The 57456-nt window shown below is 64.6% G+C and carries 52 protein-coding genes and 1 tRNA gene; 16 read left to right on the plus strand and 37 right to left on the minus strand.

Annotated features, from left to right (window positions below):
• Nucleotides 1–66: 66 nt before the first annotated feature.
• The 11 genes from thiL to GGD62_RS06155 form a co-directional block, all read right to left on the minus strand.
• Nucleotides 67–1068 carry a thiamine-phosphate kinase gene (gene thiL / locus GGD62_RS06105; protein ID WP_312014244.1) on the minus strand — a complete coding sequence of 334 codons (1002 nt, stop codon included), beginning with the start codon at nt 1066–1068 and terminating at the stop codon, nt 67–69.
• A 206-nt stretch (nt 1069–1274) separates the two neighbouring features.
• A complete protein-coding gene (nusB, locus tag GGD62_RS06110) occupies nt 1275–1772 on the minus strand; it encodes a transcription antitermination factor NusB (protein ID WP_018320048.1) in 498 nt (165 codons plus the stop codon).
• A 3-nt stretch (nt 1773–1775) separates the two neighbouring features.
• A complete protein-coding gene (gene ribH, locus GGD62_RS06115; protein WP_183707503.1) occupies nt 1776–2267 on the minus strand; it encodes a 6,7-dimethyl-8-ribityllumazine synthase in 492 nt (163 codons plus the stop codon).
• Nucleotides 2268–2431: 164 nt separating this feature from the next.
• Nucleotides 2432–3055: a riboflavin synthase gene (locus GGD62_RS06120; RefSeq protein ID WP_183234467.1), complete on the minus strand. Its 624-nt coding sequence runs from the start codon at nt 3053–3055 to the stop codon at nt 2432–2434.
• A complete protein-coding gene (ribD, locus tag GGD62_RS06125; RefSeq protein ID WP_183707505.1) occupies nt 3055–4203 on the minus strand; it encodes a bifunctional diaminohydroxyphosphoribosylaminopyrimidine deaminase/5-amino-6-(5-phosphoribosylamino)uracil reductase RibD in 1149 nt (382 codons plus the stop codon). Before ribD ends, GGD62_RS06120 begins: the two co-directional genes overlap by 1 nt.
• A complete protein-coding gene (nrdR, locus tag GGD62_RS06130; RefSeq protein WP_011087793.1) occupies nt 4200–4682 on the minus strand; it encodes a transcriptional regulator NrdR in 483 nt (160 codons plus the stop codon). The genes ribD and nrdR overlap by 4 nt, the downstream gene beginning before the upstream one ends.
• 15 nt (nt 4683–4697) lie before the next feature.
• Complete coding sequence (gene glyA / locus GGD62_RS06135) at nt 4698–5996, minus strand: serine hydroxymethyltransferase (RefSeq protein ID WP_018320044.1); 1299 nt, start codon at nt 5994–5996, stop codon at nt 4698–4700.
• Nucleotides 5997–6257: 261 nt separating this feature from the next.
• Nucleotides 6258–6479: a hypothetical protein gene (locus GGD62_RS06140; protein ID WP_018320042.1), complete on the minus strand. Its 222-nt coding sequence runs from the start codon at nt 6477–6479 to the stop codon at nt 6258–6260.
• A 55-nt stretch (nt 6480–6534) separates the two neighbouring features.
• Entirely contained in the window at nt 6535–6771 is a 237-nt protein-coding gene (locus GGD62_RS06145; protein ID WP_018320041.1) for a hypothetical protein, read from the minus strand.
• A 198-nt stretch (nt 6772–6969) separates the two neighbouring features.
• Entirely contained in the window at nt 6970–7488 is a 519-nt protein-coding gene (gene ldtR / locus GGD62_RS06150) for a transcriptional regulator LdtR (RefSeq protein WP_018320040.1), read from the minus strand.
• A 496-nt stretch (nt 7489–7984) separates the two neighbouring features.
• A complete protein-coding gene (locus tag GGD62_RS06155) occupies nt 7985–8485 on the minus strand; it encodes a DUF6163 family protein (RefSeq protein ID WP_018320039.1) in 501 nt (166 codons plus the stop codon).
• 151 nt (nt 8486–8636) lie between these two features.
• Between GGD62_RS06155 and hemB the strand changes: the two genes are divergently transcribed.
• The 3 genes from hemB (at nt 8637) to GGD62_RS06170 (ending at nt 11402) form a co-directional block, all read left to right on the plus strand.
• Nucleotides 8637–9698 (plus strand): porphobilinogen synthase, encoded by a 1062-nt coding sequence (gene hemB / locus GGD62_RS06160; protein WP_183707507.1) that lies wholly within the window; start codon nt 8637–8639, stop codon nt 9696–9698.
• Nucleotides 9699–9960: 262 nt separating this feature from the next.
• Nucleotides 9961–10503 (plus strand): RDD family protein, encoded by a 543-nt coding sequence (locus GGD62_RS06165; protein WP_018320037.1) that lies wholly within the window; start codon nt 9961–9963, stop codon nt 10501–10503.
• 122 nt (nt 10504–10625) lie between these two features.
• The gene (locus GGD62_RS06170) at nt 10626–11402 is read left to right on the plus strand and encodes an arginyltransferase (protein WP_018320036.1); all 777 of its coding nucleotides are present in this window, start codon (nt 10626–10628) and stop codon (nt 11400–11402) included.
• 36 nt (nt 11403–11438) lie between these two features.
• Here the strand turns inward: GGD62_RS06170 and GGD62_RS06175 are convergent, their stop codons facing one another.
• From GGD62_RS06175 to GGD62_RS06190, 4 genes are all read right to left on the minus strand, one after another.
• Entirely contained in the window at nt 11439–12920 is a 1482-nt protein-coding gene (locus GGD62_RS06175) for a Dyp-type peroxidase domain-containing protein (protein ID WP_179740192.1), read from the minus strand.
• Entirely contained in the window at nt 12917–14665 is a 1749-nt protein-coding gene (locus GGD62_RS06180; protein WP_312014245.1) for a hypothetical protein, read from the minus strand. The genes GGD62_RS06175 and GGD62_RS06180 overlap by 4 nt, the downstream gene beginning before the upstream one ends.
• Nucleotides 14666–14746: 81 nt before the next feature.
• Entirely contained in the window at nt 14747–15877 is a 1131-nt protein-coding gene (locus tag GGD62_RS06185) for a cytochrome P450 (protein WP_246799990.1), read from the minus strand.
• Between the two features lie 149 nt (nt 15878–16026).
• A complete protein-coding gene (locus GGD62_RS06190) occupies nt 16027–19050 on the minus strand; it encodes an adenylate/guanylate cyclase domain-containing protein (RefSeq protein ID WP_210317725.1) in 3024 nt (1007 codons plus the stop codon).
• A gap of 345 nt (nt 19051–19395) precedes the next feature.
• Here GGD62_RS06190 and GGD62_RS06195 point away from each other — a divergent pair, with 345 nt between their 5' ends.
• Nucleotides 19396–19617 (plus strand): hypothetical protein, encoded by a 222-nt coding sequence (locus GGD62_RS06195; RefSeq protein WP_183707513.1) that lies wholly within the window; start codon nt 19396–19398, stop codon nt 19615–19617.
• 134 nt (nt 19618–19751) lie between these two features.
• Here the strand turns inward: GGD62_RS06195 and GGD62_RS06200 are convergent, their stop codons facing one another.
• Nucleotides 19752–21104 carry an Nramp family divalent metal transporter gene (locus GGD62_RS06200; protein WP_183707515.1) on the minus strand — a complete coding sequence of 451 codons (1353 nt, stop codon included), beginning with the start codon at nt 21102–21104 and terminating at the stop codon, nt 19752–19754.
• Nucleotides 21105–21271: 167 nt separating this feature from the next.
• On the opposite strand from GGD62_RS06200, the gene GGD62_RS06205 reads away from it, so the two are divergent.
• Nucleotides 21272–22516 (plus strand): MFS transporter, encoded by a 1245-nt coding sequence (locus GGD62_RS06205; protein ID WP_183707517.1) that lies wholly within the window; start codon nt 21272–21274, stop codon nt 22514–22516.
• Here GGD62_RS06205 and GGD62_RS06210 read toward each other — a convergent pair.
• Nucleotides 22513–23772 (minus strand): adenylate/guanylate cyclase domain-containing protein, encoded by a 1260-nt coding sequence (locus tag GGD62_RS06210; protein ID WP_179740201.1) that lies wholly within the window; start codon nt 23770–23772, stop codon nt 22513–22515. The genes GGD62_RS06205 and GGD62_RS06210 overlap by 4 nt on opposite strands.
• Before the next feature lie 163 nt (nt 23773–23935).
• Between GGD62_RS06210 and GGD62_RS06215 the strand changes: the two genes are divergently transcribed.
• Together GGD62_RS06215 and GGD62_RS06220 are read left to right on the plus strand one after the other, a co-directional pair.
• On the plus strand, nt 23936–25090 hold the full coding sequence (locus GGD62_RS06215) for an MFS transporter (RefSeq protein WP_183707519.1): 1155 nt from the start codon (nt 23936–23938) through the stop codon (nt 25088–25090).
• 31 nt (nt 25091–25121) lie between these two features.
• Nucleotides 25122–25313 (plus strand): hypothetical protein, encoded by a 192-nt coding sequence (locus GGD62_RS06220; protein ID WP_092257523.1) that lies wholly within the window; start codon nt 25122–25124, stop codon nt 25311–25313.
• 6 nt (nt 25314–25319) lie between these two features.
• Here GGD62_RS06220 and GGD62_RS06225 read toward each other — a convergent pair whose 3' ends face one another.
• Both GGD62_RS06225 and dmeF read right to left on the minus strand, forming a co-directional pair.
• On the minus strand, nt 25320–26150 hold the full coding sequence (locus GGD62_RS06225) for an N-acyl homoserine lactonase family protein (RefSeq protein ID WP_183707521.1): 831 nt from the start codon (nt 26148–26150) through the stop codon (nt 25320–25322).
• 81 nt (nt 26151–26231) lie between these two features.
• Nucleotides 26232–27206 (minus strand): CDF family Co(II)/Ni(II) efflux transporter DmeF, encoded by a 975-nt coding sequence (gene dmeF / locus GGD62_RS06230; protein WP_183257110.1) that lies wholly within the window; start codon nt 27204–27206, stop codon nt 26232–26234.
• Between the two features lie 197 nt (nt 27207–27403).
• Here dmeF and GGD62_RS06235 point away from each other — a divergent pair, with 197 nt between their 5' ends.
• The 4 genes from GGD62_RS06235 (at nt 27404) to GGD62_RS06250 (ending at nt 31130) form a co-directional block, all read left to right on the plus strand.
• Nucleotides 27404–28222, plus strand: coding sequence for a chromate resistance protein ChrB domain-containing protein (locus tag GGD62_RS06235; RefSeq protein ID WP_183707524.1), 819 nt, complete (start codon nt 27404–27406; stop codon nt 28220–28222).
• Nucleotides 28222–29607 (plus strand): chromate efflux transporter, encoded by a 1386-nt coding sequence (chrA, locus tag GGD62_RS06240; RefSeq protein ID WP_183707526.1) that lies wholly within the window; start codon nt 28222–28224, stop codon nt 29605–29607. Before GGD62_RS06235 ends, chrA begins: the two co-directional genes overlap by 1 nt.
• A 489-nt stretch (nt 29608–30096) precedes the next feature.
• A complete protein-coding gene (locus GGD62_RS06245; protein ID WP_018320022.1) occupies nt 30097–30474 on the plus strand; it encodes a PRC-barrel domain-containing protein in 378 nt (125 codons plus the stop codon).
• A gap of 368 nt (nt 30475–30842) precedes the next feature.
• Nucleotides 30843–31130 (plus strand): hypothetical protein, encoded by a 288-nt coding sequence (locus GGD62_RS06250; RefSeq protein WP_157644363.1) that lies wholly within the window; start codon nt 30843–30845, stop codon nt 31128–31130.
• Between the two features lie 144 nt (nt 31131–31274).
• Here GGD62_RS06250 and GGD62_RS06255 read toward each other — a convergent pair whose 3' ends face one another.
• Nucleotides 31275–32252, minus strand: a complete 978-nt coding sequence (locus GGD62_RS06255; RefSeq protein WP_092257537.1) for an ABC transporter substrate-binding protein — start codon at nt 32250–32252, stop codon at nt 31275–31277.
• Between the two features lie 301 nt (nt 32253–32553).
• On the opposite strand from GGD62_RS06255, the gene GGD62_RS06260 reads away from it, so the two are divergent.
• The gene (locus GGD62_RS06260) at nt 32554–32970 is read left to right on the plus strand and encodes a RidA family protein (protein ID WP_183707528.1); all 417 of its coding nucleotides are present in this window, start codon (nt 32554–32556) and stop codon (nt 32968–32970) included.
• Nucleotides 32971–34778: 1808 nt separating this feature from the next.
• On the opposite strand, the gene GGD62_RS06265 is transcribed toward GGD62_RS06260, so the two are convergent.
• The 12 genes from GGD62_RS06265 to rpoZ form a co-directional block, all read right to left on the minus strand.
• Nucleotides 34779–36323 (minus strand): GMC family oxidoreductase, encoded by a 1545-nt coding sequence (locus GGD62_RS06265; RefSeq protein ID WP_183707624.1) that lies wholly within the window; start codon nt 36321–36323, stop codon nt 34779–34781.
• Between the two features lie 315 nt (nt 36324–36638).
• A complete protein-coding gene (parC, locus tag GGD62_RS06270) occupies nt 36639–38897 on the minus strand; it encodes a DNA topoisomerase IV subunit A (protein ID WP_018320017.1) in 2259 nt (752 codons plus the stop codon).
• A 60-nt stretch (nt 38898–38957) separates the two neighbouring features.
• Nucleotides 38958–39245, minus strand: a complete 288-nt coding sequence (locus GGD62_RS06275; RefSeq protein ID WP_183707531.1) for a hypothetical protein — start codon at nt 39243–39245, stop codon at nt 38958–38960.
• Between the two features lie 101 nt (nt 39246–39346).
• Nucleotides 39347–40099, minus strand: coding sequence for a DNA repair protein RecO (gene recO, locus GGD62_RS06280; RefSeq protein WP_183707533.1), 753 nt, complete (start codon nt 40097–40099; stop codon nt 39347–39349).
• A 138-nt stretch (nt 40100–40237) separates the two neighbouring features.
• On the minus strand, nt 40238–40618 hold the full coding sequence (locus tag GGD62_RS06285; RefSeq protein WP_018320014.1) for a hypothetical protein: 381 nt from the start codon (nt 40616–40618) through the stop codon (nt 40238–40240).
• A 21-nt stretch (nt 40619–40639) separates the two neighbouring features.
• Nucleotides 40640–41566, minus strand: a complete 927-nt coding sequence (era, locus tag GGD62_RS06290; RefSeq protein ID WP_183257116.1) for a GTPase Era — start codon at nt 41564–41566, stop codon at nt 40640–40642.
• Entirely contained in the window at nt 41556–42377 is an 822-nt protein-coding gene (rnc, locus tag GGD62_RS06295; RefSeq protein WP_018320012.1) for a ribonuclease III, read from the minus strand. Before rnc ends, era begins: the two co-directional genes overlap by 11 nt.
• Nucleotides 42374–43138 carry a signal peptidase I gene (gene lepB, locus GGD62_RS06300; RefSeq protein ID WP_018320011.1) on the minus strand — a complete coding sequence of 255 codons (765 nt, stop codon included), beginning with the start codon at nt 43136–43138 and terminating at the stop codon, nt 42374–42376. Before lepB ends, rnc begins: the two co-directional genes overlap by 4 nt.
• A 249-nt stretch (nt 43139–43387) precedes the next feature.
• The gene (acpS, locus tag GGD62_RS06305; protein ID WP_018320010.1) at nt 43388–43807 is read right to left on the minus strand and encodes a holo-ACP synthase; all 420 of its coding nucleotides are present in this window, start codon (nt 43805–43807) and stop codon (nt 43388–43390) included.
• On the minus strand, nt 43804–44556 hold the full coding sequence (locus GGD62_RS06310) for a pyridoxine 5'-phosphate synthase (RefSeq protein WP_183707534.1): 753 nt from the start codon (nt 44554–44556) through the stop codon (nt 43804–43806). The genes acpS and GGD62_RS06310 overlap by 4 nt, the downstream gene beginning before the upstream one ends.
• A gap of 45 nt (nt 44557–44601) precedes the next feature.
• Complete coding sequence (locus GGD62_RS06315) at nt 44602–46887, minus strand: bifunctional (p)ppGpp synthetase/guanosine-3',5'-bis(diphosphate) 3'-pyrophosphohydrolase (RefSeq protein WP_018320008.1); 2286 nt, start codon at nt 46885–46887, stop codon at nt 44602–44604.
• A 204-nt stretch (nt 46888–47091) separates the two neighbouring features.
• A complete protein-coding gene (gene rpoZ, locus GGD62_RS06320; RefSeq protein ID WP_008133017.1) occupies nt 47092–47484 on the minus strand; it encodes a DNA-directed RNA polymerase subunit omega in 393 nt (130 codons plus the stop codon).
• 330 nt (nt 47485–47814) lie between these two features.
• On the opposite strand from rpoZ, the gene GGD62_RS06325 reads away from it, so the two are divergent.
• Both GGD62_RS06325 and GGD62_RS06330 read left to right on the plus strand, forming a co-directional pair.
• Complete coding sequence (locus GGD62_RS06325; protein ID WP_018320007.1) at nt 47815–48459, plus strand: NYN domain-containing protein; 645 nt, start codon at nt 47815–47817, stop codon at nt 48457–48459.
• Entirely contained in the window at nt 48440–49114 is a 675-nt protein-coding gene (locus tag GGD62_RS06330; RefSeq protein WP_183707536.1) for a uracil-DNA glycosylase, read from the plus strand. The genes GGD62_RS06325 and GGD62_RS06330 overlap by 20 nt, the downstream gene beginning before the upstream one ends.
• A 9-nt stretch (nt 49115–49123) precedes the next feature.
• Here GGD62_RS06330 and GGD62_RS06335 read toward each other — a convergent pair whose 3' ends face one another.
• From GGD62_RS06335 to dapA, 4 genes are read right to left on the minus strand one after another with little or no spacing between them, the layout of a single operon-like run.
• Entirely contained in the window at nt 49124–49705 is a 582-nt protein-coding gene (locus GGD62_RS06335) for a peroxiredoxin (protein ID WP_018320005.1), read from the minus strand.
• Nucleotides 49706–49709: 4 nt separating this feature from the next.
• Nucleotides 49710–50183, minus strand: a complete 474-nt coding sequence (gene smpB, locus GGD62_RS06340) for an SsrA-binding protein SmpB (RefSeq protein ID WP_018320004.1) — start codon at nt 50181–50183, stop codon at nt 49710–49712.
• Between the two features lie 59 nt (nt 50184–50242).
• A complete protein-coding gene (gene mscL / locus GGD62_RS06345; RefSeq protein ID WP_026202292.1) occupies nt 50243–50656 on the minus strand; it encodes a large conductance mechanosensitive channel protein MscL in 414 nt (137 codons plus the stop codon).
• Nucleotides 50657–50710: 54 nt separating this feature from the next.
• Nucleotides 50711–51601 (minus strand): 4-hydroxy-tetrahydrodipicolinate synthase, encoded by an 891-nt coding sequence (gene dapA, locus GGD62_RS06350; RefSeq protein WP_018320002.1) that lies wholly within the window; start codon nt 51599–51601, stop codon nt 50711–50713.
• Nucleotides 51602–51880: 279 nt separating this feature from the next.
• Between dapA and GGD62_RS06355 the strand changes: the two genes are divergently transcribed.
• Nucleotides 51881–54301, plus strand: coding sequence for a lytic transglycosylase domain-containing protein (locus GGD62_RS06355; RefSeq protein WP_183707626.1), 2421 nt, complete (start codon nt 51881–51883; stop codon nt 54299–54301).
• A 530-nt stretch (nt 54302–54831) separates the two neighbouring features.
• Here GGD62_RS06355 and GGD62_RS06360 read toward each other — a convergent pair.
• Nucleotides 54832–56403 carry a porin gene (locus GGD62_RS06360; protein WP_092257571.1) on the minus strand — a complete coding sequence of 524 codons (1572 nt, stop codon included), beginning with the start codon at nt 56401–56403 and terminating at the stop codon, nt 54832–54834.
• A gap of 814 nt (nt 56404–57217) precedes the next feature.
• Between GGD62_RS06360 and GGD62_RS06365 the strand changes: the two genes are divergently transcribed.
• Nucleotides 57218–57310: transfer RNA gene (locus tag GGD62_RS06365), tRNA-Ser, on the plus strand.
• Nucleotides 57311–57456: the final 146 nt, after the last annotated feature.

Raw genomic sequence — 57456 nt, forward strand, 5'->3', positions numbered from 1 at the left:
AAACGCCGATCTCGGCAGGTATTTAGGCCAAGTGCAGCGAACTAAGATGCCGGTTTGGAGCAATTCCTAGAAGTGGCTGTAGGACAGCCGCTTCAAAACCAATTCCTGGCCCTGCCCGTCCAGGAAGCGCGGCCCCTGCTTGCCCGCAACGATCGTGCCGATCGCGGTGACGGCAAGGCCGGCCGCCCGCCCCGCGACCATCAGCGCATCGCCCTGCGCCGGCGAGACGGTGCACAGCACCTCGTAATCGTCGCCCCCCGCAAGCAGCGTCTCGACGCAAACCACGTTGCGGGCAACCAGGCTTGCTGCCGCGGCCGAAAGCGGCACGCTCGTCACGTCGACCGTGGCCGAGACCCCGGACGCCGCGCAGAGTTTGGTCAGATCGCCGGCGAGCCCGTCGGAGACGTCCATCGCTGCGGTCGCATGATCGCGCACGGCCCGTGCCAACGGGTTGCGCGGTTGCGGCACGCGATAGCGTGAGATCAGGGCTTCCCTTGCAGCGGGATCGGTCGTGAGCGCTGCGGCAGCGGCGCCGCCCGTGAGCACGTCGAGGCCGAGCGCGGCGTCGCCGATCGTGCCGGTTACCAGGATGCGGTCGCCTGGCCTCGCGCCGGTCCGGCCGACCATCCGCCCCTGCGGCACGCGGCCAAAGGCCGTGATCGAGATCATCTGCGGGCCCGGCGTCGAGACCGTGTCGCCGCCGAGCAGCGGACAGGCGAATTCCTTTGCGTCCTCGCCCAGCGCGTCCGCGAAGGGCCGGAGCCAGGCATCCTCCTGGCTCCGCAGCGCCAGTGTCAGCACGAATCCCGCCGGCGTCGCGCCCTTGGCGGCGAGATCGGACAGGTTCACCCGCAGCGCCTTGCGCGCGATGGTGTCAGGGGGATCGGTGGCAAGATAGTGCACGCCTTCGACGACGGCGTCAGTGGTGACGACGATGTCGTCGCCGGACGACGACAGCACCGCCGCGTCATCGACCAGACCGAACGCACCGGGATCGGTCGCCAGCGGCTTGAAATAGCGCGCGATGAGGGAGTCTTCGGCGGAGGGCTGTGTTCGGTCCTGTGTCACGATAGCAGACCCGTCATCCCTGCGCGATGGCGAAGCCATCGTCGATGGAGGTGCGAGCCCTTGCGAGCCTCGAAGGATGGACGGCCGAGGTGCAACCTCAGCGGCACGCCGCCGCCCTTCGAGGCCTCCGCTTCGCTCCGGCACCTCCAGCGACAATGGCTTCGCCATTGCGCGGGGGTGACGGCTACGGCGGAAGTCATCGCAGCCTACCCCCGCCCGAACTCGTCGCCGCGAAACTGGCGGCCGATCTGGTCGAGCACGGCGTTGACCATGCCGGTCTCCTCGCGGTCGACGAAGGCGTTGGCGACGTCGACATATTCGGAAACGACGACGCGGCCCGGCACGTCCTTGCGGTGCTCCAGCTCATAGGCCCCTGCCCGCAGCACCGCGCGCAGGATCGCCTCGATCCGCTTCAAGGGCCACCCCTTCGACAGCGCCTCGTCGATCAGGGGATCGAGCTTCTTCTGGTCGCGCACGACGCCCGAGACGACGTCGCGGAAGAACGCCGCCTCGGCCGGCAGGTAGGTGTCGCCCTCGACCTCATTGCCGAGCCAATGGCTCTCGAACTCGGCAAAGATGTCGTTGATGCCGGCGCCGGCGATATCCATCTGGTACAGCGCCTGCACGGCCGCGAGCCGCGCCGCGCCGCGCCGGTTTGCCTTCTTCTCGTTAAGCCCTGCCGGCTTCTTGGTGGGATCAGCCATGGCTCAGGCCCGCGCCATGCGGCGTTTGATGCGCAGCATCGCAAGCGCCGCACGCGCGGCATCGCCGCCCTTGTTGAGCTCGCTGGCGCGCGCCCGCGCCCAGGCCTGCGCCTCATTATTGACGGTGAGGATGCCGTTGCCGAGCGGCAGCTTTCGCGCCACGGCAAGATCCATCAGCGCGCGCGAGGATTCCTGCGACACGATCTCGAAATGAATGGTGTCGCCGCGGATCACGCAGCCGAGCGCGATCACAGCGTCATAGGGCTTGCCGTTCGCCGCCGCCGCGTCGATGGCGATGGCCACCGCGGCTGGAATCTCCAGCGCGCCGGGAACCGTGACGACGTCGTGGGTCAGGCCCGCCGCCTTCAGCTCGGCGATCGCGCCGTCCAGAAGCGCGTCCTGGAGATCGTCATAGAACCGCGCCTCGACAATCAGCGCGCGCGCGCCGGAAATGTCAGTCTGGTCCTTCAGGGGTGCGCGCCGCGCGTCTGCCATCGTCTCAATCCGTTTACTGGGGTCGGCGCGTTATGTAGTCGCCGCAGGCACGTAAGCCAAGTTTTAAAGACACTGTCATTCCGGGGCGATGCGAAGCATCGAACCCGGAATCTCGAGATTCCGGGCCTGGTCCTGCGGACCATCCCGGAATGACGGCTCTGCCGTCACTTCATTTCCGTCAACCGCGCCGCATAGCGGGCCATCAAGTCGACCTCGATATTGACCTCGTCCCCCGCCTTCCAGCCACCGATCGTCGTGACCGAGAGCGTGTGCGGGATGATCAGAACCGAAAAAGTCACGTCCTTGACCGTATTGACCGTGAGCGAGACGCCGTCGAGCGTGATCGAGCCCTTGGTCGCGATGAACCGCGCCAGCTCCCGCGTGGTCGAGAGCTCGAACCGCGCCATGTCGGGCAGATCCTCGCGGCTGACGAGGGTCGCGATACCGTCGGCGTGGCCGGCGACGATATGCCCGCCGAGCTCGTCACCGATCTTGAGCGCGCGCTCGAGGTTGAGCCTGGTGCCGACCTTCCAGTGCTTGGCCGTCGTGAGTGCCAGCGTCTCCGCCGCAGCATCGACGTCATACCAGGTCCTTTGCTGGGAGTCCTTGCCGCCTGCGACGCCGGACGCAACCACAGTCAGGCACACGCCGTTGCTGGCGATCGAGGCGCCGTCGGCGATGGTGGTCTGATCGTAGCGGCAGGCGATGCGCAGCCGGTGCAACTGGCCCTGTGCCACGGGCGTGAAGCTGACGATCTCGCCGATATCGGTGACAATGCCGGTGAACATTACGCGCGCTCGTAGATGGTGAGAGTATCCTTGTCGAATGTTTCGCTAGCATGAACCTTGTAGGCCTGCGACTGCGTGATTTTCGACAGGGGCAATGCATCGAGCGCATCGACGCCGCCACTGCCGACCGCTTCCGCGCCGCGGAACAGCCAGATCTCGTCGACGAGGTCGGCCGCGACGAACGAAGCTGCAACGCGGCTGCCGCCCTCGACCATCAGGCGGGTGATGCCCTTCCCGGCCAGCGCATGCAGTGCGGCCGGCAAATCGAGCCCGGAGGCGCCTGCCGGCGGGATGCGGATCACTTGCGCGCCGGTCGCGCCGAGACGTGTTGCTGCCGCGGCTTCCGCAAGGTCGCAGCCCATCACCCAGAGCGGCGTCTCGCGCGCGGAGCCCACAAGCTTGCTCGCCCCGGGGATACGCAGGCTCTGGTCGAGCACCACGCGCACCGGCGAGCGCGCCGCCATGCCCGGCAGCCGGCAGGTGAGAAGCGGATCGTCCGCCAGCACCGTGCCGATGCCGACCAGGATGGCATCGCTCTGCGCGCGCAGGAGATGCACGCGATTGCGCGTCGCCTCCCCCGTGATCGCGACCGGCTTGCCGCCGGCGGCGCCAATCTTGCCGTCGGGCGAGACCGCGAGCTTCAGGATCACATGCGGGCGCTTGTCCCGGATGCGGCGGAAATGCCCGGCATGGTCGAAGGCGGCTTCCGCCGCGCACAGGCCCACGTCCACATTGATGCCGGCCGCGCGCAGCCGCGCGTGCCCCTGCCCCGCGACCTCAGGGTTGGGATCCTCGATCGCCGCCACCACCCGCTTGATGCCGGCCGCGATCACCGCGTCGGCGCAAGGCGGCGACTTGCCGAAATGCGAGCAAGGCTCGAGCGTGACGTAGAGCGTGGCGCCGCGTGCGGCTTCACCGGCGCGCCGCAGGGCTTCGGGCTCGCCATGCGGCCGTCCGCCCGGCTGGGTCCAGCCGCGGCCGACGATGACACCGTCCTTGACGATGACGGCGCCGACGGCCGGGTTGGGCCAGGTGCGTCCCTGCCCGCGCCGGCCCAGCGCCAGCGCCAGCTGCATGAAACGAAGGTCGGCGTCCTTGGCCTCGCGGGCTTTCTGCGCGAACTGATCCTCCAGGATGCGGAAGATCATTTGCGGATCGCGGCGAGCCGCGCTTCCTCCTCACCGGAGAGCTCGCCGAGCACGTCGGCGAAATCCTTGGCCTCGCGGAAATTGCGGTAGACCGACGCGAAGCGCACATAGGCGACGTCGTCGAGCGTGCGCAGATGCTCCATTACGGTCTCGCCGATCACCTCGGAGGAGATCTCGGCCTCGCCCCCGGTCTCGAGCTCGCGCACGATGGTGGAGACCATCTTCTCCACCCGCTCCGGCTCGACCTGCCGCTTGCGCAAAGAAATCTGCACCGAGCGCATCAGCTTGTCACGGTCGAACGGCACGCGGCGGCCGTTGCGCTTGATCACCGTGAGCTCGCGCAATTGCACGCGCTCGAAGGTGGTGAAGCGGAAATTGCAGGCGACGCACACGCGCCGCCTGCGGATCACGGAAGAGTCCTCGGTCGGACGCGAGTCCTTTACCTGCGTATCGAGACTGTTGCAGTTCGGACAGCGCATCCGCGTGACCCAGCCTTACTGATAGATCGGGAACCGATCGGTGAGCGCCTTGACGCGTTCCTTGATCGCGGCTTCCACCAGCGGCGCCTTGCCGTCGTCCGACTGCGCGATCGCGTTGAGGACCTCGGCGATCATGCCGCCGACCTGCTGGAATTCCGCGACGCCGAAGCCGCGGGTGGTCGCCGCCGGCGTGCCCAGACGAATACCGGAGGTCACAAACGGCGACTCGGGGTCGAACGGAATGCCGTTCTTGTTGCAGGTGATGGCGGCGCGAACCAGCGCCTTCTCCGAGGCGTTGCCCTTCAGGCCCTTCGGCCTGAGATCGACCAGCATCAGATGGTTGTCGGTGCCGCCGGAGACGATGTCGAAGCCGTGGCTCTTCATCGCCTCGGCCAGCGCCTTGGCGTTCTCGACGACGTTCTTGGCGTAGACCTTGAAGTCCGGACGCAGCGCCTCGCCGAAGGCGACCGCCTTGGCCGCGATCACGTGCATCAGGGGGCCGCCCTGCAGCCCCGGGAAGATCGCCGAGTTGAACTTCTTGGTCAGCGTCTCGTCATTCCACAGCATCAGGCCGCCGCGCGGGCCGCGCAGCGATTTGTGCGTCGTCGTCGTGGTGATGTGGGCGTGCGGCACCGGCGAGGCATGCACGCCGCCAGCGACGAGGCCCGCGAAGTGCGCCATGTCGACCAGGAGGTACGCGCCGACGCTGTCCGCGATCTCGCGGAAGCGCTTGAAGTCCCAGGCGCGCGAATAGGCCGAGCCGCCGGCGACGATCAGCTTCGGCTTGACCTGTTCGGCCTGCTTGGCAACCGCATCCATGTCGATGATCTGGTCCTCGCGGCGCACGGTGTAGTGCGCGGCCTTGAACCACTTGCCGCTCATGTTGACGGGCGAGCCGTGGGTGAGATGGCCGCCGGCCGCGAGGTCAAGACCCATAAAGGTGTCGCCGGGCTGCAGCAGCGCCAGGAACACCGCCTGGTTCATCTGGCTGCCGGAGTTCGGCTGCACGTTGGCGAATTTGGCGCCGAACAGCTTCTTGGCGCGGTCGATCGCGAGGTTCTCGGCGACGTCGACCCACTCACAACCGCCGTAGTAGCGCGCGCCCGGATAGCCTTCCGCGTATTTGTTGGTCATCACCGAACCCTGCGCTTCCAGCACGGCCCGGCTGACGATGTTCTCGGAGGCGATCAGCTCGACCTCGTGGCGCTGCCGGCCGAGCTCGCCCTTGATGGCGGCGGCGATTTCCGGGTCGGCCTGCTCGAGCGGAGCGGTGAAAAACGAATCGGGCGCGGAGGCGGTTTTGGGTGCGGTCATCTTGCGAATATCTCCACCGCCGCAGCCTTTTGGCGGGCTACGGGCGGTCTGGTGTGGCGATCGGAAGCGGCGAGCGCGATCTACCACATCGCCCGCAGCAGGCCAAGCATTTGCGGGTCGGGCCTGATATTTATGCAAGATATGGTGGAGGGTGGCGGTTTTCGGCACTTGGGCCGGCTCTGGGGAGCCGCCCGTCCACCCCCTCCCGAATGGGGCCGCTTTGGGTCCTAACTCCTCATCCGTGGAGCCGCCGGCTGCCTGTCACAGCCCGGTATACCCCGCCTTCACCGGGTCCACGCTGCCGTCGAGCTGGCGCAGATAGGTCAGGCCGCAGACCGTCAATCGGTGGGTGTCCTTCTCGCCCGCTTCCATCAGGATGTTGAGATAGTTCGTGACCTTCTCCCTCGCCTCCTCGCTGGCCGCGGCGGTGCGGTTGGCGAGCAGGTCATAGGTCTGCATGATGCGGTCGATGGCGGCTTCCATGGCACCCTCTGGTTCGTGCGATATTCTGGGTTCGTCGGTATTTTGGGACTGTTGATCAGGCAACCGCGCGGGCCTCGGCCTGCGCCTGGAACCGGGCGATCGCCGTGTTGGCGAGCCGGATCTTGTTGAACTCCCCGTTCTGGAGCAGCTTGATGATGATCCCGAGCAGGCGTTCGTCGGTGACGAGCGTATCGGGGATCGCGCCGGAACGGCGAAGGTAGTTCGCGGCAATGGCGTAGGCCTCGCTCACGAGTTCCACGTTCATCGCCTGCAGCCCGCGCTCGACCAGCATCGACCTTTCTCCGATCCGAAGGAGATAAGCGCCAGGCCCGGAACAGGTTCCGCGGGTCGCAAAATTTTCTTCGCAGGTGCAAAATGCAAAACGCACCGGTCCGGGGCAACTCCGGGCCGGCGCGCTGGGGAAGTTGAGGCACGTTCGGGCGGCTTGCCGGTCTTGTTGCGGGCCGGCTTGGCCTTATCCCTTGGAAACTCAGAGCCGATACAGGATCTGGTCGGTCCAGAACCGCTCGAGGCGGTGCAGTGACTTGTTGAGGGTCGAGAATTCCTCGCCCGAGATGCCGCCGACCTGCTCCACCGTCTTGACGTGCTTCTGGTAGAGCGCATCGACGATGCGGCGGACTTCCTGGCCCTGCGGGGTCAGGCGAATGCGCACCGAGCGGCGATCAACGCGCGAGCGCTGATGGTCGAGGAAGCCGAGCTCGACGAGCTTCTTCAGATTGTAGGAGACGTTGGAGCCGAGATAGTAACCGCGCGTGCGCAGCTCGCCCGCGGTCAGCTCCTTGTCGCCGATGTTGTAGAGCAGGAGAGCCTGCACCGAGTTGATGTCCGCGCGGCCGCGGCGATCGAATTCGTCCTTGATCACGTCGAGGAGCCGGCGATGCAGCCGCTCCACCAGAGTCAAAGCTTCCAGATAGAGCGACTGCACCGAACCCTGCTGGCCGGAGACGCGCTCTGCGGTATCTGCCGCAGTTGCGACGGCTTTCATCATGACACTTCCCCTGTTGTCGTTTTTATCGACACTTATTCGACGAAACTTGTGTCCCGTCTGATAGGTGCAACTTAAGGGGCTCGTTTGAAGATCGGCTTAAATAAGAGAATAAAGAGATCATGAATTTAAGACAGTGAATTGCGGATTAAGCCTGTGCCACAAGCACTTTTCGAAAGCCTCTGTTGACCTTCGCAAGGTCCTGTTCACCCTCCGTCCGCTGCAACTGTCGCATTCCAGAACAGCCCCGCTCCGTTTCGAAACGGGCGCGTAACGGCTGTGGCGGAACCGGCTGGTCAACGAAAACTTACCGCAAATTTTAGGCAACCAACGGTCAACCAATCCGGCACAACTCGGCGCCTTCGCTCTCGTGTCCCGGACAAGCGCAGCGAAGCGGGAGCGCAGAGCCGGGACCCAGAAAGCCACAAACGAGATCGCGGAGAGATGGGTCCCGGCTCTGCAACGCATCACGCCGCAAGCGCGGCGCGTTGTCCGCGCGCTACGGCGGCCGTTCGCGCGCGGCCATCCAGGCGAGCGCGAGATAGGCGGCGAGCATGAAGGCTTCGACGCCGACGACGATCAGGCTGCCGCCGTAGATGCCCGGGAACATCAGCTCGATCACCGCCATCGACACCACGGTGGTGAGCCACACCACCGCGCCCCACGGCGTTGCCAGCCACAGGCCGACCGCGGCGACGAGCTCGATCACCGCGAAGTAGACGGTCGCGGCCTGCCAGGCCATCGACTGGTTCTCGAACGCCTCGTCCTCGCCGCCGACGAACCCCGTCACCTGCGCCCAGTGATAGAGGCCCTTCAGGATCGAGAGCAGCGCCATCACCCGCAGGAACAGCACGAGGCGGCGCGTCCAGACATTGTCATCGGACTCCGAGCGCTCCGACGAGATCGCAGCCACCGACATCGCGCTGTCTCTGGCGCTGTCTCTGACGGCGTCCCTGGGGCTGCCGTCACGGGCCGCATCGCGGGTGGAAATCTCGGACATGGCCCCCTTCTGGCTGCTTCGGACTGCAAAATCAATCGGCGCCCAAGCTCGACTGCCAAGGTCAGCTCAATTCTGCCTTGCGGCAGGTCAAGCCGCGGTGGCGGGAACCATGCGAGCTGGTATAAGAATAATTCCAGCCGGAGGAAGAGTGATGGCGATCAAATACGGACGTCCGATCGAATTGCGCGAGGTTTCGCGCCGCGAGGGAGCGGCGGTGCCCCATGCCCTCGATCTGACCGTCCGCCCGCGCCGCAACCGCAAGGCCGAATGGGCCCGGCGGATGGTGCGCGAGAACGTCCTCACCACCGACGATCTGATCTGGCCCCTGTTCCTGATCGACGGCACCAACAAGCGCGAGCAGGTCGCCTCGATGCCTGGCGTCGAGCGCCTCAGCGTCGACCAGGCCGTGCGCGAGGCCGAGCGCGCCATGAAGCTCACCATCCCCTGCCTTGCGCTGTTTCCCTACACCGAGCCGTCCTTGCGCGACGAGGAAGGCTCCGAAGCGACCAACCCGAACAATCTGGTCTGCCAGGCGGTGCGCGCGATCAAGAAGGAGTTTCCGGAGATCGGCATCCTCTGCGACGTCGCGCTCGACCCCTTCACCAGCCACGGCCATGACGGCCTGATCTCGGACGGCAAGATCCTCAATGACGAGACGGTCGCCGTGCTGGTGCGCCAGGCGCTGGTGCAGGCCGAAGCCGGCTGCGACATCATCGCGCCCTCCGACATGATGGACGGCCGCGTCGCCGCGATCCGCGAAGGCCTGGACCGCACCGGCCTGCTCGACGTGCAGATCATGGCTTACGCCGCGAAATACGCCTCAGCCTTCTACGGCCCGTTCCGCGACGCCATCGGTTCGGCCAAGACGCTGACCGGCGACAAGCGCACCTATCAGATGGACAGCGCCAACACCGACGAAGCGCTGCGCGAGGTCGAGCTCGACATCGCCGAAGGCGCCGACATGGTGATGGTGAAGCCCGGAATGCCCTATCTCGATGTCGTCCGCCGCGTGAAGGACACGTTTGCGATGCCGACCTTCGCCTACCAGGTCTCGGGCGAATACGCGATGATCGCAGCCGCCGCCAACAACGGCTGGCTCGACGGCGAGCGCGCCATGATGGAGAGCCTGCTCGCCTTCAAGCGCGCCGGCGCCGATGGCGTGCTGAGCTATTTTGCGCCGAAGGCGGCGGAGAAGCTGCGCGCGCAGGGGTAAGGTGCCGTAGGGTGGGCAAAGCGAAGCGTGCCCACCAATCCATCCATCGCGCAAGTTAGCGGGCAATGGTGGGCACGGCGCTACGCGCCTTTGCCCACCCTACGTCACCGGTTTCCTGCGCGTCAGCGCCGCGCCCCATCCGCCCCCGAATCGCCGGAATATTTCGGCTTGTTAACGTCCCTGCGCCCTTGGCAGGGGAAGAGCCTGTTCCCATGTCCTGCCTTGAGGGTTTTCCTTCTGTTTCCCTCTGGGAGGACGGATCATGTCGTACGACTCGGGCAATTCGGGCGCCTGGCGCAATGACGGCGGGGCGCAGCCGCACGCCTACGACCCCTATCTGCACCCGGAGCTGTTCCGCGGCGTTGCGACGCGGCGCGTGTTCGCCTTCCTGATCGACATGGTAGTGATCTCGGTGCCGGTGATCCTCGGCTACATCTTCATCGCATTGTTTGGCGTGGTCACGCTCGGCATCGGCTGGGCGCTGTTCTGGCTGGCCTGGCCGGCCTCCGTGATCTGGGCCATCGTCTATTACGGCGCCTGCATTGGCGGCCCCTCCTCCGCGACGATCGGCATGCGGGTGATGGATCTGGAGCTACGCACCTGGTACGGCGCACCCGGTTACTTCGTGCTCGGCGCCACCCATGCCGTGCTGTTCTATGTGACGGTCTGCTTCCTGACGCCTTTCGTCGTGCTGCTCGGCCTGTTCAACGGCCGCCGGCGCTTACTGCACGATTTCGTGCTGGGAACGGTCGTGATCAACAATTCCGTCCGCGCGCCGGTGCCGCAGGCGGCAAGGACCTGGTGATCAACCGCCTACTAACCGGGATCCACTAAGGTGACTGCTGACCTGACCTGCCGAGCTGACCAATTGACCGGGGGCTTCCGTAGCGCGATGCTGATACTCACTTCGGAGGCCCACGACGTCCCTTGACCCAGCACTCGCGCGATACCCCCCAATTTTACCTTACGGCGCCGTCCCCCTGCCCGTATCTGCCGGGTCGACATGAGCGCAAGGTGTTCACGCACCTCGTTGGGGAGCGCGCCGGTGACCTCAACGACCTCCTGACCCATGGCGGCTTCCGCCGCAGCCAGTCGATCGCCTACCGGCCGGCCTGCGACCAGTGCCGCGCCTGCGTCTCGGTCCGGGTCATCGCCAACGAGTTCCGCCCCTCCCGCAACTTCCGCAAGGTGATGGCGCGCAACGCCGACATCATCGGCGAGCAGCGCAGCGCGGTGCCGACCTCCGAGCAATATTCGGTGTTCCGTGCCTATCTCGACGCCCGCCACCGTCATGGCGGCATGGCCGACATGACCGTGCTCGACTATGCCATGATGGTCGAGGACAGCCATGTCGAGACCCGCATCATCGAATACCGCAAGCGCGGCCCCGACAGCGGCATCACCGGCCGTGGCGAGGAGCTGATCGCGGTCGCACTCACCGATGTGCTCAGCGACGGCCTGTCGATGGTCTATTCATTCTTCGAGCCGGGCCAGGTCAGCCGCTCGATGGGCACCTTCATGATCCTCGACCACATCGCCCGCGCCCGCCGGCAAGGGTTGCCCTACGTCTATCTCGGCTACTGGATCGAGGGCTCGAAGAAGATGGACTACAAGGCCCGCTTCCTGCCGCAGCAGCGCCTCGCGCCTTCGGGCTGGCTGCGGATCGACGCACAGGGCGATGCGGCGTCCGAGCCGCAGGATTGACCCTCAAAATTGACCCTTCCGGCCTCGCGCCGACTTTCAACGCGCCAGAGCTACGACTGCCTCCGGGCCGGCCGCTTTGGAAATGCCCTCGCGGCCGAGGATGAATTTGAGCGCAGAGATTCCGGGAAGGAAGAAATAGCCTCCCCCCAGCGTCCGCGTAAAAGCAGCCAGCGACACTTCCTCGCCGCTTGCCAATCCCGGCATGGAGAAGCTCCTGGTGGCAGCGGGCTTGCCGACGAGAGGGTCGTCCTGGTCGTTGAGGCAGACGAACCGGGGATTTCGCAACCAGCGCTGGTAGATGAACTCAAACTGCCGCTCGAGATCGGCGTTGCACGCGATGAAGAAGATGCCCTTGCGCGGCTTATCGTTCGCAACCTCCTCGCGATAGGGCCGACCTCGGCGCAGCAGCCGGTGCAGCTTGACCGACTTGATGCTCGATTGCACGTCGATGCCGAGCGTATCCCTCGGATTGACCCGGCGGATATGGGCTCCCTTCGGACAGCCAAAGCCGTTCGCGTCGTCGACACGAAAGCGAAATGCATCGGCTTTCGAATCCGAAATCGAAACGTCGGGATCGCCCTGCCACGACAATGGCTTTCCATTCTTTCGACGGCCCATCACCTTCTCGCAGACGGCCTGGCCGTAGACCGCTTCAAATTTCGCGAACGCGTCGACATCCTGCTCGATCTGGCGAACCGCGAGATAGGTTCCGTTCAGCGCGAAGCGGCCGCTCGTATACGTGGCATCGCCCGGCCATCGCTTGACGTTGGGGCAATAGGTCAGCTCGTCATATTCGTTGCGATAGCCCAGAATGAATTCCCCCGGGGCGACGACGCGATCCTCGTACAGGATGCCGGCATCCCGCCTGATCTTCCTGCGCTCGGCGCCGCGCTCTTCCCTGAGCTCGCTGATCACGGGCTGCGCGAGGCCATCGCGAAACCCGAAGGACTCGTACAATCTCTCTTCTTCGTCGCCCGCCTTCTGCTGGAAGGCGCAGGGATCGTTGTCGATCTTGATGACATCGAACACGCTGGGATCAGGATCCAGTTCTGCTGACTTCTCCGGCGCGCTCGCCATCTCGGCAGCGCTCCGTCGCATTCTCCATTCGCCAACCAGGACATGCACGGGGTCGCCGGCACCGCCTTCAACATCGGACCAGCGCCATTCTCGCGGGCTGTCCCTCAACAGCAACGCGCGCAGGTCGCAGCCCATGCCGCTGCTGAACGGGGACGGGAACGGATGCGCAGCAGTCTCGTCGCATCCGAGCTTTGCCAGCCCCAAATAGCTGAAAGCGATCGCGACGGCATCGTCGACGGGGTGGGTCCTCGATTTCCTGACGTCGGCGGCACTGACGACCAGCTTCTTGTCGACGAGCCCTGCGAGCCACGCCCGGGCATCGTCCTCGCGGCCCGCCTTGATCGTCAGCAGCCAGAAGCGGCTGGTCTTCAACCAGCCAAAGCCGCTTCCGAGCATTCCCTGAATGTCCTCGAGCTGTTCGGAGAGATGCGAAGCCTTCATGTTTCGATCGCCCTCATGATGAAGTCGTCGTTCCTGTCGTTGCGCTCGCCGAACAGGGCATCGCGCAGCCCGGTCGCGAGGTCGATCTCCTCGATCGTCGCTTTGCACGCGTCGAAGCGATACATGTGCGGAAGCATGCTGTCGCGGGCGTAGGACTTGAATTTCAACTCGCACTTCACCCCGCGAAAAAGCACGAAACGCGTCGGCGGAAAATCGCGCGGCACCTTGATGTCCGGCTGCCCGACCGCCGCCGATCCCCGCGGCCTCAGCGTCGTCCATCGCCAGGCCAACGTGGTCCCGATCGTCGCGCCGTTGATGAAATCGTCGAGGTAACCGCCGAAATTGCCGTCATAGTTCGAGCAGAATAGAAAGCGCCGGCCGTCCTCGATAATGTGCCAATGGCCGAAATGGATACCCGGTGCATCACCGAGCCGCCCCTCGGTGAAGAACACCCGCCCAAAGAAGGTCACGACACGCAGGGACACACGGATCCACCAGGCACTCCATCCGTTCGGGCTGCGGATATCAGTCAGGCTGACCATGTGCGCGGTCCCACTGGCCAACAGCGCTTCGCACTGGTCGATTGACGGATGAACCTGCTGGGCCCGGGCAACATCGTCTTCGTAGGGATGAAAGAACCACTTGCTCAGGGCCTCAAACCGGCGATTGATCCAGGAGAAGAAGGTCCCGATGCAGAGCAGCGCGACGATCGCAAGCACGCCGAAGAGGGCGAGCTCCCATCCCGGAACCCGCGCAGTCAAAGCCGTGATCCCTTCCATGATCGGCTTGGGATAGAAGACGAAGACCACCGCGCACACCAAAATGGCAACGAGCAACGGCACGACCACGATCCAGCCGACCACACGGGTGGAGAATGACGACCACGTCTCGGTCGGCCGTTCGAGTTCGCGGCGGACGCTGTCCACCCATCGCCGCCAGGGCGCGAACAGGGCCGGCAGCGCGACCAGGAGCAGCCACCCCAGGAACAGCAGCGCGACAAAGGCGAGAAGCGCCCTGACGCTCGCCCACACGATCTCCATGCTCACAGTGCTTATGATGTCCACCACGTACTGCATCGGGGGATAGGATGCGCCGACGAACCAGGTGATCGCGCCGAACAATCCTTTCGGCAGCGCGCCCACGAGCCAGACCAGGGCCAGCCACAAGCCGAAAATCGTGAGCCCATAGCCGACCTTTGCCGAGATGCTCGCACCCTTCCCGCGCCAATAGGACCGCGGTGCAGGCTGCATCGCCCAGTCGAAGCGCGGGTCCTGGAATGCCCGCTGCGCCAGCGCAAGCGCGAACGATGCACGGTCATCGCCGTACATGGCTCTCAACTTGCGTCCCTCGTCCCGGGTCCATATCAGGAGGTCGTGCTCCTTCCTGATCTGGCGGGCCGTTCGGTCGCGAGGACCGACGAAACCGCCATCGGCGAGACTGAGCCACCCGATCAGCTTGTCGAACAATTGTCCGTTGCGCGCGCTCACCAGCGCAGGCCCGCCGCCGGGCCAGTAAGAGCTGAAGAGCGACCACATCGCGCCGCTGGGATGATGGACCAGCCGGTACAGCATGTCCTTGGGATCGATGCCTTCCTCGACGGCAAGCTCGAGCATCAGCAGCGGCGCCTGGTCCTCTGCGTCCGTGCGCGCCGGCAACAGTGCGATGGACGCGAATTGAATGACCGCAACATCCTCAAACAGTGCATTCAGCGCGGACTGCATGTCTCCCGAGTCGGAAAAATCCACCGCGCCGCGCCAGCCTGGCGCAATGATGCAGATCATCTGCTGCCGGACCATTTTGAGCATGGACTGTCCTTCCACGATCCGTCAGACGAAGTTCACGCGCATGCGAGACATCAATGGGCCGTCATAGGCGATGGCCTTGCCCTCGCCCCGCGTCAGTCGCAGCTCGGGCAGGATCAGCAGACCGATCAGCGCGCTGGTCAGGATTTCGACCGCGTAATCCTTGGCAGGACATTGGCGGGTGCCGTACCCGAACATCAGCCAGCGCAAATCCTGATGCGGCCCCCAATTGCGGGCGGGACAGAACTGACGGCTCTTCTTGACCACCCTGGAATCGAACAGGGCGGCGATCGACCAGATTGCCATCTTGCCGCCAGCGGAGCACGGCGCGTTGTGCCGCGCCCCGGTCTCGAATTCCGTATCGCGCGGCACGTCGCGCGCGAGCAGCGGAAAGATAGGCCGAAAGCGCATCAGCTCGAGCACGTGCTCGCGCACCAGATCGCGGAACTTGGCGTCTTGCCAAACGCGGGCCGGCCCGAGCCGCTCGGCTTCCGCCCGCAAGGCCCGGTGAACCCCGGAGCGCCCGAGCAACTCCTGCACGGCCAGTGCCCCCGACTGCACCGTGACCGGATGCGAAATCCAGGCAAGACCGGCGGCATTCCGCGTGATGGCGCTGGCAGTGCTCTGGACACCCCAAGCCTGTTCGATGTCGCGGCTCACGGCGGCGATACGTGCCCGCAACGCATCCGAGCAAAGTTCTGCCCGTCGCTGAACCCTCAGCGTCGCAGTGCTTCCGGCAAGGAGCTGGCCTGCGACATATCTGATTTCCAGGAGATATTGCCGTTGCAGCCCGGGGTCGTTGAAATTGCCATGCGCGCCCGCGACCACCTTGCCCGTTGCCGCCCCGAACAGCGGATCCATCGCTCGAAACACGATCCACATCAGGTAGTCGTCAATGAGGTCGAACGACTTGTTCGTGCCGAGTTGCCCAAGCTGCTCGACGAGTCGCTGAACCTCCTGATCGGCCGCAGCCGGCAAGCTCGCAGCCAGCAAAGCCAACCGGTCATCGAGCAGACGCCTGTCGTCGTGGTAGGTGGGACCCGGATCCATGCCAATCAGGTAATCGCCGGCGGCCAGATTGGCCGCATGGGCAGAGTTCGAGAAACTCTGCGGCCTGGTCAGGACACCCTTGACCGCACTGGCGCGCGCCGCCATGCCGAACCAGCCGCCCGCAAACGGCCAAAGCCGAAACAGGGCACCGACGGCTCGCAACGCCCTCGGACGGCGATTGGCCCAACAGAAGATCCCATAGGAGAGGCTGCGGAGCCCCGGCGGCATTGCATCAGGAGTGCCAGCTGAGATTTTCATGCTGCGTACCCGTCCTTCCGCCAATCTGCGAGCGCCGCGGCGGCCCGCATCCGGTAGTGAGGCATGCCCAGACGCTCCGCCGCCTCGGCGGTTCGCTTGAAATGCGCTTCGGCCCCGGCCTGATCGCCGGCTTGCCGCAGCGTTTCGGCGAGCTCGTACAGGGCTTCGGTCTGGTGTCCGTACTCCTCAGCGGCCTGCTCGACCGCCTTGCGTCCGACGGCGATCGCATCGTCCAGTCGTCCGAGCTTGCGATAGGCGACACCCAGGCTCACGCGCATGAACGTCCTGCCATAGGGGCCGGCCGCCTCGTAGATGCGATCGGCGAACCCCTTCTCCAGCATGGGCACCGCTTCGGCAGCCTTGCCATTGCGCGCCAGCGCGCTGCCGAGAACGCCGGTGCAGACGGACAGCATGGTCGGCACGTTGTGCGTCATGCATTGCTGCACACCCGTGCGCATCAGGGACTCGGCGCGGTCGAGCTCCTCGCGTTCGACCCAGATCTGCGATTGGACCGTGTCGATCAACAGACGGGAATATGGGTGATCGATGTTGGATAGAATCTCATAGCTCTTGGCGAAGAAATCGTCCGCGGCGCCGCCATCCCCGAGGCGCCACAGCGTGCTGGCATGAAATGCGTACAGGTTGATGATCGGAATCGCGGCCCAGCCGGGCTGGACATAATGCGCCGACAATTCCGGTTCGTAGTCCGACAGCAGGATGCGGCCTTCGGCCGCCGCGTCCGCGTACCGCCCGAGCGCATGCAGATGCATGAGGCGGGTCTGATGCGCCGCCATCATCATGTGACGACGCTGTGCGAGGCGAGCCGCTTCCAGTCCCTGCGAAGCGTAACCCAGACCTTGCTCGAAACGTCCGCGCATCCACAGAAACACCGCCGTCTCGGTCGAAACCGCCGCTCGTGCACGCTGATCGTTCAGTTGCACGGCGATGGCTTCAGCCCGCTCCATGTTGTCGAAGATCTCGTCGATCTGCCCGAGAGCCAGCATTGCGCCAATGGCCTCCAGCCGGAGCGCGAGCTCCAGGGTCTGGGCGGTCGTCGCGCCCTCGACGCGCCGTGCCGCCTGGATGCCCTTCTCCAGCAATTGGACGGCCTCCCGATTGGCCGAGCGCGAGATGGCACGCGCCATCGACTTGACGGCGAATCTTGCCGCCTGCTCCCATTCCTCGCCCCCGAAGGCATGATGCGCCAGTGCCGGCGCGGCATCGACATCGGCGGCCCCGGGCTGGGCGTGCAGCGCCAGGAAGGCCTGGCGATGCAGCGCCTTGAGCCTGGCGCGCGTGAGCACCCCAAGCACGACGTCACGGACCAAGGCATGGCGGAACGCGAAGGCGTGCGATCCGTGCGAGCCCCTCGCCTGATCCGGACTCGTCAGCAATCCGGATGCGACACAAAGGCCTAGCAATTCTTCGGCGCGATCGAGGTCCACGGCCTGCATCGCGGCAACCAGATCGCGCGTGATGGGATCACCAAGGATGGCCGCAGCCTCGAGCGCCGACTTTGCGGCTTCGGGCAGCCTGTCGACCCGCGCCCCGATCACCGCCGCGATGGAGCCCGGCACCCGCAGCTCTCCGAGAGGCCTCTGCAAACGGTAGGCGCCGGGGGTCCCTTCCAGCGACCCGTCATCGATCAGCGTGAAAACCAGTTGCTCCAGGAAGAAGGGATTGCCGTCGGCGCGCGCGACCAGTTCGGTCATGACGCCAAGCACGGACGGATCATCGCCGAGACAGGCGCGCGCGAGCTGGAGCATTTCTCCGTCGCCCAGCGGCTCGATCACGCGCTCGGAAAACCAGGACGCCCGACGCCACTGATGGTCGAAATCCGGGCGATAAGTGACGCAAATCAGGACCGGCAGCGCCTGAAGTTTTGGAAGCAGGCCCTCGAACAGCCGCCGGCTCTCGCGGTCGGCCAGGAAGACGTCCTCGAGCACGAGCAGGAAAGCGCCGGACCGCACGCGTCTGCGCACGAGCCAGAGCAACGCCTCGCCGATCCGGCGCCGTCGTTGCGCCGGGTTCAGCGCCAGCCAGGCCTCATCCGGCGCCGCAAGTCCCAAGAGATCATTGACCGCCGCCAGATGCTCGGCGCCGTCATCGGGCCATTTCGCAATCAACGCCTGCTTGGCGGAATGCCGAATGTCTGCCGCGCTGGTTTGCGCAAGCCCGACCAAACTTGCGGTCAGATCGGTGGCGGTGCTGTAGGCCCGCGTGCTCGCGTACCCTCTCGCCTGCGAAAAGCAGACGTCCACGCCCTCTTGCGCGAGGCTGTCCATCCAGTCGACGATCAGGCGCGACTTGCCGATCCCGGCATCGCCACACAACCCGATGGTTCGCATTCCGGACTTTTGAACGGTCTCCAGGGTCCCTTCCAGGATCCTCAAGGTGTCTTCGCGTCCGATCAGAGGCGCCCAGCGCGGCTTCCGCGTCAATGGCGCGGCCGCCGAACTTTCGGTCTCCACCACGACTTCATGGACTTCGATCGGAACATCCAGTCCGCGCACGATCCGCACGCCCGCCGTACGCGTGTCGATCTGCTGCGCGACCAGCCGCTGCGTCGCGGCGCTGATCAGGATACCGCCGGGCGGCGCCATCTTCTCAAGTCGCGAAGCGAGATGGATTGTCTTTCCGTCCGCGCCGTAGTGCGACCACCGGTACTGTCCGACGATACCGACCAGCACCTCGCCCGAATTGATACCGATGCGTAGCGTCGGGCTGACAACGCCTCCGATATCTTGGGCTGGAATGGATGCTCTCTGCATCTTGAGAGCGGCAAGGCACGCCCGCAGGGCGTGGTCTTCCTGCGCCACGGGCGCGCCGAACAAGGCGACGAGGCCATCGCCGAGCAACTGGCTCACCGTGCCGCCATAGGTCTCGACCGCGTCAGCCAACCGGTCCAATGCCCTGCCGAGATAGGCGCGGGCTTCCTCGGGGTCGACATGCTGCAAAAGGGAGGTCGAATTGCAGACGTCGACGAACAGCACGCTGACCTGCTTGTTTTCAGTCAGCATCTGCGAGCGAACGGGAAGATGATGGTGCAGCTGGACGACGTGCGCATCGCGCTCCGGGGCGCCCGGCTCCTCCGCGTTACGATTGAGACTCGCGCCACATTGAGAGCAGAAGCGATGCTCGCGGGAAATACGGGCTGAACAAGCGGGACACCTGGTCACGGCAGCACACACTCATCAATGACTTGAACGAAATTACCAACGCGTTCTGGCTTGAACATCGCCCCTTCGAGGCGTGAACCCGCTCAGCAGAAAAACAAGCTGTCGAACAATCCAAACGATCAAATCAAAAATTTCGTGCGCCAACTCTATTCGCGCACAACCGATAGATGAGTCCGGAGAATTGCAGTGGCCGCTCTTGGTCCGGCGCAGGATCCGCCGATCATCCCGCCGGAAGCAAAATCAATGCTGAAACAGGGGTTATTATTGTACGCCCGGTCAGCAATTGCAACTAGTATACGCGCGCCGCACAAATTGAAAAGTGACAGTTTGCCAAATCGAGTTCCGACGCCAGGTTTTGCAACCCCTGCGCGCGAAATCGAAAGCAAAGTCGCCAGCCAGGACATCTAACGGTGCCACGGGACAAGCGTCACTGCGGACTAGCGTGGGCAGACGCTCGCTTTCGGGAAGGTCACGCTCGCTGCCTGATCGGGGGCCGTCCGAGCAAGGCCCACTTCAACCGGCCGGATAGATAGCCGCCGCCCTCACCCGAACAGCGTATCTACCAGCAGCTTCACGTTCAAAATCACGATGACGCCCGCGACGATCCACGCGATCGTCGCGACATATCCCGGAATCGCGAACTGCCCCATCTTGCGACGGTCGGAGACGAAGCGGACCAGGGGGATCACCGCAAAGGGCAGCTGCATCGACAGCACCACCTGGCTGAACACGAGCAGATCAGCGGTGCCGCGCTCGCCATAGATCGCCGTCACCACGATCACCGGAACGATGGCGATGCCGCGGGTGAGCAGGCGGCGCGCCCAGCTCGGCAGGCGCAGGTCGAGAAAGCCTTCCATCACGATCTGGCCGGCGAGAGTCGCCGTCACCGTCGAGTTGAGGCCGGAGGCGAGCAGCGCCACCGCGAACAGCGTCGAGGCGATGCCGAGGCCGAGCAGCGGCGACAGCAGCTCGAAGGCCTGGCCGATCTCGGCAACGTCGGAATGGCCGCTCTTGTGGAAGGTTGCGGCTGCGACCACCAGGATCGCGGCATTGATGAACAGCGCCAGCATCAGGGCGATGGTCGAGTCCGTCGTCGCCCATTTGATCGCCTCGCGCCGGCCGGTGTCATTGCGCTCATAGGCGCGCGTCTGCACGATCGAGGAATGCAGATAGAGATTATGCGGCATCACCGTCGCACCGATGATCCCGATCGCGATGTAGAGCATCTCGGGGTTGGTGAAGATCTCGCTCTTCGGCATGAAGCCGTGCAGGACCTCCGCCACCGGCGGCGCCGCAGCCACGATCTGGACCGCGAAGCAGACCGCGATCACCGCCAGCAGCGCGATGACGAAGGCTTCGAGGAAACGGAAGCCGCGGTTCATCAGGAGCAGCAGCAGGAAGGCATCGAGGGCCGTGAGCAGCGCGCCGCCGATCAGGGGAATGCCGAACAGCAGCTTCAGCGCGATCGCGGTGCCGATGACCTCGGCGAGATCGCAGGCGATGATCGCCGCCTCGCAGGCGAGCCAGAGCAGGAAATTCACCCCCGGCGAATAGGTGGCGCGGCAGGCCTGCGCGAGGTCGCGGTCGGTGACGATGCCGAGCCGTGCCGCCAGCGACTGCAGCAGGATCGCCATCAAATTCGAAAGCAGGATGACCGACAGCAGCGTGTAGCCGAACTTGGAGCCACCGGCGAGGTCGGTCGCCCAATTGCCGGGGTCCATGTAGCCGACCGAGACCAGATAGCCCGGGCCGACAAAGGCGAGCAGCCGGCGCCACCAGCGGCCCGCGGCCGGAATGGCGACCGTGGCGTTGACCTCGGCGAGACTTTTGGTGACGGGCGCATCAGCGCGCCAGCCGGCGGCGTCGGGACTCAAATCAGGCGATCGGGCATCCATAGGGCGAGAATACCGAAATCGAGTCTTATTGCAACTCATTTGCAACTGCATCTAGCGGCATGGGTTCCCGTTCCTGCCGTTATTCGCCGCCGTGTCGGGAAGCGGGTGGGTTTGGCGGCCGTTGGCGCCGGATACTGGCGCCAACCCGACTTTGCAGGAAATGAGCCATGTCAAACCCGCCTCGCCTCCCCGACACCTTTGGCCGCCTCGCCTGGTCCAACCTCGCGGCGCAGTCGGCCGAGCAGATCGCGCTGGCCGCAGCTCCCATCGTCGCCGTGCTCACGCTCGGGGTCGCGGAAGGCCAGACCGGCCTGCTGCAGACCGCGCTGACCCTGCCCTTCGTGCTGTTCGCGATTCCGGCCGGCCTGCTCGCCGACCGCATCTCGCGCCGCTCGCTGATGGCCGGGGCCGAGGCGCTGCGGGCGGTGGCCCTCGGGACAATCGTGCTGCTACTCGCGCTCGGCGCCCTCAATCTTCCGCTGCTGGCGCTGCTCGGCTTCGCAGCCGTGTGCGGCACCGTCGTCTACAGCGTGGCCGCGCCGGCGCTGGTGCCGTCGTTGGTGAGCTCCGACCTCCTGCCGGCGGCGAATGCCCGGATCGAGCTGGCGCGCACCGTCGCCTTCGCCAGCGGACCCGCCCTCGGCGGCGCACTGGTGGGATGGTGGGGCGCGAGCCCGGCGTTCGGCTTCGCCGCGGCGCTCTCGGCGATTGCGGTGGTGCTGCTCTCGGGCATCTTCGAACCGGCGCGCGCGCCCGCCCCGCGGCGACATCCGTTCCAGGATATCCGCGAAGGCACGGCCTTCGTATTCCATCATCCGCTGCTGCGGCCGGTGTTCATCACCCAGTTCATCTTCAACACCGGCTGGTTCCTGCAGATCGCGGTGTTCGTGCCCTATGCCGTGCGCCATCTCGGCCTCACCGCCGCCGGCGTCGGCACGGTGCTGACCATGTACGGCGTCGGCATGGTGATCGGCGCGCTGTTCGCGACGCGCGTGATGCAGCGCGTGGCTTTTGGCACCGTCGTCGGCCTCGGCCCGGTGACGGGCTTCGTTGCAGCTGTGGTGATGGCGCTGACGGTGCTGGTCCCCTCGCCCTGGCTCGCGGCGTCGAGCTTCTTCCTGCTCGGCGTCGGGCCGATCCTCTGGGTGATCTCGACCACGACGCTGCGCCAGTCCGTGACGCCGCCGCGCCTCTTGGGCCGCGTCTCCGCCATCAACATCATGAGCTACGGCGCGCGCCCGCTCGGCTCGGCGCTGGGCGCGGTCGTCGGCGGCCTCTGGAGCGCCGAAGCCTGCCTTTATCTCGCGGCGGCCGTGTTCGGCGCGCAGGCGCTGGTGATCTGGCTGTCGCCCGCGGTGGCGCTGGATCGGCAGCCGGAAATGGTGGGGGATGAAGTCGCGGCGCGGTGCTAATTCGCCAGGTACCGCTCGTAGCTGCCCGTCACCGGCTCGCTGGCGTCGACCTCGGGATCGAGCGTGTAGAGATCCTGCGCGCGGCCGATGCCGCGCAGCGCGTAGCGGCCGGTGGAGACGAGATAGCGCCGGCCGGCGGCATCCAGGCCCTTGTAGAATTCCGCCGATGCCAACAGCTCGCGGTCGACCGAGCGGCTCATCGAGGCGATGCGGCTGACTTCATTGACGGTCGGGCCGACAACCGTGAAATCGAGCCGGTCCTCGCTGCCGATATTGCCGTAGAAGACCTCACCGACATGCAGGCCGATATAAGCCGACGTGGTCGGACGGCCGTCGGCCTCGCGCCGCTTGTTCAGCGCCGCGACGTTCTTGCGGAACAGATGCTCGGCGCGGAGCGCAGCGCGCCGCGCATCCGCCATGTCCTCACCCCAGAACATCGCGAGCACGCCGTCCCCGATCAGCTTGAGCACGTCGCCGCCGGCCTCGTGGATCGCGTCGATCACGGCCTGCGCGTAGTCGTTGAGGAACGGGATGATCTCGTCGGGGCCGATGCTCTCGCTTATTCCGGTCGAGCCGCGCAGATCCGAGTACCAGAGCACGGCGTTGATGCGCTCGGTGACGCCGCGCGAGATACGGCCGCGCAGCACCTGCTCGGAGGCGTCGCGGCCGAGATAGACGCGCCCGAGCGTGCGCGCGATGTCGACCTGCTGGGCCGATTTGATCGCGAGCCCCAGCACCGGCACGAGATCGCGCAGCGCCTCGAGCTCGCCGCCGGAGAAGCCGCTGTCGCGGCGCGTGGTCCAGCAGGAATAGAGGCAGTCCATCAGGCCGAGCGCGCCGTTCTCGCCGAAGCGATGCACGAAGGCGAGATAGTGCTTGTGGCCTTTTTCGGCGAGCTCGCCGATCTGGGAGAAATCCATCGACGGCGCGTCGGCCAGATCGATCACCATCTCGTCGTGGCCATGCTCCAGCATGTGGAAAAACACCGAGCGGCGCCAGCTTGCGGCGGCGTCGCCCTCGGCGGTCGAGCGGTATTCGAACGCGTCGCTCTCGTTGCTGGGACGGTCGCTCCAGCGGAAGCCGCGGCCCTCATAGATCGGATGCAGCGTGTCGATCACGACCAGCGCACGCGACAGCTCCAGCCCCTCGGCGCGGCAGCGCTCGCAGAAGCCGCGGAGCAGTTCGTTTTCGGGAAGGCCCGTGAGCCCCTGGCCGGTCAGCCAGTTCATCAGCGCAAGGCGCGAGGTCAATTGCATGCGCCATTATGGCGTGCATTCGTGACGGGCGAAAGGCCGCGCGCGAACGTGCGCAACGAGGCTCCCGCCCGCAGCAGGTCGAATATGCCACAGGCGCGGTTGACGCGCTGTCGTGCCGGCTGCAAATGGAACCGATGTCACTGCCGACCAGAAATACAGGAATATGAGCCAGCGCCAGCTTCCGATCATCCTGGCGCTCGGCACCACGCAGACCCTGGCCTGGGCGTCCAGCTATTATCTGCCGGCGCTGATCGCCGATCCCATGGCGCGTGACCTCGGCGTCTCTTCCAACTGGATCTTTGGCGCGTTCTCGGCCTCGCTGGTGATCTCGGCGATGCTCGGCCCGCGCATCGGCCGTCAGATCGATCTCGTCGGCGGCCGGCAGGTGCTGTCGGCTTCGAACCTGACCATTGCCGCCGGCCTCGCGCTGCTTGGCTTCGCACATTCCGTCCCGGTGATGGTCTTCGCCTGGCTCGTGCTCGGCATCGGCATGGCGATGGGGCTCTACGACGCCGCCTTCGCCGCGCTGGGGCGCATCTACGGCACCGAGGCGCGCAGGCCCATCACGGGCATCACGCTGATGGCGGGCTTCGCCTCCACCGTCGGCTGGCCGCTCACGGCCTGGGGCCTGTCCCATATCGGCTGGCGCGAGACCTGCTTTGCCTGGGCCGCTGCCAACATCCTGATCGGCCTGCCGCTCAACATCTTCATGCTGCCGACGATCAAGGGCGCCAGGCAGGCGGCGGCGGCCGAGAAGCCGCATCTGCCGCTCGACCGCACCATGGTCCTGCTCGCCTTCATCTTCGCGGCGGTCTGGACCGTCACCGGCGCCATGGCCGCGCATTTCCCGCGCATCCTCGAGACGACAGGCGCAACGCCGGTCGAGGCGATCGCGGCCGGCGCGCTGATCGGCCCGGCGCAGGTCGGCGCGCGCATCCTGGAAGCCGGCTTCCTCAGCCGCTTCCATCCGCTGTGGTCGACCCGGCTCGCCTGCCTCACCCACCCCATCGGCGCGGTGATCGTGGCGATCTTCGGCGGCGCCGCGGCGAGCGCGTTCGCGCTGTTCCACGGCTCGGGCAACGGCATTTTGACGATCGCGCGCGGCACGCTGCCGCTGTCGATCTTCGGCCCGAAGGATTTCGGCTATCGCCTCGGCATCATCGGCGCCCCGGCACGGATGGCGCAGGCAGTGGCGCCGCTGACCTTCGGCCTGCTGATCGACCTCATGGGCGCCAAGGTGCTGATCGTCTCGTCCGCGCTCAGCCTCTCGGCGCTGGCGGCGTTGTTCCTGATCCGCACCAAGCCGCGGCCGGATTGACCATGCCCGAGGTTTCGCGCACAAGCGGGCCATGACCGAGGACGCTGGCCCGCCCCGCACATTCAAAAGCCTCCTGCGCTGGGCCACCACCCCGCCGCAGGCCTGGGGCGTCTACCTCCTCGCCGTTCTCTTGATCTGGCTGGTCTCATTCTACGCCGGCACCCTCAAGCCGAAGAAGACGCCGGACGCAAGCCCGCCCACAGTGACGGCACCAAAGGGCTGATCCGCCTTAGTCGTAAAACTCCGGCGCCAGCTTCTGGCTGTCGCGCTGGGCCTTGTCGTGGTTGATCCAGAGCTGCGCCTTCTCCTTGGCCAGGGTGTCAGCGATCTTCTGCATCGAGGCCGCGGTCTGGTCCTTGTCGACGTTCATGCTGGGCACGCGGCGGTTGTCCCAATTATCCCTAAAATGGACGGCGTCGCCCGACAGCACCACCGCGCCGGTCTTCGGCAGTTTCACCAGCAGCGACTGATGCCCGGGCGTGTGGCCGGGCGTCGACAGGATGGTCACGCTGCCATCGCCGAACACGTCCTTGTCGCCGTTGAGCAGCTCGACCGGGTGCGATGGCTTGAAGCGCGGCTGGTTGTTGGCGCCGGGCCAGTCATATTCGGCCTTCTGCACGTAGAGCGTGGCCTGCGGGAACAGCTCGACATTGCCGGTGTGGTCGGGGTGCGTGTGCGAGACGGCCATCGCCTTGACGTCATCGGGCTTCAGCCCAAGCTGTTCGAGCTGGGCGGCAAGCGTCTTCGGCCGGCGCCAGGTGACAGCCTTGGGATCGGCGGGCACGAGGCCGTCGGGCATGCTCGCGACGGAATCGGCGATGCCGGTGTCCCACAGGAACCAGCCCTTGCTGTGCTTGACGAGGTAGCAGGTGTCGACGAAGTCCATCGACTTGCCTTCGTTCAGGCCGGGCGTCCAGCGCGAGATATCACCTGCGGTGCCCTCGCCGCAGTTGAGCACATAGAGCTTCTCGACACCGGCCTTTTCCGATTGCGCCAGCGCCGCGGGGCCGGACAGAACGAGCGCAGCGAGGGCGACAGCGAACGTGATCCTGGGCATCATTGTTCCTCCGGTACAGCCATGCGGGCTGCGACCGAGGATCAACCCCGGCCGCATCGCAGAATTCCGCTCGCGCGGTTCACGTCAATGCAGGCAGGTCTCGACCTCCACCGTGACGTGGCTAAGGCCCTTCAGCCCGGCGAGCCGCTGCTTGTAGACGGCCGGCTGCTTCGGTTTGTCGGACACCACCGAGAGCAGCACGGCGCAATGGCCAGGACCGACCTGCCACAGATGCAGATCAGTGACGCGGTCGTCGCCGACCTCCATGCGCGCCCGGATCACCCGCTCCAGCTTCTCATCGGCGCGCACGTCGAGCAGCACCGCGCCCGACGTCTTGATCAAGCCGAACGCCCAGCTCGCGATCACCACGCTGCCGATCAGGCCGACCGCCGGATCGGCCCAGACCCAGCCCGAATACATGGCGACGGCAAGAGCTGCGATCGCCAGCACCGAGGTCGCGGCATCGGCCATGACATGGACGTAGGCCGCTCGAAGGTTGTTGTCGTGATGATGGTGATGGCCGTGATGATCATGGTCGTGATCCCCGTGGGCATCATGCGCATGGCTGTGGCCGTGATCATGGCCGTGATGGTGATGATCGTGGCTGCCCTGCAGCAGCCACGCGCTGGCGAGGTTGACGCACAGTCCGAGGACGGCCACCGCGATCGCCTCGCCATACACGATCGGCACCGGATTGATCAGCCGCAGCACGCTCTCATAGGCGATCTCGACCGCGATCAATCCCAAAATGATCGCGCTGGCGAAGGCGGCGAGATCGCCGAACTTGCCGGTGCCGAAGGTGAAATGCGCATTGCCCAGATGCCGCCGGGCGAAACGATAGGCAAAGGCGGCGATGCCGAGCGCCGCCGCATGCGTGCCCATGTGCCAGCCGTCGGCGAGCAGCGCCATCGAGCCGAACAGCGAGCCGGCGACGATCTCACCGACCATCATGACCAGCGTCAGGACGACCACGAACCAGGTGCGCCGCTCGTTCTCGTCGTGCTTCTGGCCCAGAAAAGCGTGGTCATGGGTCCATTGTTCGATGGAATGGGAATGCATCGAATTCTCCAGGGGATTCAGGTCTGCTGGGGTTCAGTATAGACCGGCGGGCAGCACTTTTCGAAGGTCCAATCGTCCTGCGGATTGACAGTGCTTCTTAGTTTCGATGTAATCTGCGCCATGGGGATTTGAGCGATCTCCCCACGAGGCGACACGCCCAAGCATCGCGTCCCGTTCGGTTCTTGCGAGGACGCATCATGTCTACATTCACGACCATATCGTCTGACAAATTGGCACGGTTGATCGGCACGGCGAACACGCCTGTCCTGATCGACGTGCGGACTGAAGAGGATTTTGCCGCCGACCGGCGGCTGATCCCCGGCTCTATCAAGCTCAGCCACGAGAATGTGACCAACTGGGGCGGCGACTTCGCCGGCCGCCGGGCTGTCGTCTCGTGCTTCCGCGGCGAGAAGCTCGCGCAGGGCACGGCGGCCTGGCTCCGCCAGCTCGGCGTGGAGGCCGAGACTCTCGAGGGCGGCTTCGAGGGCTGGAAGGCGGCCAAGCTGCCGCTGGTCGACGTCCGCAAGCTGCCGCCGCGCGATGCCAAGGGGCGCACGGTCTGGGTCACGCGGGCGCGGCCGAAGGTCGACCGCATCGCCTGCCCCTGGCTGATCCGCCGCTTCGTCGATCCCAATGCGGTGTTCCTGTATGTGGCCCCGTCCGAGGTGGTCGCGGTCGGCGAGCGGTTCAACGCCGCGCCGTTCGACATCGAGAACGTGTTCTGGAGCCACCGCGGCGAACTCTGCACCTTCGACGTGATGATCGAGGAGTTCGGCATTGCGACGCCGCCTTTGCTGCGGCTGGCCACGCTGGTGCGCGGCGCCGACACCGCGCGGCCCGACCTCGCCCCGGAGGCGCCCGGTCTGCTCGCGGCCTCGCTCGGGCTATCGCGGATGTATGACGACGACCTCGCGCAGCTCGAAGCCGGCATGACGCTCTACGATGCCTTCTACCGCTGGTGCCGCGACGCCACCACCGAGACCCACAACTGGCCGACCAACAAGGTGAAGGCGTAATGGACACGCGGAATGTTCAAGCAGGAGCTGATGCCGGTCACGGCATCAGCTTCAACGAAGCGTTCCGCGTCTGGCTTCGCGTCGCCTGCCTGAGCTTCGGCGGGCCCGCGGGCCAGATCGCGGTGATGCATCGCATCCTGGTCGAGGAGAAGAAGTGGATCTCCGAAGGCCGTTTCCTGCATGCCCTGAATTACTGCATGCTGTTGCCGGGACCTGAGGCGCAGCAGCTCGCCACCTATGTCGGCTGGCTGATGCATCGCACTGCCGGCGGGCTGATGGCGGGGGGGTTGTTCATCCTGCCCGGCATCATCGCCATCATGGGCCTCAGCTACATCTACGCGGCTTTCGGCAACGTCAGCTTCGTCGAGGCGCTGTTCTTCGGGCTCAAGGCCGCCGTGCTCGCGATCGTCATCGAGGCCGTGGTACGCGTCGGCAAGCGCGCGCTGAAGAACCGCATCATGATCGCACTCGCGGCAGTCGCCTTCGTCGCGATCTTCTTCTTCGCAGTGCCCTTCCCGATCATCATCATCGCGGCAGGCCTTATCGGTTATGCCGGCGCGCGAAGCGGCCGCGCCGAATTCGCGCCGGCCGGTCACGGCCATGGCGCTAGCGGCGCCGCGATCGACAGCATGCTCGGCGAAGCCGTGCCCGACCACGTCAAACCCAACATCGCGCGCGCGATCCGCGTCGGCGCACTGTGGCTGGCGCTCTGGCTGGTGCCTGTCATCGCACTGCTCCTGGTGCTCGGGCAAGGCAACGTCTTCAGCCAGATCGCGCTGTTCTTCTCGAAAATGTCGCTGGTCACCTTCGGCGGCGCCTATGCGGTGCTGGCCTATGTCGCCCAGCAGGCCGTCGAGCACTATCACTGGCTGAAGCCGCACGAGATGCTCGACGGCCTCGGCATGGCCGAAACCACGCCGGGCCCGCTGATCATGGTGCTCCAGTTCGTGGGCTTCATGGCGGCCTATCGCGACCCGAGCGGCCTGTCGCCGATGCTCGCGGCGACGCTCGGCGGATTGCTCGCGACCTGGGTCACCTTCACGCCGTGCTTCCTCTGGATCTTCGTCGGCGCCCCCTATATCGAGCGCCTGCGCGGCAACACCGGCCTCGCCGGCGCGCTCAGTGCGATCACCGCCGCCGTCGTCGGCGTGATCCTCAACCTCTCGATCTGGTTCGCGCTCCACACGCTGTTCCGCGAGACCGTGCCGGTGCATGCGTTTCCGCTGAACTTCGATATGCCGGTGCTGAGAAGCGTCGATGTGCCGGCGCTGCTGCTGGCGATCGCAGCAGCAACGGCGATCTTCCGGCTCAAGCTGGGCATGCTGACGGTGCTGGCGTGCAGCTGCACGGCGGGCGTGGCGCTAAGGCTGGCGGGGGTGATTTGAGGCACGTACTCGTCGGTTCGTTGGTCCGGTTTGCTGTTGGAAGGCGATATCGAAGCCGACGCGGCTGCATGGCGGCTTTGGGCCAACAAGAGACTCGTGCATCGCACTCGGCCGTGGTCGCCTGAACTATCGGTAGAGCCACGCCGAGGTTGCGCGCCGTATTGGGCACCTCATCGGCTACCAACAGCTTATGCATCGGGTTGTCGGGATTGACCAGGATCGCGATTTGCGAGGCCCCGGGCACCAATTCCCGGAGGATTTCTATTCGCTTTGCTACGAAATATTGCGTCGCAAAGCGGCGCGAAGCGACCCGGCCGGTCGTCGCCAGATCTGCGCCTCATCGTCGTCCCTCTGTTTGAGCTCTTAAAGTCCATGTCAGCGTCGCTAGGCTGGTCATCGGCGCTACGACCGTTACGCCTAACGCAGGAACACCCTCGGAGCGGCAGAGTTAAGCCGACAAACCACCTACCCCATGAAGGAGAAAAAGTCATGGCCCGCGCAACAGCCCATCCGGATCATCACTGCATCTCAAGCGAAGACATTCAAGGAACCGAGGTGTATGGAGCAGATGGAAAGAATATCGGTGAGATTGATCACCTAATTATCGATAAGGTGTCAGGTCGCGTGGCTTATGCCGTTATGAGCTTCGGCGGATTTGTCGGCTTGGGTCACAGCCATTACCCCATTCCCTGGGGCGCTCTGACGTATGATACGTCACTTGAAGGCTTCCGAACCAATATCACGGAGCAACAGCTGAGGGACGCGCCTGAGTTTAGCGATGACTCCTGGGAAGATCGAAATTGGGAAACCCGAACCCACCGGTATTACGGGACGCCCACCTACTGGGAAGGGCGAGGTGGCCTATAACGCCGACTAGATCAGCGAAATCCGATCGTGAGTGCCAGCTGAACTGATCGGCCGGCCCCCACGCGGTCGGATCAGATCTGGCAGCTTTTGATTTCGTCCCAAGGTTAGGAACCCCAATCCGGTCGCCAATGGCGGCGAGGTCTCAAGCTTGGATGACGTTCGCTGCCGCATTGTCGAGCGAAGCTCTGGCCTGTTCCTGATCCATTGGCGCTGCCTTGCCAGCCGCACTGTGGGCCCCCCGATGTCCCGTTCGGGTCACGAGTGCCATTTGGAATGGTAGGCTGGTTGCTTTCGGTCTCCCCAATGAGCCTCCTAGCTTTCGCCCTACCGGCTCGGCGCGAGAGCGTACGTACGCCTAAGGAAGAGGGATGACTGTTTCAGAGGAAGTCCGAGTTTGGCGGTTACGAGCGCGAGTCTTTGCGGTTGCTGGAGCCCTATGTCTCGCCTTGATTTTCTTGCTGAAGATTCTCGATCCAACCGAGTTCGCGAAAGGCTTGATTGGTCCGCTTGTTCTGGTGCTCGTTTTCCTTTGGCTGTACGGGCTGTTTTGCACCTATCGGTATTGGAAAGATTTTAGAGAAGATGAAGTACGGCGCGGCGGATCAGCGGAAACCGCGCGTGAAAAATGGCATAAACTGCACCCGCCCGCAGGCTAGATGCTGGTGGGACGCAACGGGCTAAAAGCAGCAATAAACGCCATCCTGGATTGCTGTCGGGATTGCCTCTGAAAGCCGAACTGACACGGGTTCGAGCCATCAGCTGCTAAGGGCCATATCCGGACTCATGCAGCGCAGCAAACTCTATTCAATCACTTCATCCGCGCGAAGGAGCAACGAGGTCGGCACGGTGACGCCGAGCGCTTTGGCAGTCTTCATGTTGATCACTAGCTGGAATTTGGTCGGCTGTTCGACCGGCAGATCGGAAGGCTTCGTGCCTTTGAGGATCTTATTGACGTAACCGCCTGCACGGCGGAACAGATCGGCTATATCGGGGCCATAAACGACCAATCCGCCATTCGCGAATTCTCGTGAGAGATGAATAGCGGGCAAACGATGTTTCGCCGCGAGCGCAACAATTCGGGGGCCCTGGACTACAGTCAGAGGGTCGCCAAGAACGATCATTGCATCGGGGCGCTGGGCGGCGGCCGAGGCAAAGGCGGTATCGAGCTGCTCAGCCGAGGTCGCCTCCACTATCGGCAGAGCCACGCCCAGGTTCCGGGCTGTGGGAGGAACCTCCTCGACTAATATCAGCCTGTGCATTGGATTGCCCGGATTGACTAAGAGCGCGATTTTCGAAGCGCCGGGCACTAGTTCGCGGAGGATCTCGATTTGCTTTCCGATTGTTACCCCTGCGGAGGTCGCGAGACCCGTTATATTGCCGCCTGGACGCGATAGGCTTTGCACGAGGCCAAGCCCCACGGGATCGAACACTGCCACGAATACGATTGGGATGGTGGCAGTTGCGGATTTCAGGGCTGTGGTTGCCCGCGGCGCCGCAGCGACGAGCACATCGGGACTGAGAGCAATCAGGTCGGCAACTGAAGCTGGCAGTCGGTCTGGGGGTTGGGAAAAACGATACTCGACAATCAGGTTTCTTCCATCGATCCAGCCGTGCTTTTGCAGCCCATCAAATAGCGCAAGCTCGGCTTGATTGAGGGCCCGCCCGCTCCCATCACCTATAGCAAGGAAGCCAAGTCGATGGTGTCTACCCTGCGCCCACGAACGTCTCGGCGAAACGAGCAGCGCCGCAGTACCCGCTATGAACTCCCGCCGCTTCATTCGATCCTCATCGCAGCTTGAGGACGAGGTGACGCAGCGTATCACGCATCGATGGTCGTCGCACCTGCTGAGGCGGCAATTGCTGCGTCGCAATTGCGGGGCATCGTGCAAGACGGCTACAGGTCAAAGGCCGAAAGTCTCGCTGAAAGCAAATCTGGTCTGCACTACCGCAGATGGCAGACATCGATTCGGCCGTGAGGATTTCTCAGTCGAGCCAGGAGCCGAAGTGTCGCTTGTCGCCTTCGTATGTTCTATTCGTCGTAGTTGCGCCGTTGACCGCGGCAAAAAACAAGGAGCCCCAATGACCCGATCCGTCCATGTTGCTGCGGGACTCTTTGATAGCCGGCCGTATGGTTTTGCTCAGGTTACAGTCATTCGGACGCCGTTCGGTGACGTGGTAAATGTGTCCGGCCAGGTCGCTTGGGATGCCGATCGAAACATCGTCAGTGCCGGTGACATCGGGCGTCAACTTGAAAAGAGCCTAGAAAACCTGGCTGTCGCATTGGCATCGGTTGGCGCGACGCTCGATGACGTCGGCTCACTCCGACTCTACATCAAGCTAAGTCACATGCATGAAAGTGGAGCGATCACCACCGCTCTCAGGGCGGCGTTCGGCGAGAACCCGCCCTGCGCAACCTGGATCGGGGTGCCGAGCCTCGCCAACGACGCTTTCCTGATCGAGGTCGAACCCTCTAACGTTTTTCTTGCGCGCAAGTAGATGGCTGACGGCAGCAATGGGTCATAAGCCGTCGATGATGACCAAGCTGGGCGACTTCCGTCTTGCTCTTGGAAGCTGTCATTCACGAGCACCCGTCCTCAAGGAAAAGCTCGTCGCAGCGCGCCCGTCGGGCAAAACAGCCCGGTCAGTTTGACCAAGCCGCCTGTCAAGCCCTACCTCGCAAAATATTCCACTTTACCGAAATTCGGATTTGTCGTACACACTGCTCACCCTGGCCCGAGACAAGGGGCGGATCGCGATCGTCACGAACCGCGGGCTGGGTAGCGATGGACGCGACGGCGTCGGGCGCGAGCGGGCATTGCAGGGCGGGACACCGTGAGCAATGGCTTCGCGCAAACGACACGGCGCCGACAGCGTCTTCGTATGGCTTCGGGGGCGAGCACACGCCACCCCTCGGATTCCCAGCGAGGACGTGCGCGGACGGAGAAGTCGTGTGGTCCCGGCGCCCGGGGGTCTGGCGTCAAGCCTTGGCGGTGATGTGTGGCCGACCGGCACGCGCATCGATTATCCGCAAGGCGACGGGGGCAATAGTGCAACGCTCCCCGAGGAGAGCACGAAGGACACCGTTAAAACCATTCGCGCAGGGAAGGCCGGGCGATCCGGCGAGACCTGTAGTCCACCCCGTGTGCATCTCTTCTGGCGCACGGACTTACGGGTGCCAGCCGGCGCCCGGCCTTCCCTGCGCCCTTGTCTTTGTCGAGGGCGGCACCTGGAGCAAGACTCGGGCGAGACGCGCCGCGAGAAGGCGATGGTGCGCCTGCTTGATGCCTCCGTCAGAGTTTTAGAGCCTTCTCAAACCTATCCCGCACCAAGAGCGAAGGCTGTAAGCTGCCTCACAGCCAGCCAAGATCTTCGACATGGCCGAGGGCACTCGCCGCATGCCTGCGTGCTGCCAGGGTTCGACACGGGCCGCTTCCTTCTTGCCACCCGCTCAATCGGGATGGCAATTCATCGTGTGGGAGCGGCAGGCGGCGCGAAAAGCTCGTCCGCGTTCCATTGGAAAGGCGCAGATCGAAGCCGACAACCTGTCTGCGCGCGAGCGAGTTTCGGCTTGCTCGGCCCCGCACCGGCAAGCATCCTTTCCGACGCAAGATGAAATGGACCCGGAATAGAAGCGGCAATCCCAGCAACAACGGACTTGCCCAACGATGTCGCTGCAATCGTGATGGTCACCACAGATACGGCGACGACAAGCACATCGGTCACAATGCGCTTCGAAAGGTGCCTTGTCATGAGTGGGACCCTCACAACCAAAATAAAGCACTGCGCAACTGGAATCTTGCATCGTAGGCAAATGGGTATTGAAGCGTGCTCACCGCACGTGAAGTGCTTGCGGCGGTTATACGCCGCTGATGAACAATGGTGTAGCAGCGATCCAGACCTAGTCTGGTGCGAAACGCGCAACAGGTCTGCGGCTCCCTAGCGCTCGCGAAACTCGACTCTCGTAACCAGAGATCGTGTCGTCGACAATCTCAAGATCGTGGATTGTGCATTCGCGACCTCGAGAGATAGGGAAGTGCGGTCGGTCTGTGAACTGGTGAGCAAGGTCCCGCCACTTGCTCGGTCGTTGCGAGCGTAGCGAAACAAGCGGTGCGTTCCCATCCATCACCGTCACCCTGAGGTGGCCGCTTCTTCAGCGGCCCTCGAAGGGCGACGGCCCGGCTGGCGCTGCCAAGATATCGAAGCATCTCGGCCGTTCATCCTTCGAGGCTCCCGGCGCGATGCTCTTGCATCGCGCCACTCGCACCTCAGGATGACGGAATAAGTGGAATCTGGCGCGGCAGAAACTACCGCATCATCATCCGCGCGATCGCTTCGCCGATCACCACCGTGGTGAAATGCGTGTTGGCGCGGCAGTCGGACGGCATGATCGAGGCGTCGGCGACGCGCAGGCCCGCAATGCCTTTCACGCTGCCGTCAGGATTGACCACGCCGTCGGGGTCGCCAGCGCCGGTCATGCGACAACTGCCGGCGGCGTGCTGGATGTCGCCGGTCTCACGGCGCAGCACCGCATCGAGCTCATGATCCGGCAGCGCTGCCGCCTGCGGCAGCGTCAGATCGGTGTCGGCGAGCCGAATCCAGTCGGCAATGCCTGAGAGCGCCGGCTGCGACGCGATCACGGCGAGCCGCCTCACCGCGTCCATCATGCGCAACATATCGCGGGGATCGGCAAGCATGTTCTCCTCGACGACGGGATCGATCGCCGGATCGGTCGAGGCCAGCTTCAGCGTGCCGCGCGAATAGGCGTTGAACAGGCCCGCGCCGATCGCCCCGGGATTGCCGATGCCGCGATGATTGAAGGCGATCAGGATCATGTCGCGCTTGCCGCCCTCGGCGAGGCCCGAGGAATAGGTCACGCAGCAATTGGTGTGACGGGTGTCGGGGTCGGTGGGACGCAGCTCCTCACGAAGCTGAATCGTGGTGCGAAACAGCGGGTGATCGAAGTAGTGGCGGCCGACCGGCAGGTCGCGCGCGACGCCAATTCCCATCGCCTTCAATTCCTCGGCAGGGCCAATGCCCGAGCGCAGCAGGATCGCCGGGCTGTGGATCGCGCCGGCGCACAGCACGATCTGCCGCGCACTGATCTCGTGAGTGCCCTGCCCTTCGATATGGACACGGACACCGGTGGCGCGGCCGTCGCTGATCAGGATGCGATCGACCAGCGCATAACCGCGGATTTCCAGATTGGCGCGGCCTCGCGCCGGCTCGAGATAACCCTCATTGGTGCTGATACGGCGACCATCGCGGCTGTTGATGGGATAGCAGGCAACGCCCTCGCCGTCGGGGCCGTTGAGGTCGGCGCACCAGGGATAGCCGCTGGCGAGCGCCGCATCGCGCAGGCCCCGATCGATCGCGCCCCAGGTCTCGGGCGGCGCGCGATAGACCGGCAGCGGTCCGCCGCGGCCATGGCCTTCGGCGGCGCCGAATTCAAAATCGTCCTCGATCACCGAGAAGAGCGGCATCACCTCGCTGGCCGACCAGCCGGTGCAGCCATGGGCGGCCCATTCGTCGAACGCATCGGCAACGCCGCGGATCGCGATCTGGCCGTTCATCATCGAGGAGCCGCCGAGCCCCTTGCCGCGCCAGTAGAAGCGCGGCTCCTGCCCGGCGACGCGACGCGACAAGAGATCTGGCCACTGCCATTTCTCCTGGTACTCGCGCTTGTGGATGATCGGGATCGGGTTCGGCGTCCGCACCTCCCAGGGCGCCTCATCGGCGCGCCAGTCGCGCCCCGCCTCCAGCAGCAGGACGCGCCGGGCGGGATCCTCGGACAGCCGCGCCGCAACAGCCGCGCCAGCGGAGCCGCCGCCGACAACAATGACATCGTACATCGCGCTATTTCTCGACATTCCAGAACACCAGCTGGCGAACGGTATCAGACCGCGCGGAGTGGTGGAATGCGAATTGGAGAGCGGCGCCGTCGCAGCCCGTCATTGCGAGCGCAGCGAAGCAATCCAGAATCTTTCCGCAATGACGGTGTGAAAAGAGATGTGCGCAACACACACGCCTGTGCCCCGGACGCAGCGCAGCGCTACTTCAGCGGTGCGCTGCAGAGCCGGGGCCCATGTCTCCGGGCAATCCGTCTGGCGTGGATCCCAGCTCTGCGCAGCAGCGTTGCACGCTGCAGCGCGTCCGGGACACGAGCCCTACCCGATCACCTTGCCGAACTTGTTCGACTTCGGGAAACCCTTCGGCGGCAGGCGGCCGGCGTCGGCGCGGGTGCCTTGCCACTCGCTGAGCTCCTTCATGGTCGCCGAGAATTCGCGGCCCGCGGAGTCCTTCCAGGTCAGACCCGCCTTGGCCTCGAACACGGCAACGTCGGAGAGACCGCCGTCCTTGTACTTCTGCAGGCGGACGCCGCGGCCGCGGGCCATCTCCGGCACCTGGTCGAGCGGGAAGATCAGCATCTTGCGGTTCTCGCCGATGACCGCAACGGTGTCGCCGATCACCTCGGTGACCGTGCGCGCCTCGTTCGGCATGTCGACGTTGAGGACCTGCTTGCCCTTCTTGGTGGTGCCGACGCAATCGTCCTCGTTGACGACAAAGCCCTGGCCCTCGTGGCTCGCGACCAGGAATTTGCGCCCACCCTTGTTGACGAACAGCGCGACCGGCGCGGCCTCCTGCTCGAGGTCGATGAACAGGCGGATCGGCTCGCCGTGGCCGCGGCCGCCCGGAAGCTTGGCGACGTCGAGCGAGTAGAATTTGCCGTTGGTGGCGAACAGCAGCAGCTTCGAGGTCGTCTCGGCGAAGAAGGCGAAGCCGAGCTTGTCGTCCTGCTTGAAGGCAAGGCCCGAGAGATCCTCGACATGGCCCTTCATGGTGCGGATCCAGCCCTTGTCGGAGACGACGACCGTCACCGGCTCGCGTTCGACGAAGGCCTCCTCGATCGCGGCGAGATCGTGCTCGGGCGCATCGGCAAAGGTGGTGCGGCGCTTGCCGAGCGGCGTCTTCGGTCCGAACATGTCGCGGACCTTGCCGACCTGCTCGCCGACCTTCTTCCACTGCTCGGCCTCCGAAGCGAGCACTGCGTTGATGCCCTTGAGCTCGGCACGGAGGTTCTTGTCCTCGGTGCGGATCTCCATCTCCTCGAGCTTGCGCAAGGAGCGCAGGCGCATGTTGAGGATGGCTTCGGCCTGCACCTCGGTGAGCTTGAACTCCTTCATCAAGGCAGGCTTCGGCTCATCCTCGGTGCGGATGATCTTGATGACCTTGTCGATGTTCAGATAGGCGATCAGGAAGCCGCCGAGGACTTCCAGCCGGTGCTCGATCTGCGCCTTGCGGTAGTTGCTGCGGCGGATCAGGACGTCGCGCAGATGGTCGAGCCATTCGCGCAGGCACTCCGCAAGACCCACCACCTTGGGCACGCGGCCCTTGATCAGCACGTTGAGGTTCAGCGGAATCTTGTTTTCGAGCTCGGTGAGACGGAACAGCGATTCCATCATCAGCGCGGGATCGACGTTCTTCGATTTCGGCTCGATCACGATGCGGACGTCTTCCGCCGACTCGTCCCTGATGTCGCCGACCAGCGGCAGCTTCTTCTGGTCGAGCAGCTCGGCGACCTTCTCGATCAGCCGCGACTTCTGCACCAGGAAGGGAATCTCGGTGACGACGACGACCCAGGCGCCTCGCGCGCCCTCCTCCTGCTCCCACCGCGCGCGAACGCGGAACGAGCCGCGGCCGGTCGTATAGGCCTCGGCGATGGCCTGCTTGGAATCGACGCAGATGCCGCCGGTCGGGAAATCGGGCCCCTTGACCCACCGCATCAGCGCCTTGGACTTGGCGTCGGGCTTCTCGATCAGATGCAGCGCGGCTTCGCAAAGCTCGGCGGCGTTGTGCGGCGGGATCGAGGTCGCCATGCCGACCGCGATGCCCTGCGCACCGTTGGCGAGCAGGTTCGGGAAGCCGCCGGGCAGCACGACCGGCTCCTTCGACTGGCCGTCGTAATTGGCGCGGAACTCGACGCCGTCCTCGTCGATGCCGTCGAGCAGAAGCCGCGCGACGTCGGTCATGCGCGCTTCGGTGTAGCGGTAGGCGGCGGGATTATCGCCGTCGATATTGCCGAAATTGCCCTGGCCGTCGACCAGCGGGTAGCGCGAGGAGAAGTCCTGCGCGAGGCGCACCATGGCGTCGTAGATCGCCTGGTCGCCGTGCGGATGGAACGAGCCCATCACGTCGCCGACGATTTTGGCGGATTTCTTGAATGCCGTGCCGGGGTCGAGCCTGAGCAGGCGCATGCCGTAGAGGATGCGCCGGTGAACCGGCTTCAGGCCGTCGCGCGCGTCGGGCAGCGCGCGGTGCATGATGGTGGAGAGCGCATAGGCGAGATAACGCTCCTCGAGCGCTTCACGCAGCGGCACCTCGTGAATTTCGGCCGGTTCTTCCGGCGGAACGATTCGTTTTCCCATGCCGCCCGGTTAAACCGTGGAAGCGAATCGGGCAAGGATGGATTGGTTCCCCGTGGGCGCCTAATGCCCCGCCCAGCCGGCTGTCACGGTCTGGGACTGGGTCCCACCAGGCGTTTGGGCAGGCGCCGGCACGTTGGTCAGGCACCGCCGGGCGGCCTCGATTTCGGCCTCCGTCGCTCCCTTCGACCGCGCCCATGTCTCTGCGGCCGCAGCAGAATATTTCGCCACATAATACCGGACGACCGTGCAGGACGCCCGGCGAAACACGCCGGGTTGCAGCTCGCCGGCCATTGCATCAGGCGCAAACGTGAGCAGCGCCGCGGACAAGGCGAATCCTCTGATCAACATTTAGGCTGTCCCCGCTATGGAACCTGAGGAAGCGAACTCAACCAGCCCTACTTCGTTCCCCCGGAACCCATACTCGCAGGCAAAGCAGAGTCCCACTCCGCTCATGGCGCGGGAATCGCCGCCTTCGCCTGCTGCCGGATCAAGGCGTTGATGAAGCCCGCGCGCGCATCGGAATGGCCCTGCCCGCGCGGCTCCAGCACATGGCGCAGCAGGAACAGGCCGGTGAGCCGAAAACCGTCTTGGAGATCCTGCTCGGTGAGGTCGCTTGCGGTTTCGCCTTGGCGCAGAAACGGCGGCAGGCGCAACAGGCGGTCACGCCACGCCTCGCCAGCGCCGCGCGACACCGCGCCGCCGGATTTCGGCGAGACATAGATCAGGTCGGTGGTCTCGCCGGTCACGGCACAGTTTTCGAGGGCCAGCCCAAAGCCGAGCTCGGCGAGCATCGCCAGCTCGAAATGGATGAGGTGCACGGCTGCACCACCGATATCCTCGAAATCGTCGAGCGAATGCTCGAGCAACGCGAAGATCTCCTCATGCGGATCGCGCTCCGGCAAGAGGCGCGCAATCGAGGCGAGATGGGTGACGCCGTAGACGCCATGGGACGAACCCAGCAGCGCCGCCGCGCGCAGCTTAAGCCCTTCGATGGTGTAGGTGCCGAGATGCTCGTCGAGCCGCGCTCGCCATACCGCGCTGACGCTATTCCCCGGCTGCAGCAAGGGCCGCATCCGCGAGCCGGCGCCGCCGCGGACGAGGCCGAGATGGCGGCCGTGCGCGCGCGTCAACAGCTCGACGATGGCGCTGCTTTCGCCATGCCGCCGCACGCCCAGCACGATGCCTTCGTCGGTCCATTCCATGAAGGAAGTTTAGCGCATTTAAAGCTGCCGTAGGGTGGGCAAAGCGAAGCGTGCCCACCAATTTGATCGACGGCGGGAGATGGTGGGCACGGCGCGCAAGGGCGCGCCTTTGCCCACCCTACGGTACCGCGCGAAACCTCACGCGTTGAACCAGCCCTGCGCGTCGCCGCTGAAGGAGAAATACAGGCCTACCGTCGTCAGCGCGCAGGAAACGATCTCGATGGCGCTGTCGAGCTCCAGGCCCTTCTGGCCGATGATCTGGCCAAGCGAGATCACCGACAGCACGAGCGCCGCCGCCAGCACCCAGCGCGGCCAGTTCTTCCGCTCATGCGCGGCGAGCCTGACGAAGTAGACCAGCAGCAGGATCATGCCGCCGGCGAGCAAGGTCCCCGTCATGATCATCTGCTCGGTCACCTCCGCATTGGGCGTGCGGTCCTGCACCGCAACGGACAAAGCATCCAGCATCAACGATGCATAGAGCAGCGCTTCGAAGCGCCGGACATTGCTGGGCACGCTCATCGGATACCGATCTGTTCTTGGTTATTCTCTCGGAAAGTCCAGGCCCATCTCGCGGTAGCGATCGGGATCGTCGCCCCAGTTCTCGCGCACTTTGACGAACAGGAACAGATGCACCGGCACGTCCAGGATCTGCATCAGCTCCTTGCGCGAGTCCGCGCCGATCGACTTGATGGTGGCGCCGCCCTTGCCGAGCACGATCTTGCGCTGGCTCTCGCGCTCGACGAAGATCGTTTGCTCGATCCGCACCGACTTGTCCTTGCGCTCCTCCCACTTGTCGGTCTCGACCGTGGACTGGTAGGGCAGTTCCTGGTGCAGCTTCTGATAGATTTTTTCGCGCGTGATCTCGGCCGCCAGCTGCCGCATCGGCGCGTCCGACATCTGGTCCTCGGGGTAGAGGAACGGGCCCGGCGGCACCATTTCGGCGAGAGTCTTGCGGATATCGTCGACACCGTCGCCCGAGATCGCCGCGATCATGAAGGTCCGCGCGAACTTCATGCGCTCGTTGGCGGCCTGCGCCAGCGCCAGCAATTTCTCGCGCTGGACCAGATCGACCTTGTTGATGACGAGGATCTTCTCGTGATTGACGCTGGCCGCCTTGGTGAGGATCGCCTCGGCTTCCTCGTCGATCCCGGTCTTGGCGTCGAGCAGCACGCAGACGAGATCGGCATCATGCGCCCCGCTCCAGGCGGTCGAGACCATGGCGCGGTCGAGCCGGCGCTTGGGCAGGAAGATGCCGGGCGTGTCGACCAGGATGATCTGCGCGTTGTTCTCGATCACGATGCCGCGGATCAGCGCGCGCGTGGTCTGCACCTTGCGCGAAACGATCGTGACCTTGGCGCCAACCAGCGCGTTGACCAGCGTGGACTTGCCGACGTTCGGCGCGCCGATCAGCGCAACGAAGCCGCAGCGCGTGGCAGTGGGCGCCTCGCCGCTTGTTTCAGCCGTCATTGCCGCCGCCAACGCCTTCACGTTCGATCATCACTGAAGCTGCTACTTTCTCTGCCGCGCGCTTGCTGCCGCCGATGCCCTCGGCCGGCGCGAGCCCCGGCAGGTCCACCGCGACGCGGAATTGCGGATCGTGGTGCGGGCCGGTGCGCTCGACCTCGCGGTAAACCGGCGTCGGCAGCCCTTTGCCCTGCGCCCATTCCTGCAACACGGTCTTGGGATCGCGCAAGGGACGGCGCGGCTTGTGCATGCGCTCGGTCCAGTTGCGCTTGACGAATTCGGCGGCCGCCGCATGGCCGCCGTCAAGGAAGATGGCGCCGATCACGGCCTCGCAGATGTCGCCGAGGATGGACTTGCGCAGGCGCGCGTCGGCGCTGGAGCCGACCGAGCCGAGCTTGATGTCGTCGAGCAGACCGAGCGACTTGGCGACGTCGGCGCAGCTTTCCTTGCGCACGAGCTCGGCAAGACGCTTGGACAGCTCGCCTTCGTCGGCGTTCGGGAAGGCATGATAGAGCATGTCGGAGACGACGAGCCCGAGCACGTGGTCGCCGAGGAATTCCAGGCGCTGATAGCTGTCGCCGCGCTTGCGCCCGGACTTCAGCGCCGAGACATGCGTGATCGCCTGCATCAGCATATTCGGGTCAGCGAAGCTATGGCCGATGCGCGCCTCGAGCGCCGCGTTGGCATCGGTGCCCTTGGCCTTGCTGCTCCGCGTCCGCTTCTTCTTTGCAGGCGTCTTCGCTGCAGCTTCGCTCTCGGGAGCGGCTTGCGCCTCGGTCGGTTGGATCGCGATGTCCTTGGCTTCGTCTTTCATCGGACGATTTTGAAGAACCGATTCCAGCGCACCGCCCACGGCCAGCGCCAGAACATCCAGGCATGCTCGCCTTCGGCGATGGAGAAGAAGATCATCTGGGCGCGGCCGATCAGATTCTCCTGCGGCACATAGCCGACCTGGCCGAGGAAGCGGCTGTCGGTGGAATTGTCGCGGTTGTCGCCCATCATGAAGAAATGGCCGGCCGGCACGGTGTAGACGTTGGTGTTGTCCACGTAACCGTTGTCGGCGCAGTCGAGCGTCTCATAGGACACGCCGTTCGGCAGCGTTTCCTTCCAGCGCTTCACGCGGGAGATACCGCCACCTTCCGAGCCGCAGGGCTCCTCGCCGACATATTCGCTCATGCGCTGCCGCTCGACCGGCGTGTCGTTGATGTAGAGCAGCCCGTCCCGCATCTGGATGCGGTCGCCTGGAAGGCCGATCACCCGCTTGATGTAATCGGTGGAATCGTCCTTCGGCAGCCGGAACACGACGATGTCGCCGCGGTTCGGATCCGAGCCCCAGATCCGCCCGGAGAACAGCGGCGGCGAGAACGGAATCGAATAGTGGCTGTAGCCGTAGGAATATTTCGAGACGAACAGATAGTCGCCGACCAGCAGCGTCGCCTTCATCGAGCCGGACGGGATATTGAAGGGCTGGAACAGGAACGTGCGGATCACCAGCGCGATCAGGAGAGCGTGGATCACGACCCGGATCGTCTCACCGACGCCGCTCTCAGTTTTCGTTCCTGAAGTCACGCTCATTGCTCTCTCAATTCCGGCCGGCGATCACAGAGCGCCCTCCTCCCGCGAACGGCCCACCGGTTCGCGGCGCAAGGAGATTGTCCTGATTCTGATAGTGAGGGCCAATTCCGGCGTAAAGCCGAATTCGCCCAAGCTGATTTGCGTCCGCGGACTTTTAGACGGTTGTCGGAGGCCACGCAATCAAGGATCGCATCAAAACTGAATAAGGTATTGATTTATAACACAAATCATAAAATCGCCGGGGTCCCCTCAGGGTTTCGGCAGCGGGACGGCCGAAATGATCACGAAGGCCTGCGCCAACGGCCAGTCGTCGGTGATCGACAGGTCGATCCGCGCCTCGAACCCCTCCGGGGTCAGGGTCTGGAGCCGGGCCAGCGCCCCGCCGGTCAGCTGCATGGTCGGCCGCCCGCCCGGCAGGTTGACCACCCCCATGTCGCGCCACCAGACGCCGCGCCGGATCCCGGTGCCGAGCGCCTTGGAGCAGGCCTCCTTGGCGGCGAAGCGCTTGGCGTAGGTCGCCACCACCATCTTCTCGTTCTTGGCCCGCCGCTCCGCCTTGGCCCGCTCGGCCGCGGTGAAGATGCGGTCGAGGAAACGCTCGCCGTGGCGCTCGATCACCTTGGCAACGCGGGTGATGTCGATCAGGTCGGAGCCGACGCCGATGATCATGCCCGGCTCCGGCCGCGGTCCATCGCCGCGCGCATGCTGCGCACCGTCTCGGCAAGACCGACGAACAGTGCTTCGCCGATCATGTAGTAGCCGATGTTGAGCTCCATGATCTCTGGAAGGGCGGCAATCGTCTCCGCCGTCGCATAGTCGAGCCCGTGCCCGGCATGAACCTCGAGCCCGGCCGCCTTCGCCAGCTTCACGCCCGCCACGATCCGCTGCCATTCGGCCTCGGCCTTGGCGGTGTGGCCGTCGACGACGGCATCGCACCAGGCGCCGGTGTGGATCTCGATCACAGGCGCACGCAGCCGCGCCGCCATCTCGATCTGGGCGGGATCGGCGGCGATGAACAGGGAGACCCGAATGCCGGCATCGTTCAGTCGCGCGATATAGGGCGCGAGGGGGTTGTGCTGGCCGACCACATCCAGCCCACCTTCAGTGGTCACTTCCTGCCGGCGCTCCGGCACCAGGCACACCGCGTGCGGCTTGGTGGCGAGCGAGATGCGCATCATGTCGTCGGTCGCCGCCATCTCGAAATTGAGCGGCTTGGAGATCTCGGCCTTCAGCCGCGCCATGTCCTCGTCGCGGATGTGGCGGCGATCCTCCCGCAAATGGGCGGTGATGCCATCGGCGCCGGCTTCGATCGCCAGCAGCGCCGCGCGCACCGGATCGGGATGGCGGCCGCCGCGCGCGTTACGCACAGTTGCGACGTGATCGATATTGACGCCGAGGCGAAGCTTCGAAGCGGGCATTTCAGAACTCACGAAATCGGAGGGACGGACGGCTGCGGAGGACGCCTATCCATTAACACGTTCGACTTTGGCGACGACCGCCTTCGCGCGCAGCTGGGCCAGGATCGCGCTGAGGTGCTTGAGATCGTAGACTTCGAGATCGATCGTCGTCTCCGTGAAATCAGGCGAGCGGCGCTGCATGCTGATGTTGTCGATATTGCCGTCGTGCTCGGCGATCACGGTCGCGATCTGCGCCAGCGCGCCGGGCTCGTTGACGTTCTCGACCTTGATGCGGGCCGGAAAGCGTTGCGGCGCGGAGTCCTCGATGTCCCAGCGGACGTCGAGCCAGCGCTCCGGCTCCTCCTCGAAATCCTTCAGCGCCGGCGCCTGGATCGGGTAGATCGTGATGCCCTCGCCCGGCGTGACGATGCCGACGATGCGATCGCCCGGCACAGCGCCGCCATTCGGTGCGAACTTGATCGGCAGGTCGGAATTGATGCCGCGGATCGGGATCGCGACCGGGCTGCGCGGCGGCTCCGACGACTTCTCCTTGAGCTTGGCGGCAAGCCCCTTCTTCACGCCGTAGCGCGCGATGCGCTCCTCCTTGTAGTCGGGGTACATCGCACGCGCGACGTGGGAGGCCTTGATCTCGCCGCGCCCCACCGCCGCCATGACGTCCTCGATCGAGGTGCGCGCGAGCCGCGGCAGCGCGCCCTTGAGCTTGTCGTCGGCGTATTCGATCTTGGCGCGCTCGAACAGGCGCTCCACGATGCGCCGGCCGAGACCGGCGTATTGATCGCGCACCGCAGTCCGCGTGGCGCGGCGGATCGCAGCGCGCGCCTTGCCGGTGACCGCAAGCGTCTCCCAGGCCGAGGGCGGCGCCGATTGCGCTTCCGAGGTCAGCACCTCGACCTCGTCGCCGTTCTGCAGCTCCGAGGACAGCGGCGCGAACTGGCCGTTGATCTTGCAGCCGACCGCGCTGTTGCCGACGTCGGTGTGCACGGCATAGGCGAAGTCGATCACGTTGGCATGGCGCGGCAGCGCGATCAGCTTGCCCTTCGGGGTGAAGCAGAACACCTGGTCGTGAAACAGCTCGAGCTTGGTGTGCTCGAGGAATTCCTCCGGATTGGCGCTTTCCGAGAGGATGCCGATGGTGTGGCGCAGCCAGGCGAACGCATTGGATTCGCGCTTGAGGAATTCGGTCGGCGAGCCCACGCCCTCCTTGTAGAACACATGCGCGGCGATGCCGCGCTCGGCGATCTGGTCCATCGCCTCCGTGCGGATCTGCAGCTCGACGCGCTGGTTGCCGGGGCCGATCACCGTGGTGTGGATCGACCGATAATCGTTCTGCTTCGGCGTCGAGATGTAGTCCTTGAAGCGTCCCGGCACGACCGGCCAGGTGGTGTGGACGATGCCGAGCGCGCGATAGCAGGCCTCGATGTCGTTGACGACGAGACGGAAGCCGAAGATGTCGGACAATTGCTCGAAACCGACCGACTTGCGCTCCATCTTGGTCCAGATCGAGAACGGCTTCTTGCGGCGGCCATAGACCCGCGCCCCTAAGCCCCGGTGGCGCAGATTGTTGGAGAGCTGGTCCTCGATCTCGCCGATCAGATTGCGGTTGCGCTCGGCGAGCGCGTCGAGCCGCTGCATCACCACCGAATAGGCTTCGGGATCGAGGGTGCGGAAGGACAGATCCTCCAGCTCCTCGCGCATTTCCTGCATGCCCATGCGGCCCGCCAGCGGCGCATAGATGTCGAGTGTCTCCTCGGCGATGCGCCTGCGCGATTCCGTCGGCACGAAATCCAGCGTGCGCATGTTGTGCAGGCGATCGGCGAGCTTGACCAGGAGCACACGGACATCGTCAGCAATGGCCAGCAACAATTTGCGCAGGTTCTCGGCCTGCTTGGCCTCCCGCGACACCAGCTCGAGCCGCTTCAGCTTGGTCAGACCCTCGACCAGCGCGCCGATCTCCGGCCCGAAGATCTGGTCGATCTCGGCCCGCGTCGCTTCGGTGTCCTCGATGGTGTCGTGGAGCAGCGCGGCCACGATGGTGGCGTCGTCGAGCTTGAGGTCGGTGAGAATCGCTGCCACTTCGAGCGGGTGCGAGAAATACGGATCGCCCGAGGCGCGGGTCTGCGAGCCGTGCGCCTTCATGGCGTAGACATAGGCGCGGTTCAGCAGGTCTTCGTTGGTGTTGGGATTGTAGGACCTGACGCGCTCGACGAGGTCATATTGACGCATCATGCGCGCGCGCGGCTTGGCCGGGCGCGCGACCGGCGCAGTCGGGGCCACGGCAACCGACTCGGTTGCGGCCTGCATCTGCGTGGATCTGCGGCGCCGATATACCATCCCGTCCTGCCTTCAAACGAACCCGAGCCGGCCCGCTGTATACATCTTAGCTCCGATCGCGCTTGTGTCCGATCAATTCAGTGACAGGACGCATCGCCAACTACAACGCATGGTAACCACGAAAACGTCAACAAAAGCAAAGGCCCGAACACCGGTTCGGGCCTTTGATAAAATCACAAGAAATCGACGATCGCGACGGACGATTTACTCGTCTTCCTCGGGCTGCTCCTCGGGCGGCGCGAGGCCTTCGAGACCCTTCAGGAGCTCCTCTTCGGTCATGCGCTCGACGGCGACTTCGGTATCGTCCGCATCGACGCTCGCGCCCGCGGAACCGATCAGCGGCACCGTATCCGGCTCGGGCTCGTCGACCTCGACGAACTTCTGGAGCGAGTGCACCAGCTCCTCGCGCAGGTCCTCGGGCGAAATGGTCGTGTCAGCAATTTCGCGCAAAGACACAACAGGGTTCTTGTCGTTATCGCGGTCAACCGTTAGTTGTGAGCCGGACGAAATCATGCGGGCACGGTGGGCGGCCAGCAGGACCAGGTCAAACCGGTTGTCGACCTTGTCGATACAATCTTCTACGGTGACGCGAGCCATGGACTGTCGCTCCGTTGTGGGTGGGACGAAAATATGTGGATGATTGGGGCTAGTTATAGGGGCTGGGGCCGTTTCGCAAGGCCAATTTGTGATTTGGCCTCGCCAAACGGCTCTGCTACCCCCACATTGGGGCTGGGATGGGCGGTTACCCGGGCTGCCATCGAGGGCGGCGCCGGGTCTATGAAAGTCCGCCATAACTATACCTTGTTTGCCCCGACTTCTCCGGATTTGCGGCTTCGACGGATTTCGGCGGCACCCTAGAACTGCGCGGCCTGCTGCCGCCGCGCCAACAATAAACGATCAATCACGAACACTACGCGAGCAAACTGAATGTCACCTTCCTCCACCGACAAGATCGCGCTCTTCATCGACGGAGCCAATCTCTACGCGACGGCGAAAACTCTGGGCTTCGACATCGACTACAAGCGCCTGCTGAAGGAGTTTCAGAGCCGCGGAACGTTGCTTCGGGCGTTCTACTACACCGCCATCATCGAGGATCAGGAATACTCCTCGATCCGCCCGCTGATCGACTGGCTGGATTACAACGGCTACACCGTCGTCACCAAGGCGACCAAGGAGTTCATCGACGCCTCCGGCCGCCGCAAGGTCAAGGGCAACATGGACATCGAGCTCGCCGTGGACGCCATGGAGCTTGCCGAGCACATCGACCAGATGGTGCTGTTCTCCGGTGACGGTGACTTCCGCTCCCTGGTCGAGGCCGTGCAGCGCCGCGGCGTTCGGGTCACGGTGATCTCCACCATCGCCAGCCAGCCGCCGATGATCGCCGACGAGCTGCGCCGCCAGGCCGACGTCTTCACCGACCTCGTCGAGTTGCAATCCAAGCTCGGCCGCGATCCCTCCGAACGCCCCGCCCCGCGCGACCGCGGCGATCGCGAGGCCCGCCACCACGCCCCGCAATTCCTCCAGCGCGCAACCACGATGGCGCCGAGGGGCGATGACGACTTCGAGGAGTGAGGCGGCCCGGCCAAGCCGCCAGCCTCCCACCCTCGTTCCCGACCGCAATTGTCCGCTCTGTCCGCGCTTGGTCGCCTTTCGTGAGGCGAACCGGGCGCGTGAGCCGTTGTGGCACAATGCGCCGGTTGCGCCCTTCGGCGACATCAAGGCCCGCCTGTTGATCGTCGGCCTCGCGCCGGGGATGCAGGGCGCCAACCGCACGGGACGGCCGTTCACCGGCGATTACGCCGGTGACCTGCTCTACGCCACCCTGCTCGAATATGGATTTGCCAAGGGCACCTATCAGGCGCGTCCCGATGACGGCCTGAAGCTGGTCGACTGCCGGATCGCCAATGCCGTGCATTGCGTTCCGCCACAGAACAAGCCGCTGCCCGTCGAGATCAACACCTGCCGCCAGTTCCTCGTGGCGAATCTCGAGACGATGCCGAAGCTGCGCGCGATCATCGCGCTCGGGCGGATTGCGCACGACAGCGTGCTCAAGCCGCTGAACCTGAAGGCCTCGCAGGCCCCCTTCGGCCACGGCGCCGTGCATCAGGCCGGTGCGTTCAGGCTCTACGACAGCTATCATTGCTCGCGCTACAACACGAACACCGGCGTGCTGACGCCGGACATGTTCCGGTCGGTGTTCGCGAAGGTGAAGGCGGATCTCGATTAGCGCCCTGGTTCAGGCCTTGGCCGGATTGGCCTTCAGCCAGTCCAGGACGTCGCCGGCGTTCCGGTCGGGCGGAAACACCGGGTAGAACACACGCGTGATCCTGGCGTCGTCGATGATCAGCGCAAGACGCTTGATCAGCGTCAGGCCCGCGACCTCCATCGTCGGCAGATTGAGCGCGCGCGTCAGCGCCAGCTTCTCGTCCGACAGCACGGGGAACGGCAGATGCAGCCGTGACGCCATCTCGGTCTGGTACTCGTTGCTCTGGGTCGAGAGGCCGAACACGTGGGAGGCGCCGGCGCCCTTCAGCTCGGCGAACAGATCGCGAAACGCGCAAGTCTGCGGCGTGCACCCGCGTGCACCCGGGATCATGTCCCAATCGTCGACCAACGAAATCTTGCCGGGTTCGCCGGTGCGGGGATAAGCGAACACCACGGTCCGGCCGCGCAGCGCCGACAGCGTCACCGAGGTGTCGTTGGTCGCGAGCAGGCCGATTGGCGGCAGCGTCATGCCGGTCAGATGCGCGGCGGCGCCGTCGTCTTCAGGTGCGGGAATCTGGCTCCAATCGACCTCGAGCAGGTTCCGTTGATTCATCTCGCTATCCCCTCGCCCGCATCAGGCGGCCCTTCTCCCGGCTCCAGTCGCGCTTCTTCTCGGTCTCGCGCTTGTCGTGGAGCTTCTTGCCTTTTGCAACCGCAAGCTGCAACTTGGCGCGCCCACGCTCATTGAAATAGAGCTTGAGCGGGATCAGCGTCATGCCCTCGCGGTCGACGGCGCCCATCAGCTTGTTGATCTGCCGGCGATGCAGCAGCAGCTTTCGCGGCCGCTTCGGCTCGTGATTGAAGCGGTTTCCTTGCAGATATTCGGGAATGGTGGCGTTGATCAGCCAGATCTCGCCGTCCTTGGAATCGGCATAGGACTCCGCGATCGTGCTCTTGCCGTTGCGGATCGACTTGACCTCGGTGCCGGTCAGCGCAATCCCCGCCTCGATCGTATCCTCGATCGCATAGTTGAAGCGGGCCTTGCGATTTTCCGCCATGACCTTGATCGGACGTTCGTTCTTTTCAGCCATGGCGACGAAACCTGAGCGCGATGCGCAGCGATGCTAACAGTTTGGATGAAGCGCGCGCGTCACTTCTTGAGGAGATCGCGGATCTCGGTCAGCAGCACGACCTCCTCCGACGGCTTCGACGGCTCCGCGGGCTTGGTCTCTTCCTTCCGCTTCAGCGTGTTCATGGCGCGGATCACCAGGAACAGCACGAAGGCGACGATGATGAAGTTGATCGTCAGCGTCAGGAAGCTACCGTAAGCAAGTACGGCGCCTTGCTTTTTCGCATCCGCTAAGTTGGTGGCGGTCACCGACTTCGACAAGGGGGCGAAGTAGTTCGAGAAGTCGAGGCCGCCGGTCGCAGCGCCGATGATCGGCATGATGATGTCACCGACAAGCGAGGTGACGATGGCGCCGAAGGCCGCGCCGATGATGACGCCGACCGCGAGATCGACGACGTTGCCCTTCATGGCGAACTCACGGAACTCCGTGAGCATCCGCCTGCCCTTTTCGTCGACGCTCATGAACGGCCTCCCCGATAGGTCAACCCATCAGTTGATCAGGCCAGCGTGCACCATGGCGCTGCGCACGGCAACGCGGGTCGGCTCGGAGACCGGCACCATCGGCAGCCGCAGCGTCTCGTCGAGCTTGCCGAGCAGCGACATCGCGTACTTGATCGGCGCCGGGTTGCTCTCGATGAAGAGGTTGTTGTGCAGCGGCATCAGCTTGTCGTGGATCTTCAGCGCGGTGGCATGGTCGCCCTTGGCCCAGGCGGCCTGGAACTCCGAGCACAGGCGCGGCGCGACGTTCGAGGTCACCGAGATGCAGCCGTGGCCGCCATGCGCCATGTAGCCGATGATGGTCGCGTCCTCGCCCGAGAGCTGGTTGAAGTCCTCGCCCATCGCCGCACGCTGCTGCGACACGCGCACCATGCTGGCGGTGGCGTCCTTCACGCCGGCGATGTTCTTCAGCTCCCATAGCCGCTTCATGGTGTCGACCGACATGTCGATCACCGAGCGCGGCGGGATGTTGTAGATGATGATCGGAATGCCGATTGCGTCGTTGATCGCCTTGAAGTGCTGGTACATGCCTTCCTGGGTCGGCTTGTTGTAGTAAGGCGTCACCACCAGCACGGCGTCCGCGCCCGCCTTTTCGGCGTGCTGGGCGAGCTCGATCGCCTCCTTGGTCGAGTTGGAGCCCGCACCCGCGATCACAGGCACGCGGCCCTTGGCTTCAGCGATGCACCATTCGACCACCTTCTTGTGCTCGTCATGGCTGAGAGTCGGGCTCTCGCCGGTGGTGCCGACCGGCACCAGGCCGTTGGTGCCCTCCGAAATCTGCCAGTTGACCAGGGATCGGAATGCCGCCTCGTCCAGCGAGCCGTTCTTGAACGGCGTGACCAAGGCGGTGAACGACCCCCGGAATTTCGTCTTGGCTGCCATGGACTTCCTCCGTACGCGGCTATCTCTTGAGCAAGCTCCTTTCATATCGGGTCTATCCCGCCGGTAAAAGGCCCGCTTCCGTGTGACGCACCGTTTAGGCCGCGATTTTGCCGCGGTAGTGGTGCAAATCGGCCCGCGGTAAGCGGCTGTTGGTATTTTGTCCGCATATTCAATCAAATACAGCTAGATCTTGAGCCACTTGACTGATTCGGGGCGACCAAACCCGTGACCTCATTCCCTCATGCCGCCTGGCGATCCACCGGTCTCATCGTGTGCCTGATGGCAGGGCTATCGGTCGGCTGCGCCGCCCTCGCCAAGTCCAATGAGACGACGGCGGAAGCTGGCAAGGACACCGCGAAGCCAGCCGCCAAGGACACTGCCAAGGACAGCGCGAAGGGCTCGTCCAAGGGAACCGGCAAGGAAACTTCGAAGGACGCGGCCAAAGGAGCAAGCCAGGGAGCAAACAAAGGCGCAAGCAAGGGTGCAGCTCCTGCCCCGGCCAAGGACGCTGCGAAGAAACCGGCCAAGGAGGCAGGCAAGGACGCCGGCAAGAGCGCCGGAAAAGAGCCCGCGAAGGACAAGCCCAAGCCCGCCGTAGCGGCACCCGCGCCGAAATCTCATCCGGCCGCCAGCGGTTCGCCGCCGAAAACGGCCCCCGCGCCGGCCGTGACGGCTACCGTCAGGCCTTCCGCCCCCGTCGCCAGACCGGCCGCACCGCCGGTGCTGGCCCCGGCGACGCGCCAGCACGCCGCGCCGCGCAAGCCGGTCATACCGGCCGCGGTCGCTGCGACGTCGTCGACGCCCCAGGGTGACAAGGACGCCCTCGAGAGCGTCATCGAGCTCGTGCGCAAGCGCAAGGCGGGTGAGGCCAGCAACGTCGCAGCGGGCATCTCGGATCCGGTCGCGCGAAAACTCGCGGAATGGATCATCCTGCGCAGCGAGGACAATGGCGCGACCGTGGAGCGCTACCGCGCCTTCCTCTCCGCCAATCCGAGCTGGCCGTCGCAGACCTTCCTGCGCCGACGCCTCGAGGCCGCGATGTGGGACGACAGGCGCGACGATTCCGTCGCGTGGTCGTGGTTCGAAAACGAATCTCCGATCTCCGCCAAGGGCCGCTTCACGCTCGCCAAGGCGATGCTGGCGCGCGGCGACCGCGCCAATGCCGAGCGGCTGGTGCGCGAGGCCTGGCGCAGCGATCCGATGTCCGAGGATACCGAAAACAACGCGCTCGACCAGTTCGGCGCCCTGCTGTCGCCGGGCGACCAGAAGGCGCGGATGGACACGCTGCTCTATGGCAGCGAGAACGAGGCGGCGTTGCGCGCCGCAAAGCGCCTGGGCGCCGGCTATGTCGCACTTGCCAAGGCCCGCATCGCCGCCGTCAAGAAGGCGCCGAACGCGCGCGCGCTGCTCGACGCCGTGCCGCGCGAGCTGCACAACGACCCCGGCTTCACCTTCAGCAAGATCCAGCTGTTGCGCCGCGAGGAGAAATTCGCCGAAGCAGCCCAGCTCATGCTGTCGGCGCCGAAGGATCCGAACCGGCTCCACAATCTCGACGAATGGTGGATCGAGCGGCGTCTTTTGGCGCGCAAGATGATCGACACCGAGGAATTCCGCAGCGCCTATCTGATCGCGCGCGACGCCGCACTGCCCTCGCGCGACATCTACAAGACCGAGCAGGAATTCACGGCCGGGTGGATCGCGCTGCGCTTCCTCAACGACCCCGCGGCCGCCACCCAGCATTTCGCCCGCATCGGCGTCGGCAGCGTCAATCCGACCGCGCTGGCGCGTGCCGGCTATTGGCAGGGCCGCGCCGCGGAAGCGGCGGGGCGCCAGCAGGAGGCGCGCAACGCCTATGCCCGCGCCGCCGAACAGTCGACCAGCTATTACGGCCAGCTCGCCCGGGCCAAGCTCGGCCTGCCGCAGATCGAGCTCAACAGCCAGCCGCGCGGCCGCGGCGCCGAACGGCTGGAGATCGTCCGCGCCGCGCACCTGCTCTACGAGCTCGACGAGCGCGAGATGGCGATACCGCTGCTGGCCGACATGGGCGAGAACGGCGATCCCGAAGCGCTCGCCGGCCTCGGCGAGCTGACCCAGCGCTACAACGATGCGCGCGGCATGCTGCTGCTCGGCAAGGCCGCGCTCAATCGCGGCCTGCCATTCGACTTCTATGCCTATCCAGTCAACGGCATTCCGCAGTTCACGCCGATCGGTCCCGAAGTCGAGCGCAGCATCGTCTATGCGATCGCGCGGCAGGAGAGCGCATTCAATCCGTCAGTGGTCTCGCCGGCCCAGGCCTACGGCCTGATGCAGGTGACGCCCGACGCCGCGCGCTATGTCTGCAAGCGCCACGGCGCGACCTACGATCTGGGACGGCTGAAGAACGATTCGGTCTACAACGCCACGCTCGGCTCGGCCGAGCTCGGCGGACTGCTCGAGGATTATCGCGGCTCCTACATCATGACCTTCGCCGCCTACAATGCCGGCCGCGGCAGCGTGAAGAAGTGGGTCGAGCGCTACGGCGATCCGCGCGATCCCAAGGTCGATGCGGTCGACTGGGTCGAGCTGATTCCGTTCTCCGAGACGCGCAACTACGTGCAGCGGATCATGGAGAACCTGCAAGTCTACCGTGCCCGCTTCGGCGGCGGCACGCGGCTGCAGATCGAGGCCGATCTGCGCCGCGGCGCCGGCAGCGTGGAATAGCGATCCGCTCTTTCGATTCGCAGCCGCGAGCATGGGTGGCAAGCGCCGCCGTTGCCTCGCGTGCAGATGAAGGCGCCTGTGGCCAGATCAGCGAGGCGTTGCACGGCCCCACGCCGGCCAACGGCAGTCCTCCCCCAGCGCGCCGCTGTCAGGGATGGGAAGCGCGGAGCTCCCCTCTCCCAACCAGAGCAATCGCAATTGGGAGCGACTTCTGTGTGGCCATCCTTCGAGACGCCCGCCATTGGCCGGCTCTCAGGATAACGGAGTGTGCGGCGGCAGACTTGACGGGCATCGACGCCGCTTGGTCTCCAGGAGACCGCCGCCGGGTCCGCGCAAAGCGCGGCCCGATGACCGGCTTCTCGAATGACACGGCGCGCGCTCAGCTTGCGGAAAATGCCCTGTGCGATCGCCCTGCTCTGGCGATGCGCCAAACTTGGCCCATTGCGCCAAGCGAGAAGGCAAGCACCGGGGCAAAAGAAAAGCCCCGGCGGTTTCCCGCCGGGGCTCTCTGTCAGGTCGTTAGACCGAACTTACCAGTTGCGCTGAGCGCGGAGGAGCAGGGTGATGGTGTCCTGATCCTTCAGCTCGTACACGGCAGCCGGCTTGGCCGTCGTGCCGGCACCAGCGTAACCAACCGTACCGGAGTACTTCTGGTCGAGATGGGTCCAGTTCAGGTCAGCCGAGAACGTGAGGTTCTTGACGGGGGTCCAGCGGGTGATGACACCGACCTGCGCAACGGCGAAGTCAGGATTACAACCCGTCACACCGACCAGGCCACCGAACACGCCGCCTGCACCGCCAGCGCCGCAAAGCGTGGTCTTGGCGAGCGAGCCGAACTGCGCCTGAGCGTAGGCACCGTACAGCGCGGTGTTCCAGTAGGGATCCCAGTTATGGGTGTAAGCGCCGCGGAAGCCCCAGGTCTTGACGGTTTCCTGCGAGCTGCCGGTCACGAACACGGTGTCCGGAGCGATGGCGAAGCCGACGCTCTGGTAAGCAACGCCCGAGCTGCCGAACATCGAGTAGCTGCCGCCCGCGAGGTTCTGGAAGTTGTAGCGGGACGCGCCGTCGGTGTAGACGCCCGAAATGTTGATCACGTCACCCGCACCAGTCGGGATGTTCTTGATCGACAGAGCGAGCTGAACAGCCCAACCCCACTTGTCGTCGGGGTGGCCAGTCGGCTCGGTGGCGCCGTAGTAGGCAACGTGGTTGTCGTGAGCGGCGACCGACGCCTGGAACAGACCCCAAGCCTGGTCGACACGAACCATACCGACGAGGTTCGGCGAGCGCGAACCGCCGATGGCGTTCGAGCCATACGAACCGCCGATCATGCCAGCCGCCGAAGCGCCGGTCATGTTGAGGTTGCCGGCCTGGTAGTAAGCCGTCGCGTCTTCCGCCGAGAACGACGCCGTCACGCCCTGACCGAAGTCAGCGGTGTAGGTGAACTGGTTGACACCAGTGACCGTGCCGGAACCGCCGACGAGGCTGTCGAAGTTGTTGCCGGGATAGTTGGTCCAGGGCGCGTCGAACTGCGACACGGCCTTACCCATGGTGAAGCCAGCGAACTGGATGAAGGCGTAGTACACGCCGAGCGAACCGCCCGAGGTGTTGCCGTCGGTGCCGTTGATCGACGAACCAACGAGCGCCGGGGTGGCGCCGGAGGTGTTGAGCGCCAGCGTGCCGCTGTAGGCGGTCGTGCCGGTCGCGCTGCCGGTGCCGGCGTAGTTGCCGGTGGTCCAGGAGAACACGCCGTCGAAGAAGGTACGGACGACGCCGTACTCGGTCGCGGTGCGCGTGTCGATGTTGAGATCTTCACGAGCGCGCATGGTGTAGTAGTTCGTCAGACGGTTACGCGCGCCGTTGTTCGACGTGAGCTGACCGCTGAAGCTCGAGTTGGTGTTCAGCGCGACTTCAGCGCGCAGATAACCACCCAGCTTGATGCAGGTGTCGGTGCCCGGGATGTAGTAGAAGCCCGCGCCGTACAGCGAGCAGATCTTCACGTATTCGACCGCCTTGGCCTTCACGGGCAGATCGGCTGCTTGAGCTCCGCCCACGGCGATCAGACCCGCCGCTGAGCCGAGCAAAAGGCTCTTAACCAACTTCATGTTAAACCTCCAAGTTGCTCTTCAGGGAAGGTCACTGACCGGACGGCCAATTCCCCAACCCCCTCTAAATCACCGCTCCGGGCTCCTTCGCGTCTTCGGACACACCCGCATGAACGCGAGGGACTTAAGCGAAATGACCTAAACGGGACGACCTCGGGATGCCCCCCTCCGTCGCTCAGTCACAATTACCGAACGTCCTTGCACACACAACAAGAGAACGCTTGGAAACGGGCCTATGAAGCTTGTTTTCCGACGGGTGTTGCACAAATAACACGCAGATGTGATCGAAGCGCCCTCGCAACCAATTGTTTTCATTGACGTTTTAGAGACGGTTCCTTCTGCCATCAAAGTTCCCCACTTAAGGCACGGCAAGCGAGATCTCGGCCTGGAGGGGCTTTGACGCACTCGAATCGTGGAATCGCAGGGAGACTCAAGGAGAACGCATCGCCCTGCTCCGCACCTCCCAACCTGATGCAGGCACGGCTTTAAGGGGTGGACGAGCACCCTTTATGGATAGCGACCGTTATTGGGCCGGTTGGCGGATGACACGAATCGAACCTTCAGCCGCCCGCTCCCCGCGCCGCATTGATTTTTCCAGTAACTTCAGTCTCTTACGCGAGAAAAGACGTTCTCATAGGCAAAAACCATCTTCGAGATGCGCCGGACGCTCCAACTCTGTGCCCCATTCTCGCAACGTTATGGTCACGCCCCGGGAGCAAAGTGCTTTGTCGCGAAAATCGCTGGGAATATTCGAGCGAAAACACACGCTTCCAAATTGACCCGCCCAAGTGATTAGATGCATAAGGCTCGCACCGGAGAGGTGGCCGAGTGGCTGAAGGCAACGCTTTGCTAAAGCGTCATACGGTCTCAAGCTGTATCGAGGGTTCGAATCCCTCCCTCTCCGCCACCCAGCGGCAGTGTCCGGCCCGAAGAGATGGGTAACGGATCGTACCTAAGAGATGGGTGACAACCTCGTGCCGAACGGGTTGTCGAGGGGTTGCAGGGTCTTCTGCTCCAGGTCGAAATATCCAAGATCATAGTGCATGAAGCTGA

It is taken from the genome of Bradyrhizobium sp. ERR14 (genome assembly GCF_014198235.1).
Classification (GTDB): domain Bacteria; phylum Pseudomonadota; class Alphaproteobacteria; order Rhizobiales; family Xanthobacteraceae; genus Bradyrhizobium.

Coding starts and splice junctions, on each gene's coding strand:
- rnc (WP_018320012.1), bottom strand. CDS start 42,377: ATGAAAGACGAAGCCAAGGACATCGCGATCCAACCGACCGAGGCGCAA.
- GGD62_RS06200 (WP_183707515.1), bottom strand. CDS start 21,104: ATGGATGCCCGATCGCCTGATTTGAGTCCCGACGCCGCCGGCTGGCGC.
- GGD62_RS06185 (WP_246799990.1), bottom strand. CDS start 15,877: ATGGCGGCGCGCGCCAGTGCGGTCAAGGGTGTCCTGACCAGGCCGCAG.
- GGD62_RS06120 (WP_183234467.1), bottom strand. CDS start 3,055: ATGTTCACCGGCATTGTCACCGATATCGGCGAGATCGTCAGCTTCACG.
- GGD62_RS06155 (WP_018320039.1), bottom strand. CDS start 8,485: ATGTCCGAGATTTCCACCCGCGATGCGGCCCGTGACGGCAGCCCCAGG.
- GGD62_RS06255 (WP_092257537.1), bottom strand. CDS start 32,252: ATGAAGCGGCGGGAGTTCATAGCGGGTACTGCGGCGCTGCTCGTTTCG.
- GGD62_RS06215 (WP_183707519.1), top strand. CDS start 23,936: ATGAGCCAGCGCCAGCTTCCGATCATCCTGGCGCTCGGCACCACGCAG.
- GGD62_RS06310 (WP_183707534.1), bottom strand. CDS start 44,556: ATGCCCGCTTCGAAGCTTCGCCTCGGCGTCAATATCGATCACGTCGCA.
- GGD62_RS06275 (WP_183707531.1), bottom strand. CDS start 39,245: ATGTTGATCAGAGGATTCGCCTTGTCCGCGGCGCTGCTCACGTTTGCG.
- GGD62_RS06335 (WP_018320005.1), bottom strand. CDS start 49,705: ATGAATCAACGGAACCTGCTCGAGGTCGATTGGAGCCAGATTCCCGCA.
- GGD62_RS06250 (WP_157644363.1), top strand. CDS start 30,843: ATGACTGTTTCAGAGGAAGTCCGAGTTTGGCGGTTACGAGCGCGAGTC.
- recO (WP_183707533.1), bottom strand. CDS start 40,099: ATGGAATGGACCGACGAAGGCATCGTGCTGGGCGTGCGGCGGCATGGC.
- GGD62_RS06265 (WP_183707624.1), bottom strand. CDS start 36,323: ATGTACGATGTCATTGTTGTCGGCGGCGGCTCCGCTGGCGCGGCTGTT.
- nusB (WP_018320048.1), bottom strand. CDS start 1,772: ATGGCTGATCCCACCAAGAAGCCGGCAGGGCTTAACGAGAAGAAGGCA.
- GGD62_RS06355 (WP_183707626.1), top strand. CDS start 51,881: ATGGCAGGGCTATCGGTCGGCTGCGCCGCCCTCGCCAAGTCCAATGAG.
- GGD62_RS06140 (WP_018320042.1), bottom strand. CDS start 6,479: ATGGAAGCCGCCATCGACCGCATCATGCAGACCTATGACCTGCTCGCC.
- acpS (WP_018320010.1), bottom strand. CDS start 43,807: ATGATCATCGGCGTCGGCTCCGACCTGATCGACATCACCCGCGTTGCC.
- GGD62_RS06330 (WP_183707536.1), top strand. CDS start 48,440: ATGACGACTTCGAGGAGTGAGGCGGCCCGGCCAAGCCGCCAGCCTCCC.
- mscL (WP_026202292.1), bottom strand. CDS start 50,656: ATGCTCACGGAGTTCCGTGAGTTCGCCATGAAGGGCAACGTCGTCGAT.
- GGD62_RS06220 (WP_092257523.1), top strand. CDS start 25,122: ATGACCGAGGACGCTGGCCCGCCCCGCACATTCAAAAGCCTCCTGCGC.
- GGD62_RS06315 (WP_018320008.1), bottom strand. CDS start 46,887: ATGGTATATCGGCGCCGCAGATCCACGCAGATGCAGGCCGCAACCGAG.
- GGD62_RS06260 (WP_183707528.1), top strand. CDS start 32,554: ATGACCCGATCCGTCCATGTTGCTGCGGGACTCTTTGATAGCCGGCCG.
- GGD62_RS06285 (WP_018320014.1), bottom strand. CDS start 40,618: ATGAGCGTGCCCAGCAATGTCCGGCGCTTCGAAGCGCTGCTCTATGCA.
- nrdR (WP_011087793.1), bottom strand. CDS start 4,682: ATGCGCTGTCCGAACTGCAACAGTCTCGATACGCAGGTAAAGGACTCG.
- GGD62_RS06145 (WP_018320041.1), bottom strand. CDS start 6,771: ATGCTGGTCGAGCGCGGGCTGCAGGCGATGAACGTGGAACTCGTGAGC.
- GGD62_RS06165 (WP_018320037.1), top strand. CDS start 9,961: ATGTCGTACGACTCGGGCAATTCGGGCGCCTGGCGCAATGACGGCGGG.
- GGD62_RS06225 (WP_183707521.1), bottom strand. CDS start 26,150: ATGATGCCCAGGATCACGTTCGCTGTCGCCCTCGCTGCGCTCGTTCTG.
- GGD62_RS06205 (WP_183707517.1), top strand. CDS start 21,272: ATGTCAAACCCGCCTCGCCTCCCCGACACCTTTGGCCGCCTCGCCTGG.
- chrA (WP_183707526.1), top strand. CDS start 28,222: ATGGACACGCGGAATGTTCAAGCAGGAGCTGATGCCGGTCACGGCATC.
- GGD62_RS06235 (WP_183707524.1), top strand. CDS start 27,404: ATGTCTACATTCACGACCATATCGTCTGACAAATTGGCACGGTTGATC.
- smpB (WP_018320004.1), bottom strand. CDS start 50,183: ATGGCTGAAAAGAACGAACGTCCGATCAAGGTCATGGCGGAAAATCGC.
- era (WP_183257116.1), bottom strand. CDS start 41,566: ATGACGGCTGAAACAAGCGGCGAGGCGCCCACTGCCACGCGCTGCGGC.
- GGD62_RS06325 (WP_018320007.1), top strand. CDS start 47,815: ATGTCACCTTCCTCCACCGACAAGATCGCGCTCTTCATCGACGGAGCC.
- parC (WP_018320017.1), bottom strand. CDS start 38,897: ATGGGAAAACGAATCGTTCCGCCGGAAGAACCGGCCGAAATTCACGAG.
- rpoZ (WP_008133017.1), bottom strand. CDS start 47,484: ATGGCTCGCGTCACCGTAGAAGATTGTATCGACAAGGTCGACAACCGG.
- dmeF (WP_183257110.1), bottom strand. CDS start 27,206: ATGCATTCCCATTCCATCGAACAATGGACCCATGACCACGCTTTTCTG.
- GGD62_RS06360 (WP_092257571.1), bottom strand. CDS start 56,403: ATGAAGTTGGTTAAGAGCCTTTTGCTCGGCTCAGCGGCGGGTCTGATC.
- dapA (WP_018320002.1), bottom strand. CDS start 51,601: ATGGCAGCCAAGACGAAATTCCGGGGGTCGTTCACCGCCTTGGTCACG.
- GGD62_RS06210 (WP_179740201.1), bottom strand. CDS start 23,772: ATGCAATTGACCTCGCGCCTTGCGCTGATGAACTGGCTGACCGGCCAG.
- lepB (WP_018320011.1), bottom strand. CDS start 43,138: ATGAGCGTGACTTCAGGAACGAAAACTGAGAGCGGCGTCGGTGAGACG.
- ribH (WP_183707503.1), bottom strand. CDS start 2,267: ATGGCAGACGCGCGGCGCGCACCCCTGAAGGACCAGACTGACATTTCC.
- ribD (WP_183707505.1), bottom strand. CDS start 4,203: ATGATCTTCCGCATCCTGGAGGATCAGTTCGCGCAGAAAGCCCGCGAG.
- GGD62_RS06175 (WP_179740192.1), bottom strand. CDS start 12,920: ATGAAGGCTTCGCATCTCTCCGAACAGCTCGAGGACATTCAGGGAATG.
- ldtR (WP_018320040.1), bottom strand. CDS start 7,488: ATGATGAAAGCCGTCGCAACTGCGGCAGATACCGCAGAGCGCGTCTCC.
- hemB (WP_183707507.1), top strand. CDS start 8,637: ATGGCGATCAAATACGGACGTCCGATCGAATTGCGCGAGGTTTCGCGC.
- GGD62_RS06190 (WP_210317725.1), bottom strand. CDS start 19,050: ATGCTGACTGAAAACAAGCAGGTCAGCGTGCTGTTCGTCGACGTCTGC.
- glyA (WP_018320044.1), bottom strand. CDS start 5,996: ATGACCGCACCCAAAACCGCCTCCGCGCCCGATTCGTTTTTCACCGCT.
- GGD62_RS06245 (WP_018320022.1), top strand. CDS start 30,097: ATGGCCCGCGCAACAGCCCATCCGGATCATCACTGCATCTCAAGCGAA.